This is a genomic window from Nitratireductor pacificus pht-3B (assembly GCF_000300335.1).
Taxonomy (GTDB): Bacteria; Pseudomonadota; Alphaproteobacteria; order Rhizobiales; family Rhizobiaceae; genus Nitratireductor; species Nitratireductor pacificus.
This window is the reverse complement of record NZ_AMRM01000015.1, coordinates 1-57,553: the sequence shown is the minus strand read 5'-3', so window position 1 is coordinate 57,553 and position 57,553 is coordinate 1. Positions and strand designations below refer to the sequence as shown.

49 protein-coding genes (1 of these 49 cut by a window edge) are annotated in these 57,553 nt (G+C 65.2%); 33 read left to right on the top strand and 16 right to left on the bottom strand.

What is annotated here, in order from left to right:
• The 6 genes from NA2_RS13920 to NA2_RS13895 all read left to right on the top strand — a co-directional run.
• On the top strand, positions 1 to 836 hold the 3' portion of the coding sequence (locus NA2_RS13920; protein WP_008597611.1) for a glucosamine kinase nucleotide-binding domain-containing protein. The gene continues 67 nt to the left of window position 1, outside the view; the window shows 836 of its 903 coding nt (coding positions 68–903); its start codon lies off the left edge, out of view; its stop codon occupies positions 834 to 836.
• A complete protein-coding gene (locus tag NA2_RS13915; RefSeq protein ID WP_008597610.1) occupies positions 833 to 1,591 on the top strand; it encodes a GntR family transcriptional regulator in 759 nt (252 codons plus the stop codon). Before NA2_RS13920 ends, NA2_RS13915 begins: the two co-directional genes overlap by 4 nt.
• Before the next feature lie 40 nt (positions 1,592 to 1,631).
• Positions 1,632 to 2,798: an N-acetylglucosamine-6-phosphate deacetylase gene (nagA, locus tag NA2_RS13910; RefSeq protein ID WP_008597609.1), complete on the top strand. Its 1,167-nt coding sequence runs from the start codon at positions 1,632 to 1,634 to the stop codon at positions 2,796 to 2,798.
• Positions 2,799 to 2,922: 124 nt separating this feature from the next.
• Entirely contained in the window at positions 2,923 to 5,175 is a 2,253-nt protein-coding gene (locus NA2_RS13905) for a heavy metal translocating P-type ATPase (protein ID WP_008597608.1), read from the top strand.
• A gap of 738 nt (positions 5,176 to 5,913) precedes the next feature.
• Complete coding sequence (locus NA2_RS13900; protein WP_008597607.1) at positions 5,914 to 6,822, top strand: LysR family transcriptional regulator; 909 nt, start codon at positions 5,914 to 5,916, stop codon at positions 6,820 to 6,822.
• A gap of 121 nt (positions 6,823 to 6,943) precedes the next feature.
• A complete protein-coding gene (locus tag NA2_RS13895; RefSeq protein ID WP_008597606.1) occupies positions 6,944 to 7,216 on the top strand; it encodes a hypothetical protein in 273 nt (90 codons plus the stop codon).
• A 14-nt stretch (positions 7,217 to 7,230) separates the two neighbouring features.
• Here the strand turns inward: NA2_RS13895 and NA2_RS13890 are convergent, their stop codons facing one another.
• Entirely contained in the window at positions 7,231 to 8,028 is a 798-nt protein-coding gene (locus tag NA2_RS13890; protein WP_008597605.1) for an IclR family transcriptional regulator domain-containing protein, read from the bottom strand.
• Positions 8,029 to 8,083: 55 nt separating this feature from the next.
• Between NA2_RS13890 and NA2_RS13885 the strand changes: the two genes are divergently transcribed.
• From NA2_RS13885 to pcaF, 3 genes are read left to right on the top strand one after another with little or no spacing between them, the layout of a single operon-like run.
• On the top strand, positions 8,084 to 8,941 hold the full coding sequence (locus NA2_RS13885) for a CoA transferase subunit A (RefSeq protein WP_008597604.1): 858 nt from the start codon (positions 8,084 to 8,086) through the stop codon (positions 8,939 to 8,941).
• On the top strand, positions 8,938 to 9,714 hold the full coding sequence (locus tag NA2_RS13880) for a CoA-transferase subunit beta (protein WP_008597602.1): 777 nt from the start codon (positions 8,938 to 8,940) through the stop codon (positions 9,712 to 9,714). Before NA2_RS13885 ends, NA2_RS13880 begins: the two co-directional genes overlap by 4 nt.
• Positions 9,715 to 9,732: 18 nt before the next feature.
• Positions 9,733 to 10,938 (top strand): 3-oxoadipyl-CoA thiolase, encoded by a 1,206-nt coding sequence (gene pcaF / locus NA2_RS13875; protein ID WP_008597601.1) that lies wholly within the window; start codon positions 9,733 to 9,735, stop codon positions 10,936 to 10,938.
• Positions 10,939 to 11,152: 214 nt separating this feature from the next.
• Here the strand turns inward: pcaF and NA2_RS13870 are convergent, their stop codons facing one another.
• Genes NA2_RS13870 through puuE form a run of 4 tightly spaced genes read right to left on the bottom strand, consistent with a single transcriptional unit; the run spans position 11,153 to position 14,512 of the window.
• Positions 11,153 to 11,752 carry a nucleoside deaminase gene (locus tag NA2_RS13870; protein ID WP_008597600.1) on the bottom strand — a complete coding sequence of 200 codons (600 nt, stop codon included), beginning with the start codon at positions 11,750 to 11,752 and terminating at the stop codon, positions 11,153 to 11,155.
• Positions 11,749 to 12,249: an ureidoglycolate lyase gene (locus tag NA2_RS13865; RefSeq protein ID WP_008597599.1), complete on the bottom strand. Its 501-nt coding sequence runs from the start codon at positions 12,247 to 12,249 to the stop codon at positions 11,749 to 11,751. Before NA2_RS13865 ends, NA2_RS13870 begins: the two co-directional genes overlap by 4 nt.
• Positions 12,246 to 13,082, bottom strand: a complete 837-nt coding sequence (locus NA2_RS13860) for a bifunctional allantoicase/(S)-ureidoglycine aminohydrolase (RefSeq protein ID WP_040677964.1) — start codon at positions 13,080 to 13,082, stop codon at positions 12,246 to 12,248. Before NA2_RS13860 ends, NA2_RS13865 begins: the two co-directional genes overlap by 4 nt.
• 14 nt (positions 13,083 to 13,096) lie before the next feature.
• Complete coding sequence (puuE, locus tag NA2_RS13855; protein WP_040677918.1) at positions 13,097 to 14,512, bottom strand: allantoinase PuuE; 1,416 nt, start codon at positions 14,510 to 14,512, stop codon at positions 13,097 to 13,099.
• Between the two features lie 190 nt (positions 14,513 to 14,702).
• Between puuE and uraH the strand changes: the two genes are divergently transcribed.
• The 4 genes from uraH to xdhC all read left to right on the top strand — a co-directional run bounded on the left by uraH (position 14,703) and on the right by xdhC (position 19,903).
• On the top strand, positions 14,703 to 15,068 hold the full coding sequence (uraH, locus tag NA2_RS13850) for a hydroxyisourate hydrolase (RefSeq protein WP_008597596.1): 366 nt from the start codon (positions 14,703 to 14,705) through the stop codon (positions 15,066 to 15,068).
• Entirely contained in the window at positions 15,068 to 16,537 is a 1,470-nt protein-coding gene (gene xdhA / locus NA2_RS13845; protein WP_008597595.1) for a xanthine dehydrogenase small subunit, read from the top strand. The genes uraH and xdhA overlap by 1 nt, the downstream gene beginning before the upstream one ends.
• Positions 16,538 to 16,539: 2 nt before the next feature.
• Entirely contained in the window at positions 16,540 to 18,882 is a 2,343-nt protein-coding gene (xdhB, locus tag NA2_RS13840; RefSeq protein WP_008597594.1) for a xanthine dehydrogenase molybdopterin binding subunit, read from the top strand.
• 217 nt (positions 18,883 to 19,099) lie between these two features.
• A complete protein-coding gene (xdhC, locus tag NA2_RS13835) occupies positions 19,100 to 19,903 on the top strand; it encodes a xanthine dehydrogenase accessory protein XdhC (RefSeq protein ID WP_008597593.1) in 804 nt (267 codons plus the stop codon).
• A gap of 21 nt (positions 19,904 to 19,924) precedes the next feature.
• Here xdhC and NA2_RS13830 read toward each other — a convergent pair whose 3' ends face one another.
• Positions 19,925 to 20,839 (bottom strand): LysR family transcriptional regulator, encoded by a 915-nt coding sequence (locus NA2_RS13830; RefSeq protein ID WP_008597592.1) that lies wholly within the window; start codon positions 20,837 to 20,839, stop codon positions 19,925 to 19,927.
• Positions 20,840 to 20,973: 134 nt separating this feature from the next.
• On the opposite strand from NA2_RS13830, the gene NA2_RS13825 reads away from it, so the two are divergent.
• From NA2_RS13825 to NA2_RS13815, 3 genes are read left to right on the top strand one after another with little or no spacing between them, the layout of a single operon-like run.
• Complete coding sequence (locus tag NA2_RS13825) at positions 20,974 to 22,188, top strand: urate hydroxylase PuuD (protein WP_008597591.1); 1,215 nt, start codon at positions 20,974 to 20,976, stop codon at positions 22,186 to 22,188.
• A gap of 3 nt (positions 22,189 to 22,191) precedes the next feature.
• On the top strand, positions 22,192 to 23,499 hold the full coding sequence (gene guaD / locus NA2_RS13820) for a guanine deaminase (RefSeq protein ID WP_008597590.1): 1,308 nt from the start codon (positions 22,192 to 22,194) through the stop codon (positions 23,497 to 23,499).
• 15 nt (positions 23,500 to 23,514) lie between these two features.
• The gene (locus tag NA2_RS13815; RefSeq protein ID WP_008597589.1) at positions 23,515 to 24,786 is read left to right on the top strand and encodes a glycerate kinase type-2 family protein; all 1,272 of its coding nucleotides are present in this window, start codon (positions 23,515 to 23,517) and stop codon (positions 24,784 to 24,786) included.
• A 17-nt stretch (positions 24,787 to 24,803) separates the two neighbouring features.
• On the opposite strand, the gene NA2_RS13810 is transcribed toward NA2_RS13815, so the two are convergent.
• From NA2_RS13810 to NA2_RS13790, 5 genes are all read right to left on the bottom strand, one after another.
• Positions 24,804 to 25,193: a VOC family protein gene (locus NA2_RS13810; protein ID WP_008597588.1), complete on the bottom strand. Its 390-nt coding sequence runs from the start codon at positions 25,191 to 25,193 to the stop codon at positions 24,804 to 24,806.
• Between the two features lie 15 nt (positions 25,194 to 25,208).
• Positions 25,209 to 25,844, bottom strand: coding sequence for an RNA polymerase sigma factor (locus NA2_RS13805; protein WP_040677961.1), 636 nt, complete (start codon positions 25,842 to 25,844; stop codon positions 25,209 to 25,211).
• A 121-nt stretch (positions 25,845 to 25,965) separates the two neighbouring features.
• Entirely contained in the window at positions 25,966 to 26,940 is a 975-nt protein-coding gene (locus NA2_RS13800) for a WD40 repeat domain-containing protein (protein ID WP_008597586.1), read from the bottom strand.
• A gap of 222 nt (positions 26,941 to 27,162) precedes the next feature.
• Positions 27,163 to 28,257, bottom strand: a complete 1,095-nt coding sequence (locus NA2_RS13795; RefSeq protein ID WP_008597585.1) for a CobW family GTP-binding protein — start codon at positions 28,255 to 28,257, stop codon at positions 27,163 to 27,165.
• A 64-nt stretch (positions 28,258 to 28,321) separates the two neighbouring features.
• Complete coding sequence (locus NA2_RS13790) at positions 28,322 to 29,086, bottom strand: creatininase family protein (RefSeq protein ID WP_008597584.1); 765 nt, start codon at positions 29,084 to 29,086, stop codon at positions 28,322 to 28,324.
• A 176-nt stretch (positions 29,087 to 29,262) separates the two neighbouring features.
• On the opposite strand from NA2_RS13790, the gene NA2_RS13785 reads away from it, so the two are divergent.
• From NA2_RS13785 to NA2_RS13770, 4 genes are all read left to right on the top strand, one after another.
• Positions 29,263 to 29,733 (top strand): MarR family winged helix-turn-helix transcriptional regulator, encoded by a 471-nt coding sequence (locus tag NA2_RS13785; RefSeq protein WP_040677915.1) that lies wholly within the window; start codon positions 29,263 to 29,265, stop codon positions 29,731 to 29,733.
• 369 nt (positions 29,734 to 30,102) lie between these two features.
• Entirely contained in the window at positions 30,103 to 31,146 is a 1,044-nt protein-coding gene (locus NA2_RS13780) for a LacI family DNA-binding transcriptional regulator (protein ID WP_008597582.1), read from the top strand.
• Between the two features lie 36 nt (positions 31,147 to 31,182).
• A complete protein-coding gene (locus NA2_RS13775) occupies positions 31,183 to 32,166 on the top strand; it encodes a 2-hydroxyacid dehydrogenase (protein ID WP_086005969.1) in 984 nt (327 codons plus the stop codon).
• A 135-nt stretch (positions 32,167 to 32,301) separates the two neighbouring features.
• Positions 32,302 to 32,721: an AprI/Inh family metalloprotease inhibitor gene (locus tag NA2_RS13770; RefSeq protein WP_157188234.1), complete on the top strand. Its 420-nt coding sequence runs from the start codon at positions 32,302 to 32,304 to the stop codon at positions 32,719 to 32,721.
• 49 nt (positions 32,722 to 32,770) lie between these two features.
• Here the strand turns inward: NA2_RS13770 and NA2_RS13765 are convergent, their stop codons facing one another.
• On the bottom strand, positions 32,771 to 33,556 hold the full coding sequence (locus NA2_RS13765; RefSeq protein WP_008597579.1) for a gamma-glutamyl-gamma-aminobutyrate hydrolase family protein: 786 nt from the start codon (positions 33,554 to 33,556) through the stop codon (positions 32,771 to 32,773).
• Positions 33,557 to 33,926: 370 nt separating this feature from the next.
• Between NA2_RS13765 and NA2_RS13760 the strand changes: the two genes are divergently transcribed.
• Positions 33,927 to 35,033, top strand: a complete 1,107-nt coding sequence (locus tag NA2_RS13760) for a TRAP transporter substrate-binding protein (RefSeq protein WP_008597578.1) — start codon at positions 33,927 to 33,929, stop codon at positions 35,031 to 35,033.
• Between the two features lie 90 nt (positions 35,034 to 35,123).
• Here the strand turns inward: NA2_RS13760 and NA2_RS13755 are convergent, their stop codons facing one another.
• Together NA2_RS13755 and NA2_RS13750 are read right to left on the bottom strand one after the other, a co-directional pair.
• A complete protein-coding gene (locus tag NA2_RS13755) occupies positions 35,124 to 36,974 on the bottom strand; it encodes a TRAP transporter large permease (RefSeq protein ID WP_008597577.1) in 1,851 nt (616 codons plus the stop codon).
• Complete coding sequence (locus tag NA2_RS13750; protein ID WP_040677912.1) at positions 36,967 to 37,575, bottom strand: TRAP transporter small permease subunit; 609 nt, start codon at positions 37,573 to 37,575, stop codon at positions 36,967 to 36,969. Before NA2_RS13750 ends, NA2_RS13755 begins: the two co-directional genes overlap by 8 nt.
• Before the next feature lie 424 nt (positions 37,576 to 37,999).
• Between NA2_RS13750 and NA2_RS13745 the strand changes: the two genes are divergently transcribed.
• Positions 38,000 to 39,088: a TRAP transporter substrate-binding protein gene (locus tag NA2_RS13745; RefSeq protein ID WP_008597575.1), complete on the top strand. Its 1,089-nt coding sequence runs from the start codon at positions 38,000 to 38,002 to the stop codon at positions 39,086 to 39,088.
• A gap of 166 nt (positions 39,089 to 39,254) precedes the next feature.
• Here NA2_RS13745 and NA2_RS13740 read toward each other — a convergent pair whose 3' ends face one another.
• Both NA2_RS13740 and NA2_RS13735 read right to left on the bottom strand, forming a co-directional pair.
• Entirely contained in the window at positions 39,255 to 40,646 is a 1,392-nt protein-coding gene (locus NA2_RS13740) for a TRAP transporter large permease (RefSeq protein WP_008597574.1), read from the bottom strand.
• Positions 40,646 to 41,218, bottom strand: coding sequence for a TRAP transporter small permease subunit (locus NA2_RS13735; protein WP_008597573.1), 573 nt, complete (start codon positions 41,216 to 41,218; stop codon positions 40,646 to 40,648). Before NA2_RS13735 ends, NA2_RS13740 begins: the two co-directional genes overlap by 1 nt.
• 451 nt (positions 41,219 to 41,669) lie before the next feature.
• Between NA2_RS13735 and NA2_RS13730 the strand changes: the two genes are divergently transcribed.
• The 11 genes from NA2_RS13730 to NA2_RS13680 all read left to right on the top strand — a co-directional run bounded on the left by NA2_RS13730 (position 41,670) and on the right by NA2_RS13680 (position 57,418).
• Positions 41,670 to 45,149, top strand: coding sequence for an indolepyruvate ferredoxin oxidoreductase family protein (locus NA2_RS13730; RefSeq protein ID WP_008597572.1), 3,480 nt, complete (start codon positions 41,670 to 41,672; stop codon positions 45,147 to 45,149).
• Between the two features lie 96 nt (positions 45,150 to 45,245).
• Positions 45,246 to 47,612 carry a putative bifunctional diguanylate cyclase/phosphodiesterase gene (locus NA2_RS13725; RefSeq protein WP_008597571.1) on the top strand — a complete coding sequence of 789 codons (2,367 nt, stop codon included), beginning with the start codon at positions 45,246 to 45,248 and terminating at the stop codon, positions 47,610 to 47,612.
• A gap of 251 nt (positions 47,613 to 47,863) precedes the next feature.
• Positions 47,864 to 48,631 (top strand): N-acyl amino acid synthase FeeM domain-containing protein, encoded by a 768-nt coding sequence (locus NA2_RS13720; RefSeq protein ID WP_157188233.1) that lies wholly within the window; start codon positions 47,864 to 47,866, stop codon positions 48,629 to 48,631.
• A gap of 69 nt (positions 48,632 to 48,700) precedes the next feature.
• Positions 48,701 to 49,375, top strand: coding sequence for a Crp/Fnr family transcriptional regulator (locus tag NA2_RS13715; RefSeq protein WP_008597569.1), 675 nt, complete (start codon positions 48,701 to 48,703; stop codon positions 49,373 to 49,375).
• Positions 49,376 to 49,774: 399 nt separating this feature from the next.
• Positions 49,775 to 51,751, top strand: a complete 1,977-nt coding sequence (locus NA2_RS13710; RefSeq protein ID WP_008597568.1) for an AMP-dependent synthetase/ligase — start codon at positions 49,775 to 49,777, stop codon at positions 51,749 to 51,751.
• On the top strand, positions 51,748 to 52,572 hold the full coding sequence (locus NA2_RS13705; protein ID WP_008597567.1) for an ABC transporter ATP-binding protein: 825 nt from the start codon (positions 51,748 to 51,750) through the stop codon (positions 52,570 to 52,572). The genes NA2_RS13710 and NA2_RS13705 overlap by 4 nt, the downstream gene beginning before the upstream one ends.
• Positions 52,573 to 52,595: 23 nt before the next feature.
• Positions 52,596 to 53,555: a branched-chain amino acid ABC transporter permease gene (locus tag NA2_RS13700; protein ID WP_008597566.1), complete on the top strand. Its 960-nt coding sequence runs from the start codon at positions 52,596 to 52,598 to the stop codon at positions 53,553 to 53,555.
• Positions 53,556 to 53,558: 3 nt separating this feature from the next.
• On the top strand, positions 53,559 to 54,635 hold the full coding sequence (locus NA2_RS13695; protein WP_008597565.1) for a branched-chain amino acid ABC transporter permease: 1,077 nt from the start codon (positions 53,559 to 53,561) through the stop codon (positions 54,633 to 54,635).
• A gap of 78 nt (positions 54,636 to 54,713) precedes the next feature.
• Positions 54,714 to 56,033 carry an ABC transporter substrate-binding protein gene (locus NA2_RS13690; protein WP_008597564.1) on the top strand — a complete coding sequence of 440 codons (1,320 nt, stop codon included), beginning with the start codon at positions 54,714 to 54,716 and terminating at the stop codon, positions 56,031 to 56,033.
• Positions 56,034 to 56,190: 157 nt separating this feature from the next.
• Positions 56,191 to 57,024 (top strand): ABC transporter ATP-binding protein, encoded by an 834-nt coding sequence (locus tag NA2_RS13685; RefSeq protein WP_008597563.1) that lies wholly within the window; start codon positions 56,191 to 56,193, stop codon positions 57,022 to 57,024.
• 166 nt (positions 57,025 to 57,190) lie between these two features.
• The gene (locus NA2_RS13680; protein WP_008597562.1) at positions 57,191 to 57,418 is read left to right on the top strand and encodes an aa3-type cytochrome c oxidase subunit IV; all 228 of its coding nucleotides are present in this window, start codon (positions 57,191 to 57,193) and stop codon (positions 57,416 to 57,418) included.
• Positions 57,419 to 57,553 lie beyond the last annotated feature (135 nt).

Sequence of the window (57,553 nt, the reverse complement as noted above, 5' to 3'; positions counted from 1 at the left end):
CCGGCCGTGTCGTGGGGCGCGGCATGCGCGGTGCAGCCAACATCTTCTCCAGATCCGACGCGATTTCCGAGAGCATCGTCGCCGCCTCGCTGGCGGCGCTGGAGCAGGCGGCCATCGACGTCAGCAGGATCAGCGGCATCCCGGCCTTTCTGGGCCTGGCCGGGCTGAATGTCGGCATGCGGCAGGAACAGCTCGCCGCCGAGTTGCCGTTTAGCGACACGCGCTTCGCGCATGACGGGATCATCGCGCTGCAGGGGGCTCTGGGCGACGGCGACGGCGTGATCGCCATTCTCGGCACCGGCTCCGCCTATGTCGCGCGCGCGGCGGGCGAGGTTCGTAGCGCCGGCGGGTGGGGGTTTGCCGTGGGCGATCAGGCGAGTGGCGCGGTGATCGGCCGGATGCTGCTGCAGCAGACGCTCCTGGCGCGGGACGGCATCCGCCCGATGACACCGCTCGCCAGCGCCGTGATGACGCGTTTCGGAGACGAGCAGCAGGCGGTGGTCGAGTTCACCCAGTCGGCGAAGCCGGCGGATTACGGCTCCTTCGCGCCGATGATCTTCACGTTCGACGCCAAGGGCGATCCGATGGCCGCCGGGATCATCGCCGAGGCGGTCGGCGACATCACCGAGACGCTCGACGCGATGGTTTTCGAGGGATGCGAACGGCTCTGCCTGCTCGGCGGTCTGGCCGAGAAATATGGCGAGCGGCTCGCTCCGCGGCACCGGGCGATCCTGCGCGCGCCGCTCGGCGATCCGCTGTCGGGCGCGGTGCAGCTCGCCCTGCGCGCGTTCCTGCCTGCCGCGGCCGTCGCTCCCGACGGGATGGAGCGGCGATGAACGCGGTCGATCTTTTCAAGCCCGACCGGGTCGCCGCCATGGGGCCGGGACCGCTCTACCTGCGTCTTCGCCGCCTGCTCGAGGAAGCGATCACGGGTGGGCTGATCGGCGAGGGCGAGGCGATCCCGACGGAGCGCGACATCGCCGAACTGGCCGATCTCAGCCGCGTCACCGTGCGTCGCGCCGTCGATGACCTGGTGAAGCAGGGCCGGCTGATCCGCAGGCATGGCTCGGGCACTTTCGTCGCGCCCTCGGTGGCGCGCGTCGAACAGTCCCTGTCGCTGCTGACCTCGTTCACCGAGGACATGGCGCGGCGCGGGCTTTCGTCGCGTTCCGAATGGCTCGAAAGGGCCGTCGTCGCGCCGTCGCCGGACGAGATGATGGTGCTCGGCCTCTCGGTCGGCGACATGGTTTCGCGGCTGGAGCGGCTGCGCATCGCCGGCGACGTGCCGATGGCGATCGAGCGGGCTTCGATCATCGGCACCTATCTGCCGGACCCGGCTTCGGTCAGCGGATCGCTCTATGACGCGCTGGAGGAGCGGTCGGCGCGGCCGATCCGCGCCACGCAGAGGATCTCCGCGCGCAATCTGGACGAGCGCGAGGCGGTGTTGCTGAAGGTCGCGCCCGGCGAGGCCGCCCTCTATATCGAGCGCGTATCCTACCTGCCGGGCGGCCGGGTCATCGAGTTCACCCGGTCCGTCTATCGCGGCGATGCCTATGATTTCGTCGCCGAACTGAAGATTCCCGAACATTGACGCACATCACGCAATGGAACCCGCTTTGGAAACCCCTGTCATGAGTTCTTTCGCCCTCGCCGGAGCGCGCATCTTCGACGGTCACGGCTGGCTGACGGGCCATGCACTGGTGATTGAGGGAGGCAAGATCGTCGATCTCGTGCCGGAGGGATCCCTCGCGGCGGGGCGGACGGTGCGCCGCGCGGCGGGCTCGATGATCGTGCCCGGGTTCATCGACCTGCAGGTGAATGGTGGCGGCGGGGTCATGTTCGACGGTGCGAGCGGTATCGAAGGCATCGGCACGATCTGCCGCGCCCATGCCCGTTTCGGGACCACGGGGCTTCTGCCGACACTGATCACCGATACGCCCGGATCGACGGCGGCGGCTGTCGCGGCGGGCATCGCGGCGGCGCGGGCGCATGTGCCCGGGTTCCTCGGACTGCATCTGGAGGGACCGCATCTTTCCGTCGCCCGCAAGGGCGCGCACGACCCGGCGCTGATCCGGCCCATGAGCGATGCCGATCTGGCACGCCTGATCGAGGCGGCGCGGCAGCTTCCGGTGCTGATGACGACACTGGCCCCCGAAAGCGTCTCGCCGGAGCAGGTTCGAGCGCTCGTCGCCGGCGGCGTCAGGGTCAGTCTCGGCCATACCGACACGGACTGCCGGACGGGTCTTGCCTATGCCGAGGCCGGTGCGTCTATGGTGACGCATCTGTTCAACGCGATGAGCCCACTCGGGCATCGCGAACCCGGCCTCGTCGGCGCGGCGCTGGAGAGCGGCGCGCTGTGGGTCGGACTGATCGCCGACGGCGTGCATGTCGACCCCGTGGCGATCCGCGCCGCGCTGAAGGCGAAGACCGGCCCGGCGCGCATCTTCGCGGTGACCGACGCCATGTCGACCATCGGCACCGACGTGGCCTCCTTCACCCTCAACGGACGCACCATCTTCCGGAAGGACGGCCGCCTGACGCTTGAGGACGGAACACTGGCGGGCGCGGATATCGACATGGTGTCGACCGTCGCCTATCTGCACCGCGTCGTGGGCCTGCCGCTCGACGAGGCGCTTCGCATGGCTGCCCTCTATCCCGCGCAGGCGGTCGGGCTGGAAGCGTCGAAAGGCCGGCTCGCGGCGGGCATGGACGCGGATTTCGTCGAACTGACCGACGGGCTGGACGTGGCGGCCACCTGGATCGGCGGACAGGCGGTGTTCGAGGCATCTGCCGCCTGACGCGACCATGCGCGCCAGCCGGGCAAACGGCACTCTTTGCAGAAAATGGCATTTTCCCTCTTGAAGCTCTAGTGACTAGAGATCCTATCCTTGTGGTGAGTTGACAATCGCAAGGAGAAGAATCGTGTCCTCGAACCATGAAAACCGCGCCACGCAGGCTTTGACGTGGACGGTCAGCGGCATGGATTGCGGAAGCTGTGCCGCAAAGATCCGGGGCGCTGTGGAACGCCTGCCGGGCGTTTCCGACATCAAGGTGTCGGTGATGGCGGAAACCCTTTCCGTATCGTTGGACGACCAGGGGACCGAACCACAGGCTGTCGAAAACGCCGTCAAGCGGCTTGGCTATTCGATTGCTCCGCGCAATCGGGCCGCCATGACGCCGCCGGATGCGGCTTCGGACGGGGCCTGCTGTGGCGGACATTCGCACGGAAGCGATCACAACGGGGCGCATTCCGCTTCGGATGCGGCCCATGGCGCCGCCGGCCATGTGCATGGCGCGAGCGATCCCGACAAGCGCTGGCACGAAACCGGCAAGGGACGGCTGGTGATCGGCACGGGCCTCCTGCTGGCCGCGGCCTGGGCAGCGAAATGGTTCCTGCCGGGCGACGTCTCAGCCTGGGCCTTCGTGGCCGCCTGTCTGATCGGCGTCTTCCCCGTGGCACGCCGCGCCTTTGCGGCGCTTCGCGCCGGCATGCCGTTCACCATCGAGATGCTGATGACGGTTGCCGCCGCCGGCGCGCTGGTCATCGGCGCAGCCGAGGAAGCGGCGCTGGTGGTGTTCCTGTTCGCCGTCGGAGAGGTTCTCGAGGGGGTTGCCGCCAATCGCGCCCGCGCGGGCATTCGCGCCCTCGGCGACCTCGTGCCGAAAACGGCCCTGCTCGAGGAGAACGGCGCGACGCGCCAGGTGCCGGCGGCGGCGCTGCGCATCGGCCAGCTTGTGGTGGTGCGGCCCGGCGACCGCATTCCTGCCGACGGCGAGATCGTGGACGGCACGGCAGGCATCGACGAAGCGCCGGTGACCGGCGAATCCGTGCCGAAGACCAAGGGGGTCGGCGAGGCGGTCTTCGCGGGCTCGATCAGCACCGACGCCGTGCTGCGGGTGCGCGTCACGCGGACGCCGGAAGACAACACCATCGCTCGCATCATCCGCCTCGTCGAGGAGGCACAGGAGGCGCGCGCGCCGACGGAACGTTTCATCGACCGTTTCAGCCGCTACTACATGCCGGCCATTGTCGGTCTCGCCATCCTGGTCGCCATCGTACCGCCGCTGTTCATGGGCGGGCTCTGGGATACCTGGATCTACCGCGCGCTGGCGCTGCTCCTGATCGGCTGTCCCTGCGCGCTGGTGATCTCCGTTCCGGCCTCCATCGCTTCGTCGCTGTCGGCCGGGGCACGGCATGGCCTTCTCATGAAGGGCGGCGCGGTGATCGAGGCCGCGGCGCGGACCGAGCTGGTCGCTTTCGACAAGACCGGAACGCTGACGCGCGGCAAGCCGGCCGTGACCGATATCTGGAGCCCGGACGGCGACGCGGATGCTGTCCTTGCGCTGGCCGCCGGCGTTGAAGCCGGGTCAAGCCATCCGCTGGCGCAAGCCATTCTGGCGCATGCCGAGGCGGAGGGCATTGCCGTTCCGGCGGGGCGCGACGCGCGGGCGATACCCGGGCGCGGGGTCGAGGCCAGGATCGGCGAGGCAACGGCCTTCGTCGGCTCGCCGCGCTATGCCGAGGAACAGGGCGTCATGACGCCGGCTGCAAGGTCGCGAATCGAAACGCTCGAGGCCGAAGGCAAGACGGTCGCCGCCGTGTTCAGGACCGGCAAGCTGGCCGGCGTGGTCGCCCTGCGCGACGAGCCGCGCGAGGATGCCGGGCAGGCGGTCGCGGCGCTCAAGGCGCTCGGCGTCCGGTCGGTGATGCTGACCGGCGACAACGAGCGCACCGCCGCGGCGATCGCCGGCACCCTGTCGATGGAGCACAGGGCGGAGCTGCTGCCGGACGACAAGGTCACGGCCATTCGAGACCTCGCGGGCAAACTCAACGTCATGATGGTCGGCGACGGCATCAACGATGCGCCGGCACTGGCCGCGGCTCATGTCGGCGTGGCGATGGGGTCGGGTACCGATGTGGCCCTCGAAACGGCCGATGCGGCGCTGCTGCGCAACCGCGTCGGGGACATTCCCGAGAAACTGCGCCTGGCGCGGGCCACCATGGCCAATATCCGCCAGAACATCACGATCGCGCTCGGCTTGAAGGTCGTGTTCCTGGTCACCACCGTCCTGGGGATGACGGGTCTCTGGATCGCGATCCTGGCAGATACGGGCGCGACTGTTCTCGTCACCCTGAACGCCCTGCGCCTGCTGGCCTTCCGCTTCGGGCGGTAGACCCGTTCAACGTCCCACAGAAACGCTGAACGGGCCTATCCCTTTGTTTGCCGCGTTGTGCGGGCGTCAGGTGATCTCACCTGACGCCAAAACACTCCAGGGCCTTTTGCGGAGAAACGGGGAGAAGAACGGTCTCGTCGCCGGTCCGGACGATCCATGGTCGAATCACGTCATCGCCGCTGCCCAAGGGGTGGCGGCGAGCGTGTTTTCGCAGTCGATACGAGGGCGTATATCGATGTCGCAATAACCGTATAAGTTGTATTTTTGTGTTTACATCCCCATGGTGTGGGTTTCTCGTTAATCTATTGTTTTTATAGTTTTATTTCGTCCCTTGTATCGGTGAAAAAGCGCATAACTTGCATAGATATCCACATAATCCCTTATAGGTTGTACGTGTACCGAAAATTCGGTATCGTGTTTAAGTTGTATCGAGACGGGTCACTTTCTACCGATCTCATGGGGGGAGAGTGTGTTTCAGCGGACAGGGTTGGTCGGCGCCGCATGAGTTAAGCTTGGGCTGTTTTCAGTTCGGCTTGGACTGGTCGGCTTGGTGGCAGGCGCGGATGCGCGTCTGTCCGGGGCGGTGCATTGTGCATCGCGCCCGATGCCAGCCACGTGGCGATCGCCCCGGTTTGGATGCGAGCGATCGCCGTCGTCTTGAAACAGCGTTGTGTGCCGCATGTGCGGCATTGTCGGACGGGTCAAATCTCACCTCATACGGAACGAGGCGCAAAACCTATGGGCATGCACAAACAGGACGGACTTTCATTTGCCACCTTGCGGGCCGCCGAGGCGGTCATCGACACCCGAAGCCTGACCGGCGCGGCGCAGAAGCTGGGCATCAGCCAGCCGGCGGTCAGCATGCATCTCGGGCGGCTGGAAAAGGCGATCGGCACACCTCTGATCAAGAAGCTCGGCAACCGCATCATCGTGAAGGAGGAGATCTCCGGTCTCATCCGCCAGATGCTGGACCTGGAGCGCCGCCTGCGCACGGTCGGCTACGAGAAGAATCTGGCCAAGCTGAAGATCGGCGTCTGCACTTACTGCGCGCCCCTTCTTCTCGGCGGCCTCGGGCGGCTCAACAAGCTCAAGGAGCAGGTGAGCTGGCGCATCGCCGATTCGAAGCGGCTCGAGGAAATGTACGATTGCGGCCAGGTGGATGCCATGTTCAAGGCGCTCTACCCGTCGGAAATGGGGCCGGACTTGGCCACCCAGTATACGCTTCGCTGGATCGGCAGCCGGGAGATCGCCGAGCAGTCGAAACGCAATACGGGCGCGATCCCGGTTGTGCTCACCAATGCGCAGTCGCCGCTGGGCATGGCGGCGCGGGAATGGCTGCGGCAGCGGGAGGTCGCCTATGAGGTTCTGGGCGAGGTCGACGACATCGCCACCGCGATGAAGCTCGTCTCAAGCGGGATCGCGGTTTCCCCCTTGCCGAGCTTCGTCTTCGACGGGCAGATCTCCAGGCTGGACGATTGCGTCGAGGTCATGCCCGGCAGCCTCGACATGCGGTATGGCATGTTCTTCGACGACAAGCGGTTCAATCTGCGGCTGGGGCTGGACATCTTCGAGTTCCTGCAGGGCGAGATGCACCGCATGTCGCCGCCGCTCGCCGCGTTCCAGAGACACAGCATCACGCACCAGTAACCCCGCCGTCTCACCCGTGCCGTGCAGGCCTCCGCGCGGCAGGGTTCTGCCAACAAACTGTCGTCAAAAATTCATCGGGCCGCCTCCTTGCTGTCAGGATCGGCGGTGAAGAATCCCAGCCATGAAAACACCTGTTCTCAATACCGATTCGGACATCTCGTCCGATCCCCGGATCGATGCGTTCCTCTCCCCGGATGAGGATGCCTCGATCGTCGATTCCCTGTTCTCCGTTCTGGAGGGGCCGTCCGCCACGGACGCGAAGGATGTGCTCGAACGCGTGATGTTCGCACGCCTGCAGGCACGCATCGCGCACCGCATGCGCCAGTCGATCCAGGGACCCCGGGAGGCCAATGCCGGCGGCAACGACCGGAGCAGCTCGAGGAGTGCCGCATGATGCAGTGCAGGGTGCTATTGCAGGGCGAGAAAATCCTCCACCCTTCGCGCGGCGCCGAGAAGGGTGGGCAGAACCGCCTGCTCCATTTCAGTGCAGCTAAAGCGCGCGGACTGGGTCGAGACGTTGAGCGCCGCGACAATGCTGCCGGACTTGTCGCGGACGGGAACCGCAATCGACCGCAGGCCGAGTTCAAGTTCCTGGTCGACGATGGCGTAGCCGGCCCGGCGCGCTTTCGCCACTTCAGAGGCGAGGACGGACCGGTCCGTCACCGTTCTGTCGGTTCTGGCGCCGATCGCCGCCTGCGTGAGAAAACGGGTGAGTTCGGCCGCATCCAGATCTGACAGAAGAACGCGCCCCATGGACGTGCAATAGGCCGGCAGGCGCGCGCCGACGCCGAGCGCGACGGACATGATGCGCCGGCCGGCGACGCGCGCCACATAGACGACGTCCTCGCCCTCCAGCACGCCCGCCGAGCAGGATTCGCCCAGTTGCCCGGATACCTCGCGCATGATCGGCTCGGCGTAGCGCCACAGGGACGCGTCGCCCAGCCAGGAACGGGTCAGGGACAGAAGCTTCGCCGACAGGACGAAGCGCCGCTCTTCCTGCCGTGCGAAGCCGCTTGCCACCAAGGTGATCAGCAGGCGCCGGGCGCCGGCGCGGGTCAGGCCGGCGGCGGCGGCGACCTCGGTCAATGTGATGCCGCCCGGCGCCGACGCCAGGATCTCCAAGACACTCAGCCCCTTCTGCAGCGACCCGACCAGGTCGCGGGGCCGTTCCGTGTCCGTGCCGTTTGACTCCGCAGATACCTCCATCTAAGAAATATCTCATACAAAACTTTTGTTCGCAATACGAACTTTTGAGTTGGCCATGGTGCGTTTCCTCCCACTTTCCGAAGCAGTGGCGGAGAACCTGAATGACGGCGATAGCGTCGCCTTCGAAGGGTTTACCCACCTCATCCCGACGGCGGCGGCGCACGAGGCCATCCGCCAGGAATTTTCGGACCTGACGCTGATCCGCATGACCCCGGACGTGGTCTATGACCAGATGGTCGGTATGGGTATGGCGAAGAAGCTCGTCTTCTCCTATGCGGGCAATCCCGGCGTCGGGCTCCTGCGCCGCCTGCGCGACGCGGTGGAGAACGGTTTTCCCCGCCCTGTGGAGGTCGAGGAGCACTCACACGCCGCCATGGCCAATGCCTATGAAGCCGGCGCTGCGGGGCTGCCCTGCGCGGTCTTCCGCGGGTATCGCGGCGCCGAGCTTGCCCGGGTCAATCCCAACATCAGGCGCATCGCCTGCCCGTTCACCGGCGAGGAACTGGCCGCGGTGCCGGCGCTCAGGCCCGATGTCAGCTTCATCCACGCCCAGAAGGCGGACCTGAAGGGAAACGTTCTGATCGAGGGCATCGTCGGCGTCCAGAAAGAGGCGGCGCTGGCCGCGCGCCGCGCCGTCGTCACGGTGGAGGAAGTGGTCGACGATTTCGACGACCTGCACCCCAATCTCTGCATCCTGCCGCACTGGACGGTCTCGGCGATCTCGGTGGTGCCGGGCGGCGCGCATCCATCCTACACACATGGCTATTACGCGCGCGACAACGCCGCCTATCTGGAGTGGGACGGGATTGCTGCCGACCGCGACGCGTTTCGCGCATGGATGGAGGAGCACGTGCTGCAGGCTGTTCCCGAGGATTTCGCAAGACGTGTCGAGACGCTGAGGGCAGACCGATGAGCGGCGCCGATTTCACCCCCAACGAGATGATGACCATCGCCGCGTCGCGCGCCCTTAAGAACGAGGATGTCTGCTTCGTCGGCATCGGCGCGCCGTCGGCGGCCTGCAACATCGCGCGGCTGACGCATGCGCCCGACATCACGCTCATCTACGAGTCCGGCACCATCGGCACGGCGCCAGACGTGCTGCCGCTGTCGATCGGCGACGGCGAATTGTGCGACACGGCGCTCACCACCGTGCCAGTGCCGGAGATGTTCCGCTACTGGCTGCAAGGCGGGCGCATCACCATCGGCTTTCTCGGCGCGGCGCAGCTCGACCGGTTCGGCAACATCAACACCACCGTCGTCGGCGACTACGATCATCCGAAAGTGCGGTTGCCGGGCGGCGGCGGCGCGCCGGAGATCGCCTCCTCCTCGCAGGAGGTCTTCATCACGCTTGCCCAGTCGAAGCGCTCGATGGTCGAGAAGATCGACTTCTACACCTCCTTCGGCCATGGCGAGGGTGGCGACCACCGCCAGAGGCTCGGCATCGACACGAAGGGCCCGACGCTGCTCATCACCGATATGGCGATCTGGAAGCCGGACCCGGAGACGAAGGAGTTCACCGTCGTCTCGCTGCATCCGGGCGTCACGCGTGATCACGTTCAGGAGACCTGCGGGTGGACGGTCCTCTTCGCCGACGATGTGGAGGAAACCCCGCCGCCCAGCGCGCTGGAGCTTGCGACACTGCGCGACTTGAAAGCGCGCACGGAGAAGGCCCATAAGGGCGCATGAACTGGAGAACCATGCATCATGGCTGAAGCCTTCATCTGCGACTATATCCGCACGCCCATCGGTCGCTTCGGCGGCGTCCTGTCCTCCGTCCGGGCCGACGATCTGGCGGCGGTGCCGCTCCGGGCGCTGATGGAGCGCAACACGAATGTGGATTGGGCGGCGATCGACGACGTCTTCTACGGCTGCGCCAATCAGGCGGGAGAGGACAACCGCAACGTGGCGCGCATGGCCGTCCTGCTCGCCGGGCTTCCCATCGATGTGCCGGGTTCGACCGTCAACCGCCTGTGCGGTTCCGGCATGGACGCGATCACCATCGCCGCGCGGGCGATCAAGGCGGGCGAGGCCGAGATCATGATCGCCGGCGGCGTCGAATCCATGAGCCGCGCGCCCTTCGTTATGCCGAAGGCCGACGCCGCCTTCTCGCGCAATGCGGAGATCTACGACACCACCATCGGCTGGCGCTTCGTCAACAAGGTGCTGAAGAAGCAGTACGGCATCGATTCCATGCCCGAGACCGGCGAGAACGTGGCCGAGGACTTTTCCGTGAGCCGCGCCGACCAGGACGCCTTCGCCGCGCGCAGCCAGGACAAGGCGGTCGCCGCGCAGGAGAATGGGCGCCTCGCTCGGGAGATCGTTCCGGTCACGATCCCGCAGCGCAAGGGCGATCCCATCGTGGTCGACAAGGACGAGCACCCGCGCCCCGGCACCACGGCCGAGAAGCTCGGCAAGCTGCCGACACCCTTCCGCGAGGGCGGCACGGTGACGGCGGGCAACGCCTCCGGTGTCAATGACGGCGCGGCGGCGCTGATCATCGCTTCCGAGGCGGCGGCGAAGAAATACGGCCTGACGCCCATTGCGCGCATTCTCGGCGGGGCGACCGCCGGCGTTCCCCCGCGCATCATGGGCATCGGTCCGGCGCCGGCGACGAAGAAGCTGTGCGCGCGGCTTGGCCTGAAGCCGTCGGACTTCGATGTGATCGAGCTGAACGAGGCCTTCGCGTCGCAGGGCATCGCCGTGCTGCGTGATCTCGGCATTGCCGAGGATGCGGCCCATGTGAACCCGAACGGCGGCGCCATCGCGCTCGGTCATCCGCTCGGCATGTCGGGCGCCCGTATCTGCGGCACGGCGGCGCTGGAACTCGCTGAGCGCGGCGGCAAGCTGGCGCTCGCCACCATGTGCATCGGCGTCGGTCAGGGCATCGCGCTGGCGATGGAAAGGGTGTAGCGCGTTCCGCGTTGGCCGCTGGCTGGCTGTTTCGCCAACGCCACCCACCCCAGCCCTCATGGTGAGCCTGTCGAAGCACGGGGGCGGCATGAAGCGCGCCTGCGGCAACGTGGTGCGCACCTTCACCCTCGCCCTTCGACAGGCTCAGGATGAGGGTGAAGGCAGAGAATCGGTGCGGGCAACGGCAAAGTGGTGATCGCGGGCGCCGGCGGCGTCAGTTCAACGGAATGGAATTTTCCGCCTTGCCCTGCTGGTAGATCCCCGAAAGCCCGTCATAGGCGGCCTTGAGCGCAGCGATGCGCGCCGATGCGGCGAGCGCATCGGCTTCCGGCAGGGCGGCCGCCAGCGCCGGCAGGGAATAGCTCTTCCAGAAGGCGTTCTCGGCGTTGTAGCCGCCCGCGTCGAGGGTGAAGACCTCCTTGAGAATCCGCAGATCGTGCGGGATGGCGAAGCTGTCGCGCGAATCCTCGTGGCTGAACAGATAGTGGAAATTGTCGAACCCGGTCCATGTGATGGCGGAGAGGCAGAGCGAGCACGGCTCGTGCGTCGAAAGGAAGATGCAGTCCTTCGTATCGGGACGCGATGCCTGCGGCAGTTCATAGAACCGCTTCAGCGCGTGCATCTCGCCGTGCCAGAGCGGATTCTCGAGCTCGTTGTTGGTCTCTGCGATGACCAGCGACAGGTCGCTCTTCCGCAGGATCGCGGCGCCGAACAGCTTGTTGCCCCGTTCGACGCCCGCCTGCGTCAGGGGCAGGATGTCCTGCTCGATGACATCGAACAGCCGGTTGATCAGATGTCCCGAGGGCGCGCTCATGATGGCTCCGGCAAGGTTATCCGATAGGGTGCGGGAAAGAAGAACTCCTCGATATTGTCGCCGTCGCCGCCGCGGTCCACCACCGCGAAATCCTGTTCCATTCCGAGCGGAGTGAGCACGCCATGCCATGTTCCCCGCGCATAGTTCACGCCCTGTCCGGGCTTGGTCAGGAAAGCACGCGGGGTTCCGGGAGAGCCGTCCTGATCCGGGCAGACGATCACCAGAAACGGCGCCGGCGACAGCGGGATGAACGCCTGGCTGCCGAGCGGATGGCGCTCGACCATGCCGACGGTAACCGGCGCGGGATATGGCTTGGCGCGAAACAGGCTGATCAGGACGCGGGCATTGTCGCCCGTCGCCTCGACCTGCGCCAGATCGTGGAAACGCCGGCAATTGCCGTTGTTGATGAGGAAGCTCTGCGCGCCTTCCGCCTCGATCACGTCTCCGAAGGGAGCGAAGGCCTTCCGGGTGAGGGGCAGCGCTGCGATCACCGTCATCGCGGGAACACCCCTCCGAGCCTGGGGTGGCGGTTCACGTCCTTGTAGAGCAGATAGCGGAAGCGGCCCGGTCCGCCGGCATAGCAGGCCTGCGGGCAGAAGGCGCGCAGCCACATGAAGTCGCCCGCCTCCACCTCGACCCAGTCCTGGTTGAGCCTGTAGACCGCCTTGCCCTCCAGCACGTAGAGGCCGTGCTCCATCACGTGGGTCTCGGCGAAGGGGATGACCGCGCCCGGCTCGAGCGTGACGATGGTGACATGCATGTCGTGGCGCACGTCCTCGGGATCGACGAAACGGGTGGTCGCCCACCGGCCGTCCGTGTCCGGCATGGGCGAGGGCGCGATGTCTGCCTCGTTGAGGAACAGGGCGTCGGGCGCGTCGAGACCCTGAACAGCCTCATAGGCCTTGCGGATCCAGTGGAAGCGCGCCGGCCTGTCGCCTGCATTGCGCGCCCTCCAGCTGCTTGCCGGCGGCAGGAAGGCGTAACCGCCGGGCGTCAGCAGATGCGCCTCTCCGTCGAGCTCGACCGTGAGTTCGCCTTCGACGACGAACAGCACGCCTTCTGCCTGCGCGTCCGGCTCCGGCGTGTCGCTGCCGCCGCCCGGCAGCACTTCCATGATGTATTGTGAAAAAGTCTCGGCGAAGCCCGAAAGCGGCCGGGCGATGACCCAGCAGCGCGTCCTGTCCCAGAAGGGCAGGACGGAGGTGACGATGTCCTGCATGACGCCCTTGGGCATCAGCGCATAGGCCTCGGTGAACGCCGCCCGCTCGGTCATGAGCTGCGTCTGCGGAGGGTGGCCGCCATGGGGCGCGTAGTAGGTGCGGGCGTTCATCGGGCGGTCCTGTGTCATGAGGGAAGGAGGTCCTTCAGGCGCAGATGGGCGATGCGCTCCACCTGCCGGCAGGCGGTGGCGAATTCCTCGTCGCGGCCGTTGGCCAGGCGCGTCTCGAACGCCTGAAGAATGCTCTCCCTGGTGTGGTCCTTGACCGCGATGATGAAGGGAAAGCCGAACTTCTCGACATAGGCGGCATTCAGCTCGGTGAAACGCGCGCGCTCGGCGTCGGTCAGGGCGTCGAGGCCGGCGGAGGCCTGTTCCCTGGTGGATTCCGCGGTCAGGCGCCTGGCCGCTGCGAGCTTGCCGGCAAGGTCGGGGTGGGCGTTGAGGACGCCCAGGCGCTCGTCGGCGCTCGCCGAGCGGAAGACACGCGACAGCGCGTTGGCCAGCCCGCCCGCCGTGTCGTGCGCCGGCCCGAGCTCCAGTCTGGCGGCCCGTTCGGCGATCCAGGGGGAATGCTCGAAGATGCTGCCGAAGCACTCGATGAATTCCGGCTCCGTCATTCGGCTCGGGCGCAAGGCCGGCGGTGAATAGGGATGTGTTTCCATCCAGTGCCGGGCGATGGCGCCGCGCGTGGCGAGCCACACATGGTCACGCCCCTTCACATATTCGATGAAGCGCTGCAGCGCCGCCGCGCGGCCGGGCCGGCCGACCAGCCGGCAATGCAGGCCGATGCTCATCATCGCCGGGCGCCCGGCGCCGCCTTCCGCATAGAGTGTGTCGAAGGCGTCCTTCAGATAGGTGAAGAACTGGTCGCCGGAATTGAACCCCTGCGGCGTCGCGAAGCGCATGTCGTTGGCATCGAGCGTGTAGGGGATCACCAGTTGCGGCCGCGCCGCGTTGCCATGGCCGTCATGGTCCAGCCAGTAGGGCAGGTCGTCGTCATAGGCGTCGGAAATCCAGTCGAATCCGCCTTCCTCGATGGCCAGCTTCACGGAATTGACCGAGGTGCGGCCGAGATAGAGCCCGCGCGGGCGCTCGCCGGTCACTTCCGCGTGCAGGCGCACCGCTTCCATGAGGTCGCGGCGTTCGTCCTCCATGTCGTGCGAGCGGTAGTCGATCCATTTCAGCCCGTGCGAGGCGATCTCCCAGCCGGCATCCCGCATCGCCGCCACCTGGTCGGGGCTGCGGGCAAGCGCCGTTGCGACGCCGAAGACCGTGACGGGAATGTCGGCGGCCGTGAACATGCGGTGCAGCCGCCAGAATCCGGCGCGGGCGCCGTATTCGTAGATGGATTCCATGTTCCAGTGGCGCATGCCGGGCCAGGGGGCCGCACCGACCACTTCCGACAGGAAGGCCTCGGAGGCCTCGTCCCCATGCAGGATGCAGTTCTCGCCGCCTTCCTCGTAGTTGACGACGAACTGCACGGCGATCCGCGCCGCGCCGGGCCATTTCGGGTCCGGCGGGGTGGCGCCATAGCCGGACATGTTGCGGAAATAAGGGGTCAAGGCGCGCTTCCATTGATCGTCATTGCCGAAGATAGTCGAAGGAATAGGCTTGGAACTTTCCCGAAAAATTTGAAAGTCTTTTGTTGTCCCACTGCCGGCACGCCCCTTATGCTCGCGAAGGATTTGCCGCACAATCGGGCCAGTTTCGGCGGAGAGGCAGGGAGGCCGCATGAACGATGTGGGTGAGGGCCGGTTGACGACCCATGTGCTGGACACGGCCAGCGGAAGACCGGCGGCGGGGCTGGAGATCGCCCTTTACCGCATCGCCGGCGCGGAGCGGACGCTGCTGAAGACCGTCGTCACCAACAGTGACGGGCGCTGCGATGCGCCGTTGTTGCAGGGCGCGGATTTCGCCACCGGCGAATACGAGCTGGTCTTTGCGGCCGGCGCCTATCTCGCGGCGCAGGGCGCGGCCCTTCCACAGCCCGCCTTCCTCGACCGCATTCCGATCCGCTTCGGCATGGCCGAGAACACGCATTACCATGTGCCGCTGCTCGTCTCGCCCTACGGCTACTCCACCTACAGGGGAAGCTGATGAAATCCCGCAATGAAATCCGGTTCCTGCTGAACGGCGAGAGCCTCGCGCTGGGCGAGGTGCGGCCCGACGAAACCCTGCTCGACCTCCTGCGCATCAGGCGCCGGCTGATCGGCACGAAGGAAGGCTGCGCGGAGGGAGACTGCGGGGCCTGCACGGTTCTCATCGGCCGGCTGCGCGGCGGCGAACTCGTCTATGAAAGCGTCAACGCCTGCATCCGCTTCGTCGGTTCGCTGGACGGTTGCCATGTGGTGACGGTCGAGCACCTGAAGCGCACGGACGGCACGCTGCATCCGGTGCAGCAAGCTCTGGTCGATCATCACGGCTCGCAATGCGGCTTCTGCACGCCGGGTTTCGTGATGTCGCTCTACGCGCTGTGGATGCGCGTGCCGCAGCCTTCGGATCAGGCGATCGAGAAGGCGCTGCAGGGCAATCTGTGCCGCTGCACGGGCTATGAACCGATCGTGCGGGCGGCGCGCGCCATCTCCTCCTATGGCGAGGCGTCCGACGATCCGCTGGCCGCCGAGTGCGCCGCGGTGATCGCCGCACTGACCGCCATGCGCGACGGGGCGCGCGTCGAGATCGGCTCGGGTGGTGAGCGCCTCGTGGTGCCGGCCAGCGTCGATGATCTCGCTGCGGTCCTCGAGGCCGAACCGAAGGCGACCATCGTCGCCGGCGCGACCGATGTCGGCCTTTGGGTCACGAAGTTCATGCGCTCGATCTCGCCGGTCGTCTTCATCGGGGCGCTGGACGAGCTGCAGGCCGTCAACGCTGAAAACGGCGTGATCAGCATCGGCGCGGGGGTGAGCTACACGGAGGCGTTCGCCCTGCTTTCGGCGCGTATTCCGCAGCTCGGCGCGCTGATCGACCGCATCGGCGGCGAGCAGGTGCGCAACATGGGCACGATCGGCGGCAACATCGCCAACGGATCGCCCATCGGCGACATGCCGCCGCCGCTGATCGCGCTGGGCGCGACGCTGACGCTGCGCAAGGGAACGGCGCGGCGGACCATTCCGCTCGAAACGTTCTTCATCGACTATGGCAAGCAGGACCGGGCGGCGGGCGAATTCGTCGAGGCGGTGCATGTGCCCGTGCCCCGGCCGTCGGAATGCTTCGCCGTGTGGAAAATCTCCAAGCGGCGCGACGAGGACATCACGGCCGTTCTCGGCGCCTTCAACATCGCCGTCGCGGACGGCGTGGTGACGCATGCCCGCATCGCCTATGGCGGCATGGCGGCAACGCCGAAACGGGCGAGGACCGTGGAGGCCGCCCTGATCGACCGGCCCTGGACCTACGAGACCGTCGAGGCGGCGCTTGCCGCTTTCGAGACGGATTTCAAGCCCATCAGCGATGCGCGGGCCACGGCCGGCTACCGCATGCTGGCGGCGAAGAACCTGCTCAGGCGCTTCTTCCTGGAAGGCGTGGAGGGGCATGTGCCTCTGCAGGTGTCCCGATACGAGGCGGCGTGATGATGACCAAGCACGAAGCTCTTGACCTCGCGAAGGCGAAAATTGTCGGCGGCGTCGCCACCGACCAGAAGCACGATTCCGCCCACAAGCATGTGACCGGCGAGGCGATCTACATCGACGACATGCCGGAGCCGGCGGGCACGCTGCACGCCTGCCTGGGGCTTTCGGAGGTGGCGCATGGGAAGATCACGGGAATGGACCTTTCCCGGGTGCGCGCGGCTTCGGGGGTCGTCGCCGTTCTGACGGCCGAGGATGTGCCGGGTGTGAACGACATCAGCCCGACCGGTCTCCATGACGAACCCATCCTCGCTTCGGGAAAGGTGCAGTTCTTCGGCCAGCCCGTCTTCGCCGTGATCGCCGAAACGCGCGAGGCGGCGCGCCGCGCCTGCCGCCTCGCCAGGGTGACCTATGCGGAAGAGCCGGCCGTGATCGACATCGCCGATGCCGGCCCTTCCGGCACGCTGGTCACCGCGCCGCTGACGCTGAGCCGGGGAGAAGCTGTGAAGGCGATCGCTGCGGCGCCGCGCCGCATCAAGGGACAGATGCGCGTCGGCGGGCAGGATCATTTCTATCTTGAGGGCCAGATCGCTTTTGCCCTACCGGGCGAGGACCGTGACGTTACCGTCTATTCCTCCACCCAGCATCCGAGCGAGGTGCAGCATATGGTGGCCCACGCGCTGGGCGTCGCCTCGCATGCCGTCACCGTCGAGGTGCGGCGCATGGGCGGCGGGTTCGGCGGCAAGGAGACCCAGAGCAACCAGTTCGCGGCGATCGCCGCGATTGCGGCGAAGCGGCTCAACCGGCCGGTGAAGCTCCGCCCCGACCGCGACGACGACATGACGGCGACCGGCAAGCGGCACGACTTCCTGATCGACTATGAGGTGGGTTTCGACGACGACGGGGCCATTCTCGGCGTCGATTTCACCTATGCGGCGCGCTGCGGATTTTCCGCCGATCTTTCGGGACCCGTGACGGACCGGGCGCTGTTTCACTGCGACAATGCGTATTTCTATCCGCATGTTCGCGCGGTCTCGGCGCCCCTCTACACCAACACGGTTTCGAACACGGCGTTTCGCGGTTTCGGCGGGCCGCAGGGCATGGTCGGCGCCGAACGCATCATCGACGAGGTGGCCTTCGCGCTCGGCAGGGATCCGCTCGATATCCGCAAGAAGAATTTCTACGGGACCGATACGCGCAACCTCACGCCCTATCACCAGACGGTCGAGGACAATGTCGTCGAGCGTGTGGTGAGCGAGCTCGAGGCGAGCGCGGCCTATGCGGAGCGCCGGCGTGCGATCGACGCGTTCAATGCGAACAGCCCCATCGTGAAGCGCGGCCTGGCGCTGACCCCGGTCAAATTCGGCATCTCGTTCACCGCCACGCATTTCAACCAGGCGGGCGCGCTGGTCCATGTCTACACGGACGGGTCCGTGCACCTGAACCATGGCGGCACCGAGATGGGGCAGGGCCTCTATGTGAAGGTCGCTCAGGTGGTCGCGGAGGAATTCCAGATCGACATCGACCAGGTGAAGATCACCGCCACCACGACAGGCAAGGTACCGAACACTTCCGCCACGGCCGCCTCGTCGGGATCGGACCTCAACGGCATGGCGGCGCAGAACGCGACACGCCAGATCAAGGCGCGACTGGTCGATTTCGCCGCCGGGCATTTCGAGGTGCCGAAGGATCAGATCCTGTTCCTGCCGGGGCGCGTGCGGGCCGGCAATCAGGAGATTCCCTTCGCGGAGCTGATCGGAAAAGCCTATATGGCCCGGGTGCAGCTCTCTGCCGCTGGTTTCTACAAGACCCCGAAAATCCACTGGGACCGGGACAAGGGGCGGGGCCGTCCGTTCTACTATTTCGCCTATGGAGCCTCCTGCGCCGAGGTCTCGGTCGATACGCTGACGGGCGAATATATGGTCGAGCGCGTTGACATCCTGCACGAGACCGGCCGGTCTCTGAACCGGGCCATCGACATCGGCCAGATCGAGGGCGGCTTCGTCCAGGGGATGGGCTGGCTGACGACGGAGGAACTGGTCTGGGACGGCAAGGGGCGCCTCGCGACCCATGCGCCGTCCACCTACAAGATCCCGCTCGCCTCGGACCGGCCGAAGATCTTCAACGTGACGCTGGCCGACTGGGCGGAGAACGCCGAACCCACGGTGAACCGCTCGAAGGCGGTCGGAGAGCCGCCGCTGATGCTCGGCATGTCGGTGCTGCACGCGCTCTCCGACGCGGTGGCAAGCGTGGCTGGACACCGGGTCTGTCCGCGTCTCGATGCGCCTGCAACGCCGGAGCGTGTGCTGATGGCAGTCGAGCGGATGCGGGCCGGGGCCGGGGCTTAGATCGTGCGTCGTCGTGCGGCTGTTGTATGGATATGCGCTTGATCCTTCGACCCCCCCTCTGGCCTGTCGGCCATCTCCCCCACAAGGGGGGAGATCGGCTTTTTCAAACGGTTTCGCAAATCGTTGGATGGAACCGCCACCAACGCGTAATCTCCCCCCTTGTGGGGGAGATGGCCGGCAGGCCAGAGGGGGGCGCGAAGGGGCGCGGGAGTTGGCAATGAGCGCGCTCGCCGGCAGGCTTGCCGCTTTCCTCGATGCCGCGCCTGTCCTGGCTCTGGTCGAGGTCCGCGAGGCGAAAGGCTCGACGCCACGCGAGGAAGGGGCATGGATGCTGGTCTCGCTCTCGTCGATTTTCGGCACGATCGGCGGCGGGCAGCTCGAGTTCCTGGCGATCGACAAGGCGCGCGAACTGATCGAGCGGAACCTTTCCAGCGGCGCCCTGGATGTCCCCCTCGGGCCGGAGATCGGCCAGTGCTGCGGCGGCCGGGTCGTGCTCGACCTGAACATCCTCGACGCCGGCAAGCGGGCGACGCTGCTGCGGGAGACGGAAGATGCCGATCTGGCGCGACCGCAGGTGATCCTGTTCGGCGGCGGCCATGTGGGGCACGCGCTGGCTGCGGCGCTGGCGCTGTTGCCGGTGCGGGTGACCGTGGTCGAGACGCGCAATGATGCGCTGGCGGATTTTCCGGACGGCGTCGAAACGATGCTGACCGCGATCCCCGAGGACGCCGTGCGCACGGCGCGGCCCGGTTCGGCATTTGTGGTTCTGACGCACGACCACGCACTGGATTTCCTGCTTGTCAGCGAGGCGCTCGGGCGCGGTGACGCCGCCTATGTCGGCATGATCGGCTCGAAGACCAAACGGGCGACGTTCAGGAGCTGGTATCTGAAGAATGGCGGCGACGAGACGCGGCTTGCGTGGCTCATCTCGCCGATCGGCGGCGAGCGCGTGCGCGACAAGCGGCCGGCCGTGATCGCCGCGTTGGCGACGGCGGAGATCATGGCGGCGCTCAGCGGCTGATGCGCCGCGTATGCGGTTGGCTCACGCCAGGATCTCACCGATCATGCGCTGGCAGCGCGCCGTCATGAAATCGACCAGAAGGCGGACCTTCGGGTCCTGGAATTTCTTGTGCGGGTAGAGGGCGGCGAGGCGGACGGGCACGGGTGGCGTCTGCGGCAGGACCACTTTCAGCCGCCCGTCGCGCAGATAGGGCTCTATCTCGAAGCGCGGCTTGTTGACGATGCCATGCCCGGCCAGCGCCCAATCGGTGATCACGTCGCCATCGTCGGAATCATAGGGGCCGCTGACCTCGAACTTCTGCGGGCCGTCGCCGGTCTGCAGGGTCCAGAAATGCTCCCGGGCGCCGGGAAAGCGCAGCATCAGGCAGTCATAGCCGCCATCGACGAGTTCCTGAGGGCCCGCCGGCTCGCCGCGCTGCGCCAGATAGTCGGGTGCGGCTGCCAGGACGCGCTCGCACTCCATGATGCCGCGCATGCGGAAGCTGGAATTCTCCAGAATGCCCAGCTTGAACGCCACGTCGATGCCCTCGCGCATCATGTCGACCTCGTGGTCGGACAGGCGCAGCCGCACCTCGATCTCGGGGTATTTGTCGCGGAATTCGGGAATGCCGCTGGCGATCAGCCGCTTGCCGATGCCGAGCGGCGCGGTGACGCGGATGATGCCGCGCGGATGACCGGAAAGGGCGGCGACCGAGGCTTCGGCCTCCTGCACGGCGTCCAGAACCTTGCGCGCGCCCTCGTAGAAGGCGCGCCCCTGCTCGGTCGGCGTCAGCTGCCGTGTCGTCCGGTTGAACAGGCGGACGCCGAGATGCCGCTCGAGTTCCTTCACCCGGTTCGATGCGACCGCCGGTGAAAGACGCATGTCGCGGCCAGCCGCCGACAGGTTGCCCAGCTCGACGACGCGGACGAAAACGGCGATGTTGTCCAGATAGGCCATGTACGATCCCGGCGCGATCCCGATTGGTCGGGGGCATTATTTTCCAGAAAAATTTGAAAGTCATCGTGCTTATCCCCGCTTTCTGTTTATACGGGAGATCGTAACCTTGGGCCTCTGCTGGATGAGGAACGAGCATGAACGACTTTGCGATTCTGTGGGACTGGCTGGCCTTCGGCGTCCGCTGGCTCCACGTGGTGACGGCCATCGCCTGGATCGGCTCGTCCTTCTACTTCATCGCGCTGGACCTGGGGCTGACCAAACGGCCCGGCCTGCCGCACGGCGTCGCGGGCGAGGAATGGCAGGTGCACGGCGGCGGCTTCTACCACATCCAGAAATACATGGTTGCGCCGGCGGCGATGCCGGAGCACCTGACCTGGTTCAAATGGGAATCCTACGCCACCTGGCTGTCGGGTTTCGCGCTGCTGGCCATCGTCTACTATGCGGGGGCCGATCTCTATCTGGTGGACCGCAACGTGCTCGACGTTTCGGCGCCCGTGGGCATCCTCATCTCGCTGGCGTCGATCGGCCTCGGCTGGATCCTCTACGATCTCCTGTGCAAGTCGCCGCTGGGCCGGAGCGACACCGTCCTGATGCTCGTGCTCTACGCGATCCTGGTGGCCATGAGCTGGGGCTACACGCAGTTGTTCACAGGGCGGGCGGCCTTCCTGCATCTGGGCGTCTTCACCGCGACGATCATGACGGCGAACGTGTTCCTCATCATCATTCCCAACCAGAAGATCGTCGTCGCCGACCTGAAGGCCGGCAGGACGCCCGAGCCTAAGCTCGGCATGCAGGCCAAGCAGCGCTCGCTGCACAACAACTACCTGACGCTGCCGGTGGTCTTCCTGATGCTGTCGAACCACTACCCGCTGGCGTTCGGCACGCAGTTCAACTGGGTGATCGCCTCGATCATCTTCATCATCGGCGTCCTGATCCGGCACTATTTCAACACGGTTCATGCGCGCCGGGGCACGCCGCACTGGACCTGGGGACTGGCCGGGGTTCTGTTCATCATCGTCATGTGGCTATCGACCGTGCCCGCGGTGCTGACCGGCGAGACAAGGCTTTCGGCGGCCGGCGAACGCTTCGCCGCCTCGACGCATTTCCCGGCCGTGCGCGACACGGTGATGGGTCGCTGCGCCATGTGCCACGCGGCCGAACCCGGCTATGAGGGCATTCACGCCGCGCCGAAGAACGTGATCCTCGACAGCGACGCGGCAATCGCCGCGCAGGCGCGCGAGATCTACTTGCAGGCCGGCCGCAGCCATGCCATGCCGCCCGCCAACGTGTCGGGCATCACCGAGGGCGAGCGCCGCCTGCTCGTCACCTGGTTCGAGGAGGCCCGCTAGCCAATGGTCCAGACGCTGATCCGTGGACGCCTGCTGACGTTCCATGCGGAGCCGAAAAGCATGGAGGATCACGGCGCCTATTCCTACGAGGAAGACGGCGCCGTGCTGATCGAGGATGGCGTGATTGCTGCTTCGGGCGGCTTTGCCGACGTCTCGGCGCGCGCCGCGCCCGGCCATGAGACGGTCGACCATCGCCCGCACCTGATCCTGCCGGGCTTCATCGACGCGCATGCGCATTTCCCGCAGATGCAGATGATCGCCAGCTATGGCGCCGAACTGCTCGACTGGCTCAACGACTACACCTTTCCCGAGGAGACGGAATTCCGTGACCTGCAGCACGGGCGGCGCATCGCCCGCCTGTTCCTCAACGAGCTGCTGCGCAACGGCACGACCACCGTCGCCGCCTATTGCTCGGTGCACAAGGAGAGCGCGGAGGCGTTCTTCGCAGAGGCGCTCGGCCGCAGGATGTGCGTCGTCGGCGGCAAGGTGATGATGGACCGCAACGCTCCGGAGGGGCTGACCGACACGCCGCAATCCTCCTATGACGACACGAAGGCGCTGATCGCCGACTGGCATGGCAAGGGGCGGCTTCACTATGCGGTCACGCCGCGCTTCGCCATCACCTCGTCGCCAGAGCAGCTCGAGATGGCGGGCGCGCTGATGCGCGAGTTTCCGGACCTGCACATGCAGACGCATCTGTCGGAGAACCACGACGAGATCGCCTTTACCGGGGAGCTTTATCCGGACGCGCCGGACTATACCGGCATCTATGAGCGCTACGGCCTGCTGGGACCGAAGGCGCTTCTCGGGCATTGCATCCACCTATCCGAACGTGAAGCCGACGCGCTGGCCGACACCGGCTCCGTGGCGGTCTTCTGCCCCACCTCCAACCTTTTCCTCGGGTCCGGCCTGTTCGACTACCAGCGCTATCGCAAGCGGACCAAGTCATTGCGGATCGCCACGGCAACGGATGTCGGCGGCGGCACCAGCTATTCCATGCTCAAGACCATGGACGAGGGCTACAAGGTCATCGCGCTCAACGGCGAGAAGCTCAATCCGTTCGCCTCTTTCTGGCATATCACCCGGGGCAATGCCGAAGCCTTGTCCCTGTCGGACCGGATCGGCACGCTGGATGCTGGAACGGATGCCGATCTCGTCGTGCTCGACGCGCGGGCGACGCCCGCCATGGCGCTGCGGATGGAGCGCGCGAAAGGTCTGGCGGAGGAGCTTTTTGTGCTACAGACGCTCGGCGACGACCGCGCCGTGGTGGAAACCTACGTCGCGGGGGAGGCGCTGAAGAGCGAACTGTAGGGCAGGGGGACAGCATTGAGCGGGGCATTTGATCGACGGGCATTCTTCACCAGCCTTTTCGAAGCGGCGGTTGCGGCCGCCGATCCGGCGGCGGTGATCGGCGACTTTCTTCCTGCGAGGCCGAAGGGGCGCACGATCGTCGTCGGGGCCGGCAAGGGTGCCGCGCAGATGGCGCAGGCGCTCGAGGCCGCCTGGGACGGTCCGCTCGAGGGGCTTGTGGTGACCCGCTATGGCTATGGCGCGCCGACGCGCTCCATCGAGGTCGCCGAGGCATCGCATCCCGTGCCCGACGAGGCCGGCCTTGTGGCAGCGCAGCGCCTTCTCAAGCTGGTCGACGGCCTGACCGCGGACGATCTGGTGATTGCCCTCGTGTGCGGCGGCGGGTCGGCCCTGCTGCCGGCGCCGGCCGGCACGCTGACGCTCGCGGACGAGATCGCCGTCAACCGGGCACTGCTTGCCTCAGGCGCACCGATCTCCGCGATGAACACCGTGCGCAAGCACATCTCCGCCATCAAGGGCGGGCGTCTCGCGGCGGCGGCCCATCCGGCGCGGGTCGTTTCGCTCGTCGTCTCCGATATACCCGGCGATGATCCGGCCCTGGTGTCATCGGGACCGACGGTTCCCAACGACGCGACCCGCCAGGATGCGCTCGACATCGTGCGCGCTTATGGAATGACCCTGCCGCCGGCCGTGATGGCGCATCTCGCCTCGCCCGAGGCCGATGCCCCGGCGCCCGGCGATCCGAGGTTCGCCGGCAATAAGGTGCATGTGATCGCCTCGGCGGCGCGGTCGCTGGAGGCGGCGGCGCGGGCGGCGGAAAAGCAGGGCGTGCCCGCGGTTATCCTGTCCGACGCCATCGAGGGCGAGGCGCGTGAAGTGGGCGGCGTCCATGCGGCCATCGCCCGCGAGATCGCCACGCGCGGCCGGCCTTTCGCGAAGCCGGTCGTGATGCTCTCGGGTGGAGAAACGACGGTCACCATCCGCGCGGACGGGGGACGCGGCGGGCGCAACAGCGAGTTCCTGCTGGCGCTGGCGCATGGCATCGACGGCGTGGATGGTGTCTCCGCCTTCGCCGCCGACACGGACGGGATCGACGGTTCGGAGGACAATGCCGGTGCCTTCGCCGACCAGACGAGCATTGCACGCCTGCGCGCCGTCGGGCAGGACCCGAAGGCGCTGCTTGCCGCGCACGATGCCTGGGGCGCCTTCGACGCGTTGGGAGACCTTTTCGTGCCGGGGCCGACCGGCACGAATGTCAACGACCTTCGGGTCGTGCTCGTGGTTTGAGGCCGTGCCGGGGGCCGTCAGCGTCTGCTTCTGGACGCGGCGGCATCCTGGTAAAGCGAGATCACGTGGCCGTCCGGATCGGCGAACTCCGCCGACCAGCCGCCCGGCGCGTGGCTTACGGGGGTGACGATGGTCGCGCCCTGCCGCGCCAGATCGCTGACCATATCGTCGATGCCGCCCTCGTTGAGGTCGAACACGATGATCGGCGAGTTGCCCGGCTTGCATTCGGCCTTGAAGAAGATCAGGTCCACATTGTTCTCGATGGACGCCAGGAGCCAGTCGCCTTCGTCCTTCTCGGCTTCCATTCTCTGGACCTGAAGGCCCATGACGTCTCGGTAGAATTTTTCCGTGCGGTCGATGTCGTTGACGTAGAAGCAGATATTGCCGATGCGCGTTTTCGAAAGCATGTGTGTTCCTTGAGGTTACGGGTTGCGTTCCGATGATCTGTTGCCGCCGCTTGCCTGTTTGTGAGCCGGGCGCGGAATTTTTATCGCAAACAGATGCCCGTCGGGGTCGTGGCTGGCGAGCAGGATGTCCGCCTTGCGGACGAAGGGGAGCAGGGATCGGCGTATCGCGCCGAAGGCCAGCATCGGTTCCCGGCCGCAATTCCATTCTCCGCCGGCCGCCGAAGCGCGGCCCGAAAGCGTTTTCCGCAGGGAAGAAATGCGCTGGCGCAGCGCGTCGTCGGAAATGCGCAGCAGGTGCCTGATCTCGGCTCGTGTGTGGCCGGTGAAGGCCAGGAGCGCGACGATGGCGAGGGAAGGCGGCAGGCCGCCCATCAGCGTGCGCGGGTCCGCGCGGGGCTCCGGTGGCGCGGGTGGCAGGGTTGCCACTGTGGTCTCGCGTCTCTGACGCCGCCCCCGGGTGCGGAGGTTCATGGCGTTGATGTTGCGCATGACGCCGTTGAGCCAGGCGCGGTTGACGGCGCCCGGTTCCCGCCCATCGGCGATTGCCGCAATCAGCGCATCGTGCAGCAGGTCATCCGCGTCATGGCGCGCATAGGCATGGCGGCGGGCCAGCCGCAGCAGTTCCTGATAGGTCTTTCGCGTCAGTTGCACGACACAGCCGGCCGCTTCCGTGGTGCATGAAGTCGGCTTGGCATTCGGATCGCGGCCTCCCTGATTCAGGATGGAGCTTATCGAAAGCGCCGTGCGCTGCAAGCCGGCCGGTGGCCCTCGATCAGCCGGCGATGTCGACCACACCGCATTCGCCGGTCTCGGCGCCGAAGGCGAGACGCCGGCCTTCCCGGTCCCAGGCGAGCGCGGTGATGGCGCCCTTGCCCGCGCGCCGCAGGAGCACTTCCTTCTGGTCGGCGAAGCGGGCGGCGAGCACCATGCCGTCGGCATAGCCGATGGCGGCGATCTCCTCGGTCCGGTGGCAGCAGACCTGCGTGACCATGGTGTCGCCGCGCGTGCCCAGTTCCAGCGGCGCCTTGCCCATCGGTCCGTCCTTCGCCTGAAACGGCCAGACGACGGCTGCCGGGGCGCCGGAGGTGGCGAGCCATTTTCCTTTGGCGCTCCAGGAGAAACTCTTCACCTTGGCGGGATAGCCGGCCATGCGCATGTGCTTGCCGTCGGCCAGCTTCCAGCCGTGCAGCGCGTTCTCCTGCATGGTGGTGATCAGGAATTTTCCGTCCGGCGAAAAGCTCACATCCGTGTGCGCGCCGGCCCATTCCAGCTCGACCGGTTTGCCGTCCGTGGCGGGAAAATGCAGCGTCGCGCCGTTGTACCGGGCGACCGCCAGCCGCATGCCTTTCGGCGCGAACGCCAGGCCTTCGGCCGAGCGCGGATGCGGGAACTCGCGCAGCTTGCCATCGGCGAAGCGCACATAGGCCGTCCGCCCGGATGCGAAGCCGACCGCGCCCTGCGGGCCGGCGGCGACGCTGGTAACCCATTTGCGGCCGATCTCGGCCAGTTGCGTGGCCGTGCCATCGGTCGAAACGGCCATGACCCTGCCATCCTCGCCGCCGGTGACAAGCGACGTTTCGGAAAGATCGGGGCAGGCGGTGAGCAGGCCGTCATGGGCCTCAACCCATTTGTGTCCATGATCGAGCCTGTGCACGACGCCGTCGGCCAGCGCGAAATGCGGGATGTCATCCAGCCAGGCAACGGTGATGGCGTGACTGTCGAGGTCGAGGGGGGCGACTGTGGGCATGCGGCGGGCTCCTGAAATCGTCCGGGCTGTAGCAGGCCGCCGATGCGATTGCCAAGCGCCCTCGTGGTTCGGCAAGCTCACGATGAGGGCTACTGCACGGTTTGCTCGCGGCAACGGTGTCGCGTGCGAGGGGTTGAACAGCCCTCATGATGAGCTTGCCGAACCACGAGGGCGCCTGGCGCTACGACTGGGCCGCCGGCGTCCATTCGGACGCACGACGATCTACGCCTGGCAGGCTTCGAAGGTGCGTGTCAGGCGTTCCGTGTCGAGTTCGCGCCCGATGAAGACGAGACGCGTCTCGCGCTTCTCCCCCTCCTTCCAGGCCCGCTGATGGTCGCCCTCGAGAATCATGTGAACGCCCTGGACGACGAATCGGTCCGGGTCGTCGGCGAAGGCGACGATGCCTTTCAGGCGCAGGATGTTCGGCCCGTCCATCTGGGTGGTCTTCTCGATCCACGGCAGGAACTTCTTCGGGTCCATCTCGCCGCCCCGCAGGGAGATGGATTTCACGCCGGCATCATGGATCGGCGAGGCTTCGCCGTGATGATGGTGATGGTGATCGTGGCCATGATGATCGTGATCGTGATGGTGGTGATGATCATGATCGCAATCGGGACCACAGACATGGTCGGGGTGGTCGTGATCGAGGAAATGCGGGTCGTTGTCGAGCGCCCGCGACAGGTCGAAGGCGCCGCGGTCGAGCACGTCCGACAGCGCCACGCCGGCGCGCTCGGTCCGGTGGATGCGGGCCGACGGATTGATGGCGCGGACAGTGGCCTCGACGGTCGCCAGCTCCTCGGGCGTCACCAGATCGGTCTTGTTGAGGACGACCACGTCGGCGAAGGCGATCTGGTCCTCGGCCTCGTTGGAATCCTTCAGCCTGAGGGGCAGGTGCTTGGCATCCACCAAGGCGACAACGGCGTCGAGCTTGGTCTTGGCGCGCACATCGTCGTCCATGAAGAAGGTCTGGGCGACGGGCGCCGGATCGGCCAGGCCCGTGGTCTCGACGATGATGGCGTCAAAGCGGCCCGGACGGCGCATCAGTCCCTCGACGACCCTGACGAGGTCGCCGCGGACGGTGCAGCAGATGCAGCCATTGTTCATCTCGTAGATCTCTTCGTCCGATTCGACGATGAGATCGTTGTCGATGCCGATCTCGCCGAACTCGTTGACGATGACGGCGTAGCGCTTGCCGTGGTCTTCCGTGAGAATGCGGTTGAGCAATGTCGTCTTGCCGGAGCCGAGATATCCGGTGAGCACCGTTACCGGGATCTGCGCCGCGGTTTCTGATGGAGTGGCGGTCTGCGCGTCGGACATGGTTTCTCGCAAGGCTTGGTTGGCTCACCCTCATATAAGGGGAGACGAAACGGATTGCACGGGTTCAGCGCGTGAAATGCGCGAGGTCGAAGCGGTCGACATCGATCAGCAGCTCGACGAGGCCGGCGACCGCGTGGTCGATGATGCGATGACCCGCTTCAGCGCTGGCCGCAGCGGCATTGCCGGCGACGCCTTCGGGCGAAAGATCGCTCATCATCCAGCCGAACGCGTGCGGCCCGTAGGCGCGCAGATGGGTGAAGTCGCGGCGGAACCGGGTCTGCGCCGAGGCGAAGTCGCGAGCCTTCTCCATCGCCACGAGGTCCGGCCGGAGCGCCAGCATCACCGACGTCTCGATGAAGCCGCCGTGGATGCCGAGCGCGCGCTCCTCGTCGGACACCAGCTCCGGAGGATACCCGAATCGCGTCCAGCTCGTCGCCACGGCGAGCATGCCGAAACGGACGCGCAATTCAGTCGCGACGACGGTCATCAGGGGAGAGTTGCCGCCATGCGCGTTGAGTATGACGAGTTTCCGCACACCGGCCCTGCTCTGCGCTTCCCCGATGCCGATCCAGCGTTCGATCGCCTCGTCGAAGGGCAGGGAACGGGTTTGCGCAAAGTCGGCGTGCTCGACCGAATAGCCGACTTTCTCGACGGGCAGAAAATGAGCGTCGAGCCCGGCCGGCAGGGCTTTCTCCACCTTCAGCGCTATGCCTTCGGCGATGATCCAGTCCGTTTCGGCAGGCAAATGCGGACCATGCTGCTCGGTTGCCCCGAGCGGCAGGACGGCGATGGTTCGCGCCGGTGGAAGGACGGGTATCACTGGTTTCATGGCCTATCCACACCATGGGCTGCGACAGGCTGAACGGGAGCTATCATAACAGTTTATCTTGTTATCATTTGTCTGTGCAAGGTCAATCTTAGGTTGCAAAGGCGCGGGACCCCGCTATTCTGTTGCGCAGGGGACGTTCTACACAATAGCTGAGGATGGCTAAAGGGGAGTAATGTATGGCCAAGGCTGTCAGGGGCGCGACGATAGGTTTACTACAGTCGGCCGCGAGACTTTCACGTACCGCTCTGGCCGAGCGGCTCTTGGCGCACGGCTTCTATGCCGGCCAGGACAAGATCATGTTAGCACTGTCTCTCGAGAATGGACAAACACCAAGCCAGCTTGCGACGCTTCTGGGCGTCCGTCCCCCCACCATCACCAAAACCATCAATCGCCTGACCAGCCAGGGCTTTCTCGAGAAACGCGTCTCGGGGGAAGATGGTCGCAGGGCCAATGTCTACCTGACCGTCACCGGCGAGGAAGCGATCCGCTCCATCGAGAAATCGGTGCGCAAGACCGAGAAGCTGGCGCTGAAGGGGTTCGACAAGAAGGAGCAGCGGGCCCTGACCCGGCTGCTGAACAAGATCGAGGCCAATCTCAACGGCGTTCCCTTCGAAGACGATGAGGAAAGTGTCGAGGAAGAGGCGTAGACCCTTTCGCCGGCTTGCACGCTTCGTGCGCTGCAGCGCGGCATCTCCCCGGAACCGGAATGACCCCATCGATATCCGGCCTGCTCCAGCGCTTGCGACTGGAGACCGGATCATGCGTTCAAGGCCTGCCGCAGCACCGCGGCAGGCCGATCCGCTTCTTCGGTCGGGTTTGGCGCTTCGCCCAGCATACTTGTTGACGTTTCCGACGAGCATGGCATAAGCAACCCTTAAACAGTTTAAGGTGGCGCGCCGGATGTCCGCCGAGAACTGCGAGCTGGTCCGTGTCCGGCCGTGTTTGCCGGGTATCGACCACGGAGCGTCCTTCCTGCATCCGGATGGCGGCGCGGCGCTCCGGCTCGAGCTCTGGGTATGGTGCCTTGGGGGAGAGGTGAGCTGGCGCAGAAAATCAAGCTTTCGACGATAGCTGAGGCACTCGGCGTTTCGACGGCGACGGTGTCGCTGGCGTTGCGCGACAGCCCGCTCGTGGCCGACGCGACGAGGCAGCGCATCAAGGAGCATGCGCGCGAGATCGGCTATATCTACAACCGCAGGGCCGCCAGCCTGCGCACCTCGCGTTCGGGCATCATCGGCGTCGTGGTGCACGACATCATGAACCCGTTCTTCGCGGAGATCCTGCGTTCCATCGAGACCGAACTCGATCGCTCCCGCCAGACCTTCCTGCTGTCCAATCACTACGACCAGGTGGAGAAGCAGCGGACCTTCATCGACACGCTGCTGCAGCTCGGCGCCGATGGGCTGATCATGTCGCCGGCCATCGGTACGCCGGCGCAGGACATCCGCATGGTCGAGGACAACGGCCTGCCCGTGGTGCTCATCGCCCGCTCCGTCGAAGGCGCCCGCGTGCCGGCATTTCGCGGAGACGATGCCTATGGCACGGCGCTCGCCACCAACCACCTGATCTCGCTCGGCCACAAGCGGATCGCCATGATCGGGGGCACGGACCAGACCTCGACGGGCCGCGACCGCTATCAGGGCTATGTCGACGCGATGGGGAAGGCCGGGCTGGAGATCAAGCCCGAATGGCGGTTCCCCGGGCCGCGCACCAAGCAGGCGGGCTTCGAGATCACCGGCGCGTTCCTGGCCCTGAAGGACAAGCCGACCGCCGCGGTGTGCTGGAACGATCTCGTCGCCATCGGGCTGATGAACGGCATCGCGCGGGCCGGTCTCGTGCCGGGCGTCGACATATCGGTGACCGGCTACGACGATCTGGAGGAAGCCGCCATCGCCACGCCGGCGCTCACGACCGTGTGGAACGGACAGCGCGATGTCGGGCGGCGGGCCGCCCGCGTGCTGCTCGACCGGCTGAACGGTGCCGCCGTCAACCCGGCGCAGGAACTGATCAAGCCCGAGCTGCATGTGCGCCAGTCGGCCGGCAAGCCGGTCGAGCGCTGAATTCATCGGCGTCCTGCACGCCATCTGCCCAAGTCCATGGAGGAATTGACCTTGGCCGACACCAACGGGATCGCCATTCTGGTTCCAGGCGCATTGCACGCGCATGCCGCCAAACGGATCGACGAACGCTTCCGGCTGATTGCAATCGACAAGGCCGATGCCTCGCTGGTCACACCCGAGATCGCCCGGGACGTGCGGGGCGTCGCCAGCATGACCAGTATAAATGCCGCCTTCATCGATGCACTGCCGAATCTCGAGGTCATCGCGCATTTCGGGGTCGGCTACGATTCCGTCGATGCGGCGCATGCCGGACGCAGGGACGTGATGGTCACCAACACGCCGGACGTGCTGACGGACGAGGTTGCCGACACGGCCGTCGCCCTGCTGATCAACACGCTGCGCGAGCTACCGAAGGCCGAGGCCTGGCTGCGCGAAGGGCGCTGGGAGCGCGAGGGCGGCTACCGGTTCTCGCGCGGGTCGCTGCGGGGGCGGCGCGTCGGCATCTTCGGCATGGGGCGCATCGGCCAGGCGATCGCCCGGCGGCTGGAAGGCTTCGGATTGCCGATCGCCTATCACAACCGCCGTCAGGTCGAAGGCGTCCCCTATGCCTATCACGACAGCCTTCTCGGCCTCGCCGGCGCCGTCGACACGCTGATCAACGTCGCCCCGGGGGGAGCCTCCACAGCGAGGGCGGTCAACGCAGAGGTTCTGCGCGCGCTGGGCGCCGATGGTGTCCTGGTCAATATCGGCCGCGGCAGCACGGTGGACCAGGAAGCACTGATCGCCGCGCTGGCCGACGGCACGATCTTCGCGGCCGGCCTCGATGTCTTCGCCGACGAACCGCATGTGCCCGAGGCGCTTCTTGCGCTGGAGAACACCTCGCTGCTGCCGCATATCGGTTCGGCGTCGGTCGCCACCCGAGAGGCGATGGCGGATCTTCTGGCCGACAATCTCGTTGCGTGGTTCACGGACGGAAAGCCGCTCACGCCGGTTGCGGAGACCGTCCATGTGAGCCGCTGAGACGGCCCGCCGACGGCAGGCCGTTCCGGCAGGCATTCCGGGTCTCGGCAGAGGCCGGTTTCGGGCCGGAGCGTTAGCACTTAGTTAAGGCCTTCGCCGCACAGTGCGTTTCGTATTTATCGCGCGAGGGTTGTAATGAGGTTTCTGGTCTCGGGCGCATTGGCGCTGGGGTTGATGGGGTCCGCCGGATATCTGTCGCTGGATGCAGCGGACGGTGCGAACCCTGTTTCGGATCCGGCAGGTTCGGCCAGGGTTGCGGAGAGCGCCGGTCAGCGCGTCTTCACGCTGGCGAGAGCCGGTGCGGATCTCGGATGCGCCGTCACGATGGCGCCGGTTCCGCCGATGCAGCGTGCGGAGCTGCGCCTCACCGATGCCTGCCCGGAAACCCTGCCGGCGCTGGCCGAGGTGCGCTACTGGCAGGATGACGGCGACGGCGCCGTCATGTTCCTTGGAGAACAGGGCCAGCCGGTGGTGGAGTTCTTCGCCGCCGATGGCGTCGCCTACGAATCGATCCGGCCCGCCAGGGCAATGCTGAGCCTAAGCCTGAACGAGTAGCAGCACCCTGATTCGACGGCAGCGCGCTCCCTGTCCTTTCCCGTTCGCGTTACCCTGCGGCGGTTCTCGCGGGGAGGCCGCCACTGCTGCGCGCGGCGGCGTGGGCGCGCACGGCATCGCCAAAGGCGCGGAAGATGCGCGCCGAGTTCTCGTCGCTCGCCGCCCAGTATTCGGGATGCCATTGCACCCCGACGGCGAATGCCGCCGCGTCCTTCACGGAAACGGCTTCGATCGTTCCATCGCTCGCCGCAGCCTCGACCTGCAGGCGCGGCGCCCTTTCGCCGATCCCCTGACGGTGGACCGAGTTCACCTGGATATCGCCCGGTCCGAAGATCGACGCGAAACAGCCCGCAGGCGAGACCCGGACCGGATGGCGGATGGCAAAGCGTTCGTCCTGAACGTCGCTCTGCGGCGCGCGGTGATCGAGGGAACCCTCGCGCTCCTGGATCTCGGTCGCCAGCGTGCCGCCGAGCGCGACATTGAGTTCCTGAATGCCGCGGCAGATGGCCAGCAGCGGAACCCCGCGCTCGATCGCCTTCCTGATCAGGGGCAGGGTGGTCGCATCGCGAGCATGGTCGTAGGGGCCGTTCTCCGCGCTGGCCTCGCCGCCGTAGAGCGCCGGGTAGACGTTCGACTTGGAGCCCGTCAGCATCACGCCGTCGACGGAGGCAAGCAGGCTGTCGAGGTCGATCTTCTCGCCGAGCGCCGGCACCAGGACGGGCAGGACACCGGCGACGGACAATGCCGCATCCAGATATTGCTGCGGGGCTGCGTGCCAGGTGTAGTTCTCGAAATCCTTGGCGTCGGTGGAAACGGCGACGAGAGGATGGTGCATGGTGGTTCCGACTTTCCGTGGTCACGCTGGTGCGGGTTGATACCGTCATTCCTAGAGCATCGGACCGAAAAGTGGAATCCGGTTTTCGGTTCGTCCGCCGCTCCGTCGATCGGCCGGATCGCCCTTTGCGGGGCCCGATGGACGAGTGGCGATCCAACCACTTTCCTAAGCCTCCGCAAGGGGTTTCGAGGCGTCTCCTACATTGGTCGCAAGCGCCTCAAGTCTGCTGGACTTGAACCGGCATGCATGCATTGATGCATGCAGTGTCCGACACGGAACAACGCGAAGAGCGAGGCCGTGTCCGGCGCTATCCATCGGTCGGGCGCAATGTCGCGTCGCGACGAACGGTTCACAAGTGGGAGGAGAAACCATGGACCGCAGAACATTCATCAGGAATGCGGGGCTGGCCGGCACCGGTGTCGCCGCCGCTTCGGCGCTCGCCACGCCAGCCATCGCTCAATCGATGCCGAAGATCACCTGGCGCTGCACATCGTCGTTCCCCAAGGCGCTGGACACGATCTACGGCGCCGCCGAGACCATGGCCGATTTCGTCAAGGGAGCGACCGACGGCAATTTCGAGATCCAGGTGTTCGCGGCAGGCGAAATCGTGCCCGGCCTTCAGGCTGCCGATGCCGCCTCGGCCGGAACCGTCGAGATCGCGCACACGGCATCCTATTACTACTGGGGCAAGGACCCCACATATGCTCTCGCGACGGCCATCCCGTTCGGCCTCAACTATCGCCAGCAGAACGCCTGGTTCTACTATGGCGAAGGCAACACGCTGATCAACGAGTTCTATGCCACGCAGGGCCTCTACGGTCTTCCCTGCGGCAATACCGGCGCGCAGATGGGCGGCTGGTTCCGCAAGGAGATCAACACGCTCGAGGATCTCAAGGGCCTGAAGATGCGCATCGGCGGCATGGGCGGCAAGATCATCGAGAAGCTGGGCGTGGTGCCGCAGCAGATCGCCGGCGGCGATATCTATCCGGCCCTCGAGAAGGGCACGATCGATGCATCCGAATGGGTCGGGCCCTACGATGACCAGAAGCTCGGCTTCAACAAGGTCGCGCAGTACTACTACTATCCCGGCTGGTGGGAAGGCGGGCCCGTCCTGCATGCCCTGTTCAACAAGGCGAAATGGGAGGAACTGCCCAAGTCCTACCAGATGATCCTCGACGCCGCCTGCCGTGCCGCCAATGCGGACATGATGGCGAGCTACGACTACAAGAATCCGCAGGCCCTGCGGCAGCTCGTGGCCGATGGCGCCCAGCTCAGGCCGTTCAGCCAGGAAATCCTGGAGGCCTGCTACAATGCGTCGATGGAGACCTACAACGAGATCAACGCGTCGAACGCCGTCTTCAAGAAGATCTACGACAATCAGCTGGCCTTCAAGAAGGACGCCTATCTGTGGGCGCAGATCTCCGAATACACCTTCGACACGTTCATGATGATCCAGCAGCGCGCCGGCAAGCTCTGATCCGGACAAGTTGACGGGATATCGGAACGACCGAGATACGCCTTTGAGGAACCCCGGGACGCACGTCCTGGGGTTTTTTCTTGCCCGTCGTCAGTTGAAGCTCGGCGGCTGGCTCAGGTCCGGCTGCGGCGGGTTCGGCTGGTCGGTGGCGGCGCCGTCCGGGGCAGGGGCGTTCCCGTCCTGAACGGCGGGGTTGCCGATCGGCGGCAGCCCTCCGAGGCCCGGCAGTTGCAGCCCCCCGCCATTGCCGGATTGTCCCGGCGGCGCGCCGAAGGGCGACCCGCCCAGACCGCCGGGCAGGCCGAAGCCCGGCTGCCCGTCGCTCTGGCCGAATGGGGGCACGATGATCTCGATGCTGTTCGGATCGGTGGTTCCGGTCTTCTTGTAGTGCGTGACCAGGCCGGGGAAGGCGATGACCAGCAGGATCATCAGGAACTGGATGATGATGAAGGGCACCGCGCCCTTGTAGATCTCGGTGGTCTTCACCGGCGGCAGGACGCGGCCGGAAACCCGGTCCTTCCATTCATGCATGGGCGCGATGGAGCGCAGATAGAACAGGGAGAAGCCGAAAGGCGGCGTCAGGAACGATGTCTGGAGGTTGATGCCCAGGATCACGCCGAACCAGATCAGGTCGATGCCGAGCGTTTCGGCGGCCGGCACCAGCAACGGCACCATGATGAAGGCGATTTCGAAGAAGTCCAGGAAACAGCCCAGGATGAAGACGATGATGGTCACGGCCAGCAGAAAACCGGTTTCGCCGCCCGGCAGTTGCAGCAACAGCTCCTCGATCCACTCATTGCCGTTGATGCCGTAGAAGGTCAGGCCGAAAACGCGCGCGCCGATCAGGATGAACATGACGAAGGCGGAAAGCTTGGTCGTCGCATCGAGCGCCTGCTTGAGGATGCTGAGGGAGAGCCTTCTTTTCACGAGAGCCAGAACCAGGGCGCCGGTCGCGCCCATGGCGCCGCCCTCCGTGGGGGTGGCGATGCCGAGGAAGATCGTGCCGAGCACGAGAAAGATCAGCGCCAGCGGCGGGAAGAGCACGATCACCACCTGCTCGGCAAGCCGCGACAGGATGCCGAGCTTCAGGTAGCGGTTGGCCAGGCTGAAACCGAGCGCCATGGCTGTCGCGGAAGTCGCCGCCCAGACAAGCCGCACCTCGCCGCGCATCTGCGAAAAGACGGTGTGATAAGTGACCAGATAGACGAGCACGGCGGCTGCGAGAAGCAGGATCAGCGAGAGAACGCCCCCGCCCAGCGTGCGGGTCTCCGGTGGTAAGGCCGGCGCCCAGTGCGGCTTTATCAGCGTCACGCAGAACACCAGAAGGCAATAGGCGGCGATGATGATGAGCGCGGGGAAAAGCGCTCCGATATACATGTCGCCAACCGAACGGCCGAGCTGATCGGCCATCACGATCAGGACCAGCGATGGCGGCACGATCTGGGCGAGCGTGCCGGAGGCGGCGATGGTGCCCGATGCGAAGCCCCGATTGTAGTTGTAGCGCATCATGATGGGCAGCGAGATCAGCCCCATGGCGATCACCGAGGCGGCGACGACGCCGGTGGTGGCGGCCAGCAGTGCGCCGACGAGCACGGCCGCGTAGGCAAGGCCGCCGCGCACCGGGCCGAACAGCTGGCCGATCGTGTCCAGCAGATCCTCGGCCATGCGCGAGCGCTCTAGAATCAGTCCCATGAAGGTGAAGAAGGGGATGGCCAGCAGCGTGTCGTTGTACATGATCCCGTAGATGCGCTCGGGATGCGACTGGAGCAGCGGCCAGAACAGGCGGATCTCGCTGGAGATGTGCGAAACCTCGACGCCGATGACGAAGAACAGCAGTCCGCCCGCAGCAAGTGTGAAGGCGACTGGATAGCCGATCAGCAGCATCGCCATCACGCTGACGAACATGATCGGCGCGAGGTTGTGGGCGATCAGATCAATCACGGCCCTTATCCTCCATCTCGATCGCCGCTTCCGCCGCGGGGTGCAGGGCATGCTGCGGATTGGGCTCGTCGATCAGGCCGCGGAGCACGGCGATGCGCTTGACGATCTCCGACAGGGCCTGTGCCGTCAGCAGCACGAAGCCGGCAAGAACCATGAACTTGGCCGGCCAGATGATGAGGCCGCTCGCATTCGCGGAAATCTCGCCTGAAACGAAGGACCGGTGGAACCAGGGCCAGCTCAGCCAGGTGAGCAGGGTGACGAAAGGCAGGAGAAAGAAGATATGGCAGAACAGGTCGACCCAGTCGCGTGTGCGTTTGGAAAAGAAGCTGGAGACGATGTCGATGCGGATGTGCTCGTTGCGCAGCAGCGTATAGGCGGCCGCAAGCATGAAAACGGTGCCGTAAAGATACCATTGCAGCTCGAGCAGGCTGTTGGAGGCCCGGGGGATGGGCAGATAGGCGGGCAGCCCGTCGCCGACAAAGCGAACGGTGGCATTATAGGCGGAGACCAGGACGGCCACCAGGATGAGCCACGAAACTTGCTTGCCTATAAAACGGTTAATACCGTCGATCAGGCGTGAAAGGCCCAATAGCCCCGCCATGCGTTCCTCCCAGCGATGTGTTCCCCCCGATGTCGTCTCGGGTTTTCTTTTTGTCTTCCATCCGCAGCCTGCCTGCAACCGAGCCAAAAGTCGACATTGCCCTCTCGTCGGCGCCGGGCGGCCCACGGATTTTCTGTTGAAACAACGTATGCAAACGAATTGCGGTTGAGGCGCAAGACGGAAAGAGCCGGAGCTATTCTTAAAAACTATTTGAAATTCAATCGCTTGAAGTCATTTTTACCTGAATAGACGCACAGGTGACGAATGACAGGTCCAGTGCGCTGTCACCCTAGACACATGCGTGGCCGCGTGTATTGATAGGCGCCTCAACCGGGAGCGGGGCACTTGTGGCCGAGCGACCGGTCATCGATCCGGCCGTTCGACGGCCGTTTTTTTCGTATGCGATTGTCCCGGGAGGTACTTCATGGATCGCCGTTCATTCATCAAAAAAGCCGGACTTGCCGGCGCCAGCGCTGCCGCGCTCGCCACGCCGGCCATCGCGCAGGGCAACCAGACCTGGCGCATGGTCACGACATGGCCGAAGAACTTCCCCGGTCTCGGCGTCGGCGCGCAGCGCCTGGCCGACCGCATCACCGCGGCCTCCGGCGGCCGCCTGACCATCCAGGTCTACGCGGCCGGCGAACTGGTGCCGCCGCTCCAGTCGCTCGACGCCGTGATCGACGGTTCGGCCGAGATGAGCCATGGCGCCGCCTATTACTGGCAGAACAAGAGCGCCGGCCTGTCGTTCTTCACCGGCGTGCCCTTCGGCATGACGTCGCGCGAGATGGCCGCATGGGTGCGCTACATGGGCGGTCAGGAAATCTGGGACGAGATCTATGACCAGTTCGGCGTGCAGGGCTTCCTGTCCGGCGATACGGGCACACAGGCCGGCGGCTGGTTCCGCAACGAGCTGACGGGCCTCGATTCGGTCAAGGGTCTCCGTTTCCGCACGCCGGGCCTCGGCGGCCGCGTCTGGGAGAAGCTCGGCGCGACCGTGACCAACATGGCGGCGGGCGAGATCTTCCAGGCGCTGCAGTCCGGCACGCTGGACGCGGCCGAATTCGTCGGCCCCTACAACGATTTGGCGCTCGGCTTCTATCAGGTCGCCAAGAACTACTACTTCCCGAGCTTCGTCGAGCCGGGCCTGGCGACCGAGCTGGTGGTCAACAAGGCCAAGTATCAGGAACTTCCGTCCGACCTGCAGGCCATCGTCAAGGACATCTGCCAGGCCGAATATGATCAGGTCGCGTCCGATTTCTACGCCAACGATCCGCGCGCACTGAAGACGCTGGTCGACGAGCATGGCGTGACCGTCCGCCAGTTCCCCGATGACATCATCGAGGCCGGTGCGAAGGCGGCGACGGAAATCCTCAGCGAGCTGCGCGATTCCGGCGATGCGCTGACGAAGAAGACGACCGAGAGCTTCATCGAGGCGCTGAACATCGTGCGCACGCGCACGGAAGGCACCGACGGCGCGTTCGTCAAGGCCCGCGAGGCCTATTTCAAGATCTAGAGCATCGGACCGAAAAGTGGAATCCGGTTTTCGGTCATTCCGATGCTCAGTCTATGATCTAGATTGTCCTTTGTGCGTCCGTAAGGACGCACGGCGATCTAGGCGCTGGGCCTCTTCAGAAGGAAAAGCCCGGGTCATCGACCCGGGCTTTTTCGTTTCCGTTCCGTCAGTTGTAGATTGCCCGGGGCAGCCAGGTGGCGATCTCGGGGAACATGAACATGATGGCGATCGCCAGCACCTGCAGGGCGACGAAGGGCAGCACGCCCCTGTAGATCATCGAGGTGGACACGATGGCAGGCGCGACCCCGCGCAGATAGAACAGGGCGAAGCCGAAAGGCGGCGTCAGGAACGAGGTCTGCAGGTTCACGCCGACCAGCACGCCGAGCCACACCGGATCGACATCGAGCGCGAGCAGGATCGGCGCGGTGATCGGGATCACGATGAAGATGATCTCGAACGTGTCGAGGATGAAGCCCAGCAGGAACATGATGAGCATCACCACCGCCACGGCGGCGAGCGTGCCCCCCGGCAGGTTGGCCAGGAACTCATGCACCAGGTTGTCGCCGCCCATCAGGCGGAACACGATGGAGAACACCGACGCGCCGAACAGGATGATGAACACCATGCAGGTGATGGATGCGGTGGCGATGGCCGTCTCGCGCAGCACCTGGAATGACAGGCGCCAGCGCAGGCCCGCCAGCACCATGGCGCCGACCGCGCCGACCGACGCCGCCTCGGTCGGTGTTGCGATGCCGCCGAGGATCGAGCCGAGCACCGCCATGATGAGCAGGAGCGGCGGAACGAGCGCCGTGGCGATCTCGCCGAGCAGGGCTTTCCTGTCTTCCTTGCTGACGGGGGTGGCGGGACAGGAGGCGGGATCGAAGATCGCCTTCAGGATGGTCCAGCCGAGATAGAGGCCGACCAGCAGCAGGCCGGGCAGGAGCGCTCCCGCGAACAGGTCGCCGACGGAAACGGGCACGGGCGCGAAATTGCCCTTGGCCATCTGGACCTGTGCGTTGATGCCCGACAGCATGTCGCCCATGAAGATCAGGACGGTCGATGGCGGGATGATCTGGCCGAGCGTGCCGGACGCGCAGATGACGCCGGTGGCGAGCTTGGGATCGTAGTTGGCGCGCAGCATCGCCGGCAGCGAGATCAGCCCCATGGTGACGACGGTGGCGCCCACGACGCCGGTGGAAGCCGCGAGCAGCGCGCCGACGACGATGACGGACATGCCGAGGCCGCCGCGCAGATTGCCGAACAGCTTGCCCATGGTCAGAAGCAGTTGCTCGGCGATCTTCGAACGCTCGAGCATCACGCCCATGAAGATGAACAGCGGGACCGCGACGAGGACCTCGTTGGTCATGTAGCCGATGTAGCGGTTCGCCAGGCTGCCGAAATTGGAGGGGTCGAACACGCCGAGCCACATGCCCACGGCGCCGAACATCAGGGAGACGCCGGCAAGCGTGAAGGCGACGGGAAAACCCAGAAGCAGGAAGCCGATGATGCCGAAGAACATGAGCCCCGCGAGAAGCTCGCCAATGAGAACCGGATCCATCAGACGTTCGCCTCCGGCTGCGCGTCGGTTTCGTTCTGATAGCGCAGCTTCTGGGGAAGCAGGCTCTCGTTGTCCGTCAGGACCAGGATCGAACGCAGGATCATGGCGATGCCCTGCAGGGCGATCAGGACGGCGAAGGCGAGGATGAAGGTCTTCAGCACGAACAGGCCGGGCATGCCGCCGACATTGGCGGACGCCTCACGGATGCGCCAGGAGCGCTCGACGAAGGGCCAGCCATAGTAAACCACGATCCAGGCGAAGGGCAGCAGGAAGAGCACCACGCCGATCAGGTCGACGAGGGCTTTGCGGCGCACGCCGGCGGGGCGGTAGAAGATGTCGACGCGGACGTGATCGTTGCGCAGAAGCGCGAAGCCGGCGACGGCGGTGAACATCGCCCCGTTCAGCCAGATGTAGAGATCCTGCATCCAGACGAAGCTGACGGCGAAGACATAGCGTTGCACGACGACCGTGAAGCAAACCAGCACGATGGCGAGCGATAGCCAGGCGAAGATGTTGCCGACGAGGGTGTTTAATCCGCATATGGCGCGGACGGTTGAAGCGATTGCGCGCACGGGTCAAGACCCTCCGCCGCCAGCGCGAACGGCGCGCGGCACTTGTTTGTCGGTCATTGTCGGTCCTCTTGCTCGTTCCCCTGGACAAGCGTCGGTTGTGTCCCGACTTACCCATCCTGCCCACTACCCGGCGCGGTTGATTAGCAGCTTTCCGATTTTGGCAAAAGTTGCCTGAAGCGAAAAGTCGCCTTTTTTGCCGCTCGGCCCACATGACTGGTGGAAGACCGCCCGGCTGCTCGATACGCGATGCGGGGAAGCGGATATACTGCGGCAGAATCGTCCGCAACCCTGCGCTTCCGGCGCATGGGGTGTCACCGGACGGCGCGCGTGACGATGGACCTGCTCATTATCACAAACGCCGCGATTTCGTTTGACGCGGTGCGGTGCCAATAGAAAACTGCCCTGGCGGGAGCGCCTTCGAAGCCGCTGCCCGCTAAGGAGGATACCGTATATGACGCTGCATGACGTCGCGCTCGACGACAAGTACGACCTCAGCAAGGAACGCATCTTCGTTTCCGGCGCGCAGGCCGTCGTGCGCATGCTCCTGATGCAGCGCGAGCGCGACAGGCGGGAGGGCCTGAACACGGCAGGCTTCGTTTCCGGCTATCGCGGCTCGCCGCTCGGCGGCCTCGACCAGCAGCTCTGGAAGGCAAGGAGATCGCTCGAGGCGTCCGATGTCGTCTTCCAGCCGGGCCTCAATGAGGAACTGGCTGCGACAGCCTGCTGGGGGTCCCAGCAGGCTGGTCTTCTGGGCGACGGGAAATATGACGGCGTGTTCTCCGTCTGGTACGGCAAGGGGCCGGGGGTCGACCGCAGCGGCGACGTGTTGCGGCATGCCAACCAGGCCGGTTCGGCGAAGAATGGCGGCGTTCTGGCGCTTATGGGCGACGACCATACGGCCGAATCCTCGACCGTGGCGAATGCCAGCGAGTTTGCCTTCGTCGATGCGATGATCCCGATCCTCAACCCGGCGGGCGTGCAGGAACTGGTCGACTACGGTCTCTACGGATATGCCCTGTCGCGTTTCGCCGGCACCTGGTCCGCCATCAAATGCGTGAAGGACAACATCGAATCGACAGCCGCCGTCGATGTGTCGCTCGACCGGCTGAACATCATCCGCCCGGAGTTCGACATGCCTCCCGGCGGCCTCAACATCCGCAACGAAATCAACATGCTCGGCCAGGAGACGCGGCTCTACGATTTCAAGCGCGCCGCCGCGGCGGCCTTCGTGCATGAGAACAAGCTCAACCGCATCGTCTACACGGGCGGATCGAAGGCCAGGATCGGCATCGTCACGCTCGGCAAGAGCTATCTCGACACGCGCAAGGCGCTCGACGATCTGGGCATCGACGAGGCCCGCGCCCGGACGCTCGGAATCCGCCTGTTCAAGGTGGCCTGTCCGTGGCCGTTCGATCTCCAGCACATGCGCGCCTTCGCGCAGGGGCTGGATCTCGTCATCGTCGTCGAGGAGAAGCGTTCGCTGATCGAGGTGCAGCTGCGTGAGAACCTCTACGGCACCGCCAACCAGCCGGAGATCATCGGCAAGGCTGACGAGAAGGGCGGACGCCTGTTCGCGCCGACGGCTGCACTCGATCCCAACGAGATCGCCATCGCCATCGGCGAGCGCGTTCTCAGGGTGGTCGGTCCGTCGGAAGAGATCTCCGCGCATGTGACGCGGCTGCGCCAGTTCCAGGCGATGCTCGCCGACACGGCGGATGTCGGTTCCCGGACGCCCTTCTTCTGTTCCGGCTGCCCGCACAACACCTCGACCAACGTTCCCGAGGGGTCGATCGCCGGAGGCGGCATCGGGTGCCACTTCATGGCGACCTGGATGGACCGTTCGAATGTCGGCTTCACCGCCATGGGGGGCGAGGGGGCGCAATTCGTCGGCCAGGCGCCGTTCTCCACGCGCAAGCATTTCTTCCAGAATCTCGGCGACGGGACCTACAATCACTCCGGCAGCATGGCGATCCGCTTCGCCATCGCCTCCGGTGCCAACATCACCTACAAGATCCTGTTCAACGATGCCGTTGCGATGACCGGCGGCCAGCCGCACGAAGGCGGGCTGACGGTCGGCATGATCGCGGAGCAGATGCGGGCGGAAGGCGTTTCGCGGATCGCCGTCGTCAGCGACGAGCCGGAGAAATATGCCGGCACGGTCAGTTTCCCCTCCGGCACCACCATCGACCATCGTGACGAGCTGGACCGGGTGCAGCGCGACCTGCGCGAGCTGGAAGGCGTCACGGTCCTGATCTACGACCAGACATGCGCGGCCGAGAAGCGCCGCCGGCGCAAGCGCGGCACGTTTCCCGACCCGGACAAGCGGGTCTTCATCAACGAACTGGTCTGTGAGGGCTGCGGCGATTGCGGCGTCAAATCCAACTGCGTGTCCCTTCAGCCGCTGGAAACGGAGTTCGGCCGCAAGCGGCGCATCGACCAGTCGAGCTGCAACAAGGATTTCTCCTGCGTCAAGGGGTTCTGCCCGTCCTTCGTGACCGTGCATGGCGCCAGGCTGAAGAAGGCGAAGGGCGCGGGCGGGGCCGATGACCCGCTGGAAGGAGTGCCTGAGCCGACGCTGTTTGCGCTCGAGCGCGGCTGGTCCGCCGTGGTCGACGGGATCGGCGGCACCGGCGTCGTCACCGTCGGGGCGCTCGTCGGCATGGCGGCGCATCTGGAGGGCAAGGGCGCCGGCATCATCGACATGGCCGGCCTCGCGCAGAAGGGCGGCGCGGTGTTCACGCATCTGCGCATCGCCAGGACACCGGACGACATCCACGCCATCCGCGTCTCGGCGGGCGAGGCGGACCTGATCCTCGGCTGCGACCTCGTCGTGTCCGGCACCAAGAAGGTGCTGGCCTCGGCGCGCGAGGGGCACACGCTGTTCATGGCCAACACGGCTGAGGTCATGCCGGGCGATTTTGCGCGCTCCGCGGATTTCTCCCTGCCGGTCGAACGCCTCAAGAAGGCGGTGCGCGCCGCCGCGGGCGAGCACAGGGCGCATTTCTTCGACGCCACGCGGGCCGCCAGCGTGCTGTTCGGCAATTCGGTCGGGGCGAACATGTTCATGCTCGGAATGGCCTATCAGCTGGGCGGGCTTCCGGTTTCAGCGGAGGCCGTCGAGAAGGCGATAACGCTCAACGGCCAGTCCGTGCAGATGAACCTTGCCGCCTTCCGGTGGGGCCGGCGCGCCGGGCACGATCCGGCCTTCGTGCAGGACCTCGTCGCCAGGGGGGCAGACGGCGAGACCCGTCCCGCATTGTCGCAGACGCTGGACGAGATCGTCGCGCGGCGCGGCGCGTTCCTGGCGGACTATCAGAACGAGGCCTATGCCGAACGATACCGGGCGCGCATTGCGCGCCTGCGCGCGGCGGAGGACCGGGCCGTTCCCGGCTCGACCGTCGTGACGGAGGCGGCCGCCCGGAGCCTGTTCAAGCTGATGGCGGTCAAGGACGAATACGAGGTGGCGCGGCTCTATACGGATGGCGCCTTCCGGAGACAGCTCGCCGCCGAGTTCGAAAGCTATGACAAGCTGGAGTTTCATCTCGCTCCGCCCATTCTCGGCAGGCGGGACGCCGATGGCGTGGCGCGGAAATCCAGCTTCGGCCCCTGGATGATGACCGGTTTCCGCATCCTGGCCCGCATGAAGGGGCTGCGGGGCACGATGTTCGACGTTTTCGGCCGCACCGCGGAGCGTCGCATGGAACGGCGGCTTCTTGCCGACTACGAGGGCGATCTCGACCGCATCGAAAGCCTCCTGTCGCCGCAGCGGCTGGACGCCGCGGCGGCGCTCGCAAGCGTGCCGGCGCTCATGCGCGGGTTCGGGCACGTCAAGGAAGCGAATGTCCGGAAGGCCGAACAGGAGCGCGCGCGCCTCGTTGCCCGGCTTGAGGACGGCGACGATCAGGGGACTGCACTGAAGGCGGCAGAGTAACCGGCTGGTTCTTAGCCGGATTTGTCGGAGCCGGATAACATAAAGCTTTCTTAATGCTGTTGTGCCATTTCTGGGCCTGTCAATCGGGCTCATGCGGTGAAGAACAGCAAAAACAGCATTCCGGAAGACGTGTATGTCGGCTTTGTTCGGTCGTTGTTCAACGAGCCGACGATTTTGCTCGTCGGTGGCGCAAGCCACTGCCTGATTGCCTATCTTGCCTATCTGTCGTCCAACGAACCGGTTTATCTGGGATTTGCCTTCGCGCTGCTGGTTGCCGGCGTTCTTCGCTATCTGGGCATCATCAAAGGTCGCGCGGCCAACATCGAGACCGCGAAGGACGCGGAAAAGTGGGAGTTGAACTACCTGATCTGGGGGTTCCTCCAGGCCCTGATCATGGGGCTTTTCTGTTTCGTCGCGATCTATCTGAAGCCTGATGTTTTCGCCGAGATCGCGTCAATTGCCGTGGTCACCGGATCGACGATCACGATCGTCGGCCGGAACTACGGCTCGCGGACGATGGTGCTGCTGCAGGCACTGGTCGTCGTGCTGCCGATGGCGCTCGGCATGATCCTCAAGTTCGAGATCGAGTATGTGATCCTCGGTCTCTACCTCATTCCCTTCATCTTCGTGCTGAAGAAGATGTCGGATAGCGTGCGCACTGTGCTGTTCGACGCCATCATCCAGGGCCGCCGCTCGCGCAACCTCGCGCAGCGGTTCGACCGCGCGCTGAACACGATGCCGCACGGGCTGGTGATGTTCAATCCGCAGGAACGGGTGGTCGTCAGCAATGCGCAGGCGGCTGAAATGCTCGGCTTCAAATCGGCCGAGGCCCTGTTCGGCCGCACGCTCAAGGCGCTTCTGATGCGCGGCGTGGCGAGCGGCCTGCTGACCCAGCGCGATTACGCCTATGCGGAGGAGCATCTGTCCCGGGCCCTGCGCGAGGGACGCGACCGGAAGGTGATGCTCCGGATGACCAATGGACGCCATTTCGAGTTCTCGGCACGAGAGGGACGCGAGGAGCTGGGTGTCCTGACCTTCGAGGACGTGACGAGCCGCGTCGAGGCGGAGGACAAGATCCGCTTCATGGCGCGCTACGACAGCCTGACGAGCCTGCCGAACCGCGCCTACTTCCACGAGAAGGTCACCGAGGCGATGGCCGGCGGCGACCAGACGCGGCTCTGCGCGCTGGCGGTGCTCGACCTCGACGATTTCAAGAGCGTCAACGACACGCTCGGACATCCGGTGGGCGACGGCCTGATCTATGCGGTCGCCGAACGCCTGTCTGCCTTCGCGAGCCTGGACATCCGGATCAGCCGCTTCGGCGGTGACGAGTTCATGATCTTCTTCAACGACGTCGAGGACGAACAGGCGTTCTCGGAGACGTTCGACCGCATTTTCGCCGGCCTTCAGGGGGAGGTCGACATTGCCGGCCACGCCGTGCGGATCCAGACCAGCGGCGGCGCCGTGGTGGTCCCGGTGAGCAACGGCGACGTGGATGCGATGATCGTCAAGGCGGACCTGGCGCTCTACAAGGCGAAGGAGCTGGGCAAGAACGTCTGGAGCCTGTTCGAGACCGAAATGGACGTGGCCTTCCGCAACCGGCAGATCATGAAGGCCGATCTGCGCAGCGCGGTGGAAGCGGGGAACCTGCGCGTCGTCTATCAGCCCATCGTCGACATGCACACGATGCGGATCGCAAGCTGCGAGGCGCTTTGCCGGTGGGATCACCCCGATCTCGGGCTCGTGTCGCCGGCCATCTTCATTCCGCTCGCCGAGGAGATGGGGCTGATCTCGCAGATCAGTACCATCGTGCTGAAATCCGCCTGCCGCGAATGCGCCAGGTGGCCGATGCATATCGGCATCTCGGTCAACTTATCAGCCAAGGATTTCCACAGCGAGGAGGTCGTGGCGAAGGTGCGCGACGCGCTGGCGGTTTCCGGGCTTGCACCCGAGCGGCTCGAGATCGAGGTGACGGAGACGGCACTGCTCACCAACAGTGCGAACACCATCACCTATCTCAAGGCGCTGAAGGCGCTGGGGATTCGTATCGCGCTCGACGATTTCGGCACCGGCTACTCCAGCCTCAGCTATCTGCACACGCTGCCGCTGGACAAGGTGAAGATCGACGGCAGTTTCCTCGTCGATGTGACGGAGAACGAGCGTTCGCACCGTCTCCTCAAAGGCGTCGCCACCCTGTCGCGCGATCTCGGCATGGCCGTCACGGTGGAAGGGGTCGAGCGCTTCGATCAGCTGAAGATCCTGTCGCAGTCGGTCAGGCCCGATTTCGTGCAGGGCTTCCTGTTCGGATCGGCGCTGACATCGTCCGGCATCGAGACCATGTCCGCCAAGACCTGGGTCTTCGCCGAAGAAGCGGCATCAGCGTCCGGCGAGGCTGACAGCGAGGTCGGGCAAAGGGGGACGCGCTGGCGTGAACCCCTCGGCCGCACCCGGACGAGCGTTTAGACCGGTCCAGCATCGCGCCGAAAGACTGAACGGTCCAGTTTCCTTGCATTTCAGCGTTCATGCGGGCGTCAGGTGATTTCACCCGACCGCAAAACGCCATGGCAGCAAAGTTGCGGACCAGAAGCCCTGCCGCGTCCGGCGGCGGAAAGCTGTCGTTAACCTTAACAGAACGTAAACAGGCCCATTCTGTTTTTCTTCTTCTTGTAGTGGCTCAACTGATTTACCTTGTCACCACGAGTAGGGGTGATGCGGTGTCATTGTCAGAGCGGCGTTTTGCGAGGGACGATACGGGCCAGGGTCGTGTTTCGACCTTCAGCCGCAACGTCCTGTCTGTTCTAGAGAAGATCGAATACCGCCGGTGCGACACCGGAGAGGATCTGGAGGCGATCTACCGCCTCCGATACAAATCCTTCCGCAAGCACGGCCTGCTCCTGTCCGAGACCGTCGATCAAAGGATGGTCGACGATCTGGACAGCGCGCCGAACTGCCACAAGTTCGGCGTGTTCATGGACGGTGAGCTGGTCAGTACCATCCGCCTTCACCACCTGACCAGGGAGACGCCCTTCGCGCCGGCGATGACGGTGTTCGGGAACGTGCTCCAGCCACGGCTCGACCGCGGGGAATCCTTCATCGACCCGAGCCGTCTGTCGATCGATCCGGATCTGTACGGGGTGCACCGGGTCATGCCGCACATAACCCTGCGGCTCGCCTTCATCGCCAACATCCATTTCAGGACCGTCGCCTGCATCTTCATGATCCGTGAGGAGCACACGGCGTTCTACGCGCGTAACTTCCAGGCGACGCAGGTCGGGCATCCGCGGCCCTATCCGCCCTTCACGATGCCGATCTACCTGTATGAGACACGTTACGATCTCAACATGCAGCGAACCATCGACCGGTTCCCGTTCTACTATTCGACGCCGATGGAGCAGCGGATGCTGTTCGCCCGGCCGGGTCCCGGCGAGCTCGCGCCGCTGACGGTGCTGCCGACGGCCAGGTACATCAACAAGGCGGCCTGAAGGCCATCGGCGGCGCGGTGAAGCCGCTCGCTGCTTGTCGCCCGCACGCGGGCAGGTTATCGAAGAACGATGAGCGCCAAGAAGGATATCGCCGGTTCCGTCGTCTGGACGGCTGAGCTGACCGAGGATGAACTCGACCGCGCGCGGCGAGGTCTGACGGAGCGCACCTTCTCGAAGGGCGCGTATATCTGCCATCGGGGAGACCGGCTCGACCACTGGACGGGCGTCATCGAGGGGCTGATCAAGATCAGCGCCATTTCCGCCGCCGGCAAGGCGATGACCTTTGCCGGGGTGACCGATGGCGGCTGGTTCGGCGAGGGGTCTGTGCTCAAGGACGAGCGGCGGAAATACGACGTCGTCGCCATCCGCGAGACGCGCCTCGCCATGCTGTCGCGCAGCAGCTTCATGTGGCTGTTCGAGAACAGCACCGGCTTCAACCGGTTTCTCGTCCGCCAGCTCAACGAGCGGATGGGGCAGTTCATCGCCACCATCGAGTATGATCGCATTCTCGACCCGAAGGCTCGGGTGGCGCGCAATCTCTCCTGGTTCTTCAACAGGGCGCTCTACCCATCGGCGGGGAACGAGATCCAGATCAGCCAGGAGGAACTCGGGCTTCTGGCGGGCGTCTCGCGCCAGGTGGTCAACCGCAGCCTGCGGCTTCTGGAGGACGAGGGCCTGCTCAAGGCCGAGCACGGGCGCATTACGATCGTCGATGCGGACGCCCTGAGCCGCTACGGCTCCTGATGCATGTCGCATTCGGATGGATTCATTTGAAAGACGACGAACATGCGTCATTTCACGAAACGACGGTATCCTTGCGTGCCTCATAAGAAGCGTGGGGCTACAGGGTCCGGCCCGTCGCGGTTGCCGGCCCGCAGGGCACGCCCGGCAGGATGAAACCCTCGGGACATCCCGCATTCGTCTAAAGTCCAATTGTCCGGGAAAGCCTCTATCGTGAAGAACGAGCACGTGCGTTCGGACGCGAATAGGCTGTATAATAAAGACAAACTGGCGGCCTGTCTGTCAAGGGGCGAGTTGATTGCGCGGGGTTTTCGTGAAAACTTCGGTTCAATCAATAGTCTCCGGCTCGGGGAGGAGCTGGATACAACGGCGGGTCAACCGCCGCATTCGGGAGGAAACGGTTTGGCGCACAGCATCGCGTCGACGGACACGTTTGCCAAATATCTGCTGCTGAACGCCGAGCGCTTTCGCAGCCGGCCGGCCATGCGGTTCAAGGACTACGGCATCTGGCAGAGCTGGACCTGGGAGGAGCAGCTCGACGAGGTGCGCGCCCTGGCGCTCGGGCTGCAGACGATCGGCGTGCAACGCGGCGACAAGATCGCGGTGATCGGCGCAAACCGGCCCCGTCTCTACTGGTCGTTCGCCGCCGCCCAGTCGCTGGGCGCGATTCCGGTGCCGATCTATGCGGACTCCGTCGCGGAAGAGATGGCCTATGTGCTCGACCACGCCGAGGTGAAGTTCGCCGTCGTCGAGGACCAGGAGCAGGTCGACAAGGTCCTGTCCGTGGCGGAGCGCGTCCCCGCGCTGACCGAACTCATCTATGACGAGCCGCGTGGCCTGAAGGACTACGACCACACGCATCTGCACGCCTATGAGGGGCTGCGCGCGACGGGCCTGAAGCGTTTCGCCGAGGACGCCGATGCCGGCGCCGCCTGGCTTGCCGAGATCGCAAAGGGTAGCGGAGGCGACCTCTCGGTCATTCTCTACACCTCCGGCACAACGGGGCGCCCGAAGGGTGTGATGCTGTCGAACGACAATTTCGTCCTGTCGGCGGTCAACGGCAACGGCTTCGACAATCTCGACGAGAACGAGACCACCATCGCCTATCTGCCGCTGGCCTGGGTCGGCGACCACCTGTTCTCCTACGCGCAGTCCTATACCGCCGGCTATTGCGTTGCCTGCCCGGAAAGTCCCGAGACGATCAACGAGGACCGGCGCGAGATCGCGCCGACCTATTTCTTCGCGCCGCCGCGCGTCTTCGAAACCCTGCTGACCTCGATCATGGTGCGGATGGAGGATGCGGGACGGATCAAGAAGGCGATGTTCCACTATTTCCTTGCCCATGCGGGCAAGGTGGGCGAGCGCATCCTGAACGGCGAGGCCGTCGCCCCGTGGGACCGGCTGAAATACGCGGTCGGCAATTTCATGGTCTATGGCCCGCTGAAGAACCGCATGGGCCTGTCGCGCATGCGCGTCGGCTATACGGCGGGCGAGGCGATCGGCCCGGAGCTGTTCAGCTTCTACCGCTCGCTGGGCCTCAACCTGAAGCAGCTCTACGGCCAGACCGAGGCGACCGTCTACATCACCGCGCAGGCGGACGGAAAGATCCGGCCCGACACGGTCGGCCTGCCGTCGCCCGACGTGGAGATCAAGATCGCCGAGAGCGGCGAGGTTCTGTATCGCTCGCCCGGCGTCTTCGTCGGCTACTACAAGAACGACGAGGCGACGCGCGAGACCAAGACCGAGGATGGCTGGGTGCACACCGGCGACGCCGGCTTCTTCGATGCGGACGGCCAGCTGAAGATCATCGACCGGGCGAAGGATGTGGGCAAGCTCGGTTCGGGCGCCCTGTTCGCGCCGAAATACATCGAGAACACGCTGAAATTCTTCCCCGACATCAAGGAAGCGGTGGCCTTCGGCCATGGGCGCGATTTCTGCGCGGCCTTCATCAACATCGATCTGACGGCAGTCGGCAACTGGGCGGAGCGCAACAACATCGCCTATGCGTCCTATCAGGAGCTTGCAGGTCATCCGCAGGTATACGAGACCATCGCGACCCATGTGGACGAGGCCAACCGGCGCCTGGCGCGCGAGCCGCTGATGGCCGCCTCGCAGATCAGGCGGTTTCTCGTCCTGCACAAGGAACTCGACGCCGATGACGGCGAACTGACGCGGACGCAGAAGGTGCGCCGCAGCTTCATCGCCGAGCGCTACGGCCCGTTGATCGAGGCGCTCTACGACGGTTCGAAGGAGAAATTCATCGAGACCGAGGTGACCTACGAGGATGGCCGCAAGGGGATCATCCGGGCGACCGTGAAGATCGTCGACGCCAAGGTCTACGACGCACCCAGCGAGATGATCCGGGAGGCCGCCGAATGAACCCGCGTCCCGATCCCCGCCAGCTCGCGACCCCCGGCGACGGCATCGCCAAGGGCGACGTGCTGCTCGACGTGCGCAACGTCTCGCTCGCCTTCGGCGGCGTGAAGGCGATCACGGACATCTCGCTGAACGTCCTCAAGGGCGAGATCCGCGCGATCATCGGGCCGAACGGCGCCGGCAAGACCTCCATGCTCAACGTCATCAACGGCTTCTACACGCCGCAGCAGGGAACGATCGTGTTCCGCGGCAAGGAGCGCCGCTCGATGAAGCCGCATCAGGCGGTCGGGCAGGGCATCGCGCGCACCTTCCAGAACGTCGCCCTCTTCAAGGGCATGTCGACGCTCGACAACATCATGGCCGGGCGCTCGGTGCTGATGAAGCGCAACATCGGCTGGCAGATGCTGTGGCACGGGCCGGCGCTGCGCGAGGAGATCGAGCATCGCGAGAAGGTCGAGGAGATCATCGACTTTCTGGAAATCCAGCATATCCGGCGGACGCCGGTGGGCAAGCTGCCCTACGGACTGCAGAAGCGGGTCGAGCTCGGCCGGGCGCTGGCGATGGAGCCGACGCTCCTTCTGCTCGACGAACCGATGGCCGGCATGAACCTCGAAGAGAAGGAAGACATGAGCCGGTTCATCATCGACGTGAACCAGCAGCGGGGAACGACCATCGCGCTGATCGAGCACGACATGGGCGTGGTGATGGACCTTTCCGACAGGGTGGTGGTGCTCGACTACGGCAAGAAGATTGCCGACGGGACGCCCGACGAGGTTAAGGGCAATCAAGACGTGATCGACGCCTATCTGGGCGTGCCGCACTAGGCGGCGAAGGGAGCAGGACGCGCATGGACATTCTGAACGGTATCCTGGTGAAGCCATTCGCCGACATGGCGGCCGCGCCCGATTTCCTCCTGCAGGTGCTGTGGGAAGGGCTTGTCGGCGGGGTTCTCTATGCGCTGATCGCCCTCGGCTTCGTGCTGATCTACAAGTCTTCGCGCATCTTCAATTTCGCCCAAGGCATCATGGTCGTCTTCGCGGCGCTGACGCTGGTCGGCCTCTACGAGAAGGGCCTGCCAGCCTTCATCGCGCTGCCGCTGACGCTGGTGGTCATGCTGGTGCTGGCCATGACGATCGAGCGCGTCGTGCTGCGCCCGCTGGTCAACCAGCCCGATATCATCCTGTTCATGGCGACCATCGGCATCACCCTGTTCCTCATCGGGTTCGGCGAGCTGATCTTCGGCGGCGAGAACAAGGTGATGATCACCGAGCAACTGATGATCCCCACCGGCAGCTTCGTCTTCGAGCTGTTCGGCGGTTTCGTGTCCATCGAGCAGAAGGACCTGACGGCCGTCGTTGGCGCGGTGCTGCTGGTGGCGGGCCTGCTGGTCTTCCTGAACAAGTCGAAGATCGGCCGCGCGATCCGGGCGCTCGGCGACGACCACCAGGCGGCGCTGTCGGTCGGCATCTCGCTGTCGACCATCTGGGTCATCGTGTGGTTCATCGCGGGCGTCATCGCGCTGGCGACGGGCATCGTCTGGGGCGCGCGGGCCGGCGTTTCCTTCGCCCTGGAAGTGATCGCCTTCAAGGCCCTGCCGGTGTTGATGCTGGGCGGGCTGGAAAGCGTGATGGGCGCCATCATCGGCGGGCTGGCGATCGGCATCCTGGAGAAGGTCTTCGAGATCTACTGGGGCCAGCCGCTGCTCGGCGGCAATACGGAAGCCTGGTTCGCCTACATGCTGGCGCTGCTCGTGCTTCTCTTCCGCCCCCAGGGGCTGTTCGGCGAAAAAATCATCGAGCGGGTGTAATCCATGTTCTACCCAACCGCAGGCCAGTTCAAGACCAGCTACCAGGCGGACCACGCGCTGTTTCCTGTGCGGCAGGACGCGATCCTGCTCGGCGTGATCGCCGTGCTGGCCTTCGTCGTCTTTCCGCTGACAGCCAACGAGTTCACCTTCCGGGCGCTGCTCATTCCGGTGCTCATCTATTCTCTGGCGGCGCTCGGCCTCAACATCCTGACCGGCTATGCCGGGCAGCTATCGCTTGGAACCGGCGCCTTCATGGGCGTCGGCGCCTATGCCTGCTACAAGCTGGTGTCGATCTTCCCGGAGATGAACATCGTCGTGGCGATCGCCCTGTCGGGGTTCTTCTCGGCGGCGATCGGTGTGATCTTCGGCCTGCCCTCGCTGCGCATCAAGGGCTTTTACCTCGCCATCGCCACCCTGGCGGCGCAGTTCTTCCTGGTCTGGCTGTTCCAGAAATGGGGCTGGCTCTACAACTACAACGCATCGGGAGCGATCCAGGTGCCGAACATCGACCTGTTCGGCATCACCGTGGCCGGGCCGCGCGCCACGGCGGTCGCGCAGTACTATTTCGTCCTGTGCACGGTCTGCGTCATCACGCTGTTCGCGATCAACATCACGCGCGGTCGCATCGGCCGCATGTGGAAGGCGGTGCGCGACATGGACATCGCCGCGGAGCTGGTCGGCATCAACCTGATGCGCGCCAAGCTTACGGCCTTTTTCGTGTCCTCTTACATCGTCGGCATCGCCGGGGCGCTGTTCGTGTTCCTGTGGCGCGGCGCGGCGGAAGCCAATCTGTTCGACATTCCCTTGTCGTTCCGCGTCCTGTTCATCGCCATCATCGGCGGGCTTGGCTCGGTGCTGGGCAATTATCTCGGCGCGATCCTCATCGTGGCGCTGCCGGTGATCATCAGCACCGTGCCGGAGGCCTTCGGCCTGCCCATCGGTTCAGCCACGGTGGAGCATCTGAACGTGATGATCATCGGCGCGCTGATCATCACCTTCCTGATCGTCGAGCCGCACGGCCTGGCGCGCTTCTGGGCGGTGATCAGGGAGAAATTCATTCTGTGGCCGTTCCCGCACTGAGCAAGGGCCGGAACGCCGCTTGAAACGGGGCCGGTTCGCCCCTTCCTTTCGGAGAAAAGAACTAGTGGAGGAAACAGCATGAAGACATTGCTCAAAACTGCGATCCTGTCGTCGGCGCTCGCGCTGGGCGCCGGCTTTGCCGGACCCGCCGCCGCGCAGGACGATTCGATCTACATCCCGAACCTGTCCTACCGGACGGGACCGTTCGCCGCGACGGGCACGCCGCTGATGAACGGCCAGCGCGACTACATCACGCTTCTCAACGAGCGCGACGGCGGGCTGAACGGCGTCAAGCTGGTCTATGACGAGTGCGAAACCGGCTACAACACGGAAAAGGGCGTCGAGTGCTACGAGAAGACCAAGGCGAACGCCGTGGTCACGCAGCCCTGGTCGACCGGCATCACGCTGCAGGTCCTGCCGAAGTCGAATGTCGACGAGATCCCGATCCTGGCGCCGGGCTACGGCTTCTCGCCGATGGCCGACGGCAAGGTGTTCCAGTGGGCCTACAACCCGCCGTCCTCCTACTGGGATGGCGCGTCGATGATCCTCAACAACCTGTCCGACGGCAATCTCGACAATCTGAAGGGCAAGAAGATCGCCCTCCTGCATCTCGACCATCCGTTCGGCAAGGAGCCGATCCCGCTGCTCGAGGCGCTGGCCGCGAAGCATGGCTTCACCTTCCTGCCGATCCCGGTCGGCCTGACCGAAATGCAGAACCAGTCCGCGCAGTGGCTACAGATCCGCCGCGAGCGGCCGGACTTCGTCGTCATGTGGGGCTGGGGCGCGATGAACGCCGGCGCCATCACCGAGGCGGTGAAGACCAAATATCCGATGGACCAGTTCGTCGGCGTCTGGTGGTCGGGCCATGACGGCGACCTCAAGCTCGTCGGCGAGGCGGGCAAGGGCTATCGCTCGATCTCGTGGAGCGTGCCGAACTCGGAATCCCCGCTGATGCAGGACATCAAGAAGCATGTGGTCGATGCCGGCAAGTCGCTGATCAACCAGGGCGAGGGCGAGTTCGATTCCGTGTTCTACCAGCGCGGATTGATGATCTCGGCCATCCTCGTCGAGGGCATCAAGGAAGCGCAGGAGCAGTTCGACGTGCGGGCGCCGAGCCCCGAGCAGCTGCGCTGGGGTCTCGAGAACATCAATCTCGACGAGGCGCGGCTGAAGGAGCTGGGCGCCGAAGGCATGCTGGTGCCGTTCAAGACGTCCTGCGCCGACCATACCGGTCATGGCGGCGGCTGGATGCTGCAGTGGGACGGCGCCAAGTTCGTCAAGGCGTCCGACCTCCTGATGCCCGACCGCACCGAGATCGAGCCGCTCGAGGCAGCGAAGGCGAAGGAATATGCCGACGCCAACGCACCCTGGCCGATCAACGAAGAGTGCAGCATGTGACGAAAGCCTTCTTCTCCCCGTCCGCGGGGAGAAGATGCCTGCGGGCAGGTGAGGGGCGGCGCAAGTCTTTGAACTCCAGCGTCCGCCCTTCATCCGGCCCTCCGGGCCGCGCTCTCCCCGCCCGCGGAGAGAAGGAGACTTCAATGTCGGAGCCGAGATGAGCAACACAGCCCCCGCCGCCGCACCCGCCGAGGCCATCCTCGAGGTCAACAACATCGAGGTGATCTACGATCACGTCATCCTGGTGCTGAAGGGCGTGTCGCTTTCCGTGCCGCGTGGCGGCATCACGGCGCTGCTCGGCGCCAACGGGGCCGGCAAGACCACGACGCTGAAGGCCATCTCGAACCTGCTGCAGGCCGAGCGCGGCGAGGTGACCAAGGGGTCGATCCTGTTCGAGGGAGCGGAGGTGCAGAACCTGTCTCCCAACGACCTGGTGCGGCGCGGCTGCATCCAGGTGATGGAGGGACGGCACTGTTTCGGCCATCTGTCGGTCGAGGACAATCTGCTGACGGGCGCCTTCACCCGGCGCGACGGGCAGGCGGCGATCCGCGAGGATCTCGACCTGGTCTACAGCTATTTCCCGCGCCTGAAGGAGCGGCGCGCCAGTCAGGCCGGCTACACGTCCGGCGGCGAGCAGCAGATGACGGCGATCGGCAGGGCGCTCCTGTCGCGACCCAAGATGATCCTGCTCGACGAACCCTCGATGGGTCTCGCGCCGCAGCTGGTCGAGGAGATTTTCGAGATCGTCAAGAAGCTCAACGAGGAGCAGGGCGTGTCGTTCCTGCTGGCCGAGCAGAACACCAATGTGGCGCTGCGCTACGCGAAGTACGGCTACATTCTCGAATCCGGTCGCGTCGTGCTCGATGGCGAGGCGCAGGCGCTGCGCGAGAACGAGGACGTCAAGGAATTCTATCTCGGCGTCGGCGGCGAGGGGCGTCGCTCCTTCCGCAACGTGAAACATTACAAGCGGCGGAAACGCTGGCTTTCGTAACGCTTCGACGGCCTGCTTCCGTCTCGCGCGCCTGAGGCGCGGCCTCCCGGGCGATGCAAACCGATTGAACCGTGGGCGCGCATGCCCGTGCGGCAATCATCCCATTGCCCTCAAGCCATCTTTTCGCTATTCCCCAAGTCCAATTCTATTCCCATGGGGTTTTGTGATGGCAGAGAACACGCCGGCCGGTCCGGCCGAAACGGGCGCGGAAATGGACTACGCGGAACATGAACGCACCTACAATCTTTTCCTGTCCATCTCCAAATATTCGAGCCTCGTGATCATCGCCCTGTTGATCGCCATGGCGTTCGGCTTTTTCACCTCCGCTGGATTTTTCTCCAGCACCGTTCTTTTCATTCTCATTTCGGCGCTCGGCGCCTGGCTGCTGCGCTAAGGCATGCGGCCTGATGCGTGGGGCGGCGAACGCTGCCCCGCCGATGGGGAGGACGGTCCAACCGAAAGGAGATGCCGGTGGGACAATGCATTTTTGTGCCTAAAGAAGTTGACGTAACGGAAGGGCGTGTTTCGG

Bases quoted from the DNA above. Each gene is read 5' to 3' on its own strand.
- NA2_RS13790 (WP_008597584.1), bottom strand. From the start codon at position 29,086: ATGAAACCAGTGATACCCGTCCTTCCACCGGCGCGAACCATCGCCGTC.
- NA2_RS13810 (WP_008597588.1), bottom strand. From the start codon at position 25,193: ATGCTTTCGAAAACGCGCATCGGCAATATCTGCTTCTACGTCAACGAC.
- NA2_RS13860 (WP_040677964.1), bottom strand. From the start codon at position 13,082: ATGAACGCCCGCACCTACTACGCGCCCCATGGCGGCCACCCTCCGCAG.
- NA2_RS13715 (WP_008597569.1), top strand. From the start codon at position 48,701: ATGAGCGCCAAGAAGGATATCGCCGGTTCCGTCGTCTGGACGGCTGAG.
- xdhC (WP_008597593.1), top strand. From the start codon at position 19,100: ATGAGCGCGCTCGCCGGCAGGCTTGCCGCTTTCCTCGATGCCGCGCCT.
- NA2_RS13685 (WP_008597563.1), top strand. From the start codon at position 56,191: ATGAGCAACACAGCCCCCGCCGCCGCACCCGCCGAGGCCATCCTCGAG.
- NA2_RS13885 (WP_008597604.1), top strand. From the start codon at position 8,084: ATGGTGCGTTTCCTCCCACTTTCCGAAGCAGTGGCGGAGAACCTGAAT.
- NA2_RS13825 (WP_008597591.1), top strand. From the start codon at position 20,974: ATGAACGACTTTGCGATTCTGTGGGACTGGCTGGCCTTCGGCGTCCGC.
- NA2_RS13795 (WP_008597585.1), bottom strand. From the start codon at position 28,257: ATGTCCGACGCGCAGACCGCCACTCCATCAGAAACCGCGGCGCAGATC.
- pcaF (WP_008597601.1), top strand. From the start codon at position 9,733: ATGGCTGAAGCCTTCATCTGCGACTATATCCGCACGCCCATCGGTCGC.
- xdhB (WP_008597594.1), top strand. From the start codon at position 16,540: ATGACCAAGCACGAAGCTCTTGACCTCGCGAAGGCGAAAATTGTCGGC.
- NA2_RS13680 (WP_008597562.1), top strand. From the start codon at position 57,191: ATGGCAGAGAACACGCCGGCCGGTCCGGCCGAAACGGGCGCGGAAATG.
- NA2_RS13775 (WP_086005969.1), top strand. From the start codon at position 31,183: ATGGAGGAATTGACCTTGGCCGACACCAACGGGATCGCCATTCTGGTT.
- NA2_RS13830 (WP_008597592.1), bottom strand. From the start codon at position 20,839: ATGGCCTATCTGGACAACATCGCCGTTTTCGTCCGCGTCGTCGAGCTG.
- NA2_RS13880 (WP_008597602.1), top strand. From the start codon at position 8,938: ATGAGCGGCGCCGATTTCACCCCCAACGAGATGATGACCATCGCCGCG.
- NA2_RS13760 (WP_008597578.1), top strand. From the start codon at position 33,927: ATGGACCGCAGAACATTCATCAGGAATGCGGGGCTGGCCGGCACCGGT.
- NA2_RS13900 (WP_008597607.1), top strand. From the start codon at position 5,914: ATGGGCATGCACAAACAGGACGGACTTTCATTTGCCACCTTGCGGGCC.
- NA2_RS13785 (WP_040677915.1), top strand. From the start codon at position 29,263: ATGGCCAAGGCTGTCAGGGGCGCGACGATAGGTTTACTACAGTCGGCC.
- guaD (WP_008597590.1), top strand. From the start codon at position 22,192: ATGGTCCAGACGCTGATCCGTGGACGCCTGCTGACGTTCCATGCGGAG.
- NA2_RS13890 (WP_008597605.1), bottom strand. From the start codon at position 8,028: ATGGAGGTATCTGCGGAGTCAAACGGCACGGACACGGAACGGCCCCGC.
- NA2_RS13705 (WP_008597567.1), top strand. From the start codon at position 51,748: ATGAACCCGCGTCCCGATCCCCGCCAGCTCGCGACCCCCGGCGACGGC.
- NA2_RS13865 (WP_008597599.1), bottom strand. From the start codon at position 12,249: ATGACGGTGATCGCAGCGCTGCCCCTCACCCGGAAGGCCTTCGCTCCC.
- NA2_RS13730 (WP_008597572.1), top strand. From the start codon at position 41,670: ATGACGCTGCATGACGTCGCGCTCGACGACAAGTACGACCTCAGCAAG.
- NA2_RS13895 (WP_008597606.1), top strand. From the start codon at position 6,944: ATGAAAACACCTGTTCTCAATACCGATTCGGACATCTCGTCCGATCCC.
- NA2_RS13690 (WP_008597564.1), top strand. From the start codon at position 54,714: ATGAAGACATTGCTCAAAACTGCGATCCTGTCGTCGGCGCTCGCGCTG.
- uraH (WP_008597596.1), top strand. From the start codon at position 14,703: ATGAACGATGTGGGTGAGGGCCGGTTGACGACCCATGTGCTGGACACG.
- nagA (WP_008597609.1), top strand. From the start codon at position 1,632: ATGAGTTCTTTCGCCCTCGCCGGAGCGCGCATCTTCGACGGTCACGGC.
- NA2_RS13800 (WP_008597586.1), bottom strand. From the start codon at position 26,940: ATGCCCACAGTCGCCCCCCTCGACCTCGACAGTCACGCCATCACCGTT.
- NA2_RS13770 (WP_157188234.1), top strand. From the start codon at position 32,302: ATGAGGTTTCTGGTCTCGGGCGCATTGGCGCTGGGGTTGATGGGGTCC.
- NA2_RS13765 (WP_008597579.1), bottom strand. From the start codon at position 33,556: ATGCACCATCCTCTCGTCGCCGTTTCCACCGACGCCAAGGATTTCGAG.
- NA2_RS13695 (WP_008597565.1), top strand. From the start codon at position 53,559: ATGTTCTACCCAACCGCAGGCCAGTTCAAGACCAGCTACCAGGCGGAC.
- NA2_RS13780 (WP_008597582.1), top strand. From the start codon at position 30,103: ATGGTGCCTTGGGGGAGAGGTGAGCTGGCGCAGAAAATCAAGCTTTCG.
- NA2_RS13700 (WP_008597566.1), top strand. From the start codon at position 52,596: ATGGACATTCTGAACGGTATCCTGGTGAAGCCATTCGCCGACATGGCG.
- puuE (WP_040677918.1), bottom strand. From the start codon at position 14,512: ATGTCCGGCTATGGCGCCACCCCGCCGGACCCGAAATGGCCCGGCGCG.
- NA2_RS13915 (WP_008597610.1), top strand. From the start codon at position 833: ATGAACGCGGTCGATCTTTTCAAGCCCGACCGGGTCGCCGCCATGGGG.
- NA2_RS13750 (WP_040677912.1), bottom strand. From the start codon at position 37,575: ATGGCGGGGCTATTGGGCCTTTCACGCCTGATCGACGGTATTAACCGT.
- xdhA (WP_008597595.1), top strand. From the start codon at position 15,068: ATGAAATCCCGCAATGAAATCCGGTTCCTGCTGAACGGCGAGAGCCTC.
- NA2_RS13740 (WP_008597574.1), bottom strand. From the start codon at position 40,646: ATGGATCCGGTTCTCATTGGCGAGCTTCTCGCGGGGCTCATGTTCTTC.
- NA2_RS13870 (WP_008597600.1), bottom strand. From the start codon at position 11,752: ATGAGCGCGCCCTCGGGACATCTGATCAACCGGCTGTTCGATGTCATC.
- NA2_RS13745 (WP_008597575.1), top strand. From the start codon at position 38,000: ATGGATCGCCGTTCATTCATCAAAAAAGCCGGACTTGCCGGCGCCAGC.